This window comes from Paenibacillus sp. J31R122 (assembly GCF_056269185.1).
In genome coordinates this window covers 115,344-172,441 of sequence record NZ_JBWDNM010000007.1, presented here as the reverse complement: position 1 = coordinate 172,441, position 57,098 = coordinate 115,344, and the positions used below count along the sequence as shown (strand labels likewise).

Genomic DNA, 57,098 nt, shown 5'->3' with positions numbered 1-57,098 from the left:
TGTGAACATGCCAAGCAGCGGATTGCGATATAGAATAAACACAATGGTAAAGGCGATCATGATAGCCATACCTAGAAAAGTCATAAATTCATACATATTACTCGTAGGAATCTGGCCACTGCCTGCCCAGCGAGTGAAGAAGAAGGTTAAATGAGCGGCTAGCCCTACAGTTGAAGTAATAAATGCTATTCTACCCCAACGCTTCTCATGCATCTCCGGTTTACGATTACTCCATTTTTTTCCGGCAACCGCTATAACGTAGAACATGAATGCAAAACAATAAAGAAAAAATGCAGCTATAAACGCATCACTGCTAAAATCAACTAAACTCACGCCTTGTTCCCTCCGTTATCAAGCGACTTCGAATCTACGGAAATACCTATTTTGCTAAGTGCCCATGCGACATCAGAACGCATACCGTACCAGTTTTTGTTCGTATATGCTCCAAGCGAAAGCTCACCGTCATCGATACGCAGCCATATTCTACGATGCTGCCAATATGTTCCTAGCAGCAAACCAATCATCGAGATGGTTGCTCCAACCCATACATAAGGCAATGCCTTGTCCATTCTGACATTCAAATAGGTAGATGCTTCGGAGAAATCAACGTTTTCCATGCCATCTACTCTTATTTCGATTTTCTCAGCTATTGACCGATTGATCGTATCTTGAGAGAAATTAACTTTATCCTTCTGCATTGGGAAGTACATATACGGCTCGCCTTCAGGATCAAGTCCTGGACCTTTTATTGTGAAAATAAAAGCCGGCGCGATCGGATCACGCGATAAGGTAGTTGGTTTACCATTGTCATCAAGCGCGAACTCCATATAATTCGCATATAAATCAAGTGTATACGGACCTAGCTTATGCTGAAGCGCCGCGTTTTTCATCGGCAAGTCAAACGGTCCGTAAATCTCGCCCGTTTTTTTATCGACAAGAACGGGATGAACCGCATTCAATCTAGGTGTAACGTCAAAATCAAATTGATAAAGCTTCAGTCCTTTGTAAGTAAGCGGCTCATTGACAATGATGTTATGACGCTTAACTTCCTTAAGTACAGGCTCTTTTTGAGGATCATTGCAATCGCTCGTACATGTATAGAGCACTGCTTTAGTCTCATACATTTTGGCGCGAGCTGTTCCTTTTAGTTTCTCGGGAAGCTCTTCGTCTGTATAATACTTTACCGTAAACTTTTCATTTTTGACAAAATAATTGGTATCAGTAATTTGTACAGTATCGCCGTCAGGAATGGTTAAGTAGCTATCCATCTGCCAATCCGGAATACTGCGAGCCAATATGGCCAGTAGAAACAAGATTAGACCTATATGGTTTATATAAGGTCCCCAGCGGCTAAAGCGGTTTTTCTCAGCCAGCAGCGCGGTACCTTCTCGATGTATGCGATACCCTTTACGTTTCAATTGCGCGCCAAACTGTTCAACCCAGATATCCGCATCTCCATCGATAGTTTGTCTATACACGGTTTTCTGACGGTGTATAAATTGCAAATGCTTACGTATTTGCTGCTTGCTTAATGCACGATACAAAGGCAAAACACGATCAAGAGAACAAATAACTAACGATGTCCCGATCATAACGAGAAGCCCGATAAACCACCAAGATTCGTACGTATGCGTCAGACCAAGCAAGTAATAAATTTTTCCCGGCAAGCCGTATTGTTCCTCATAATAAATTGAGGGATCAAAGTTGTTTATAAACGTGTTTTCTTGTGGGAAAATAGTTCCCAGCATGGCTGTCAAAAAAGTGATGACGATTAAATAAATCGCAATTTTGACAGATGAGAAAAAATTCCACACACGGTCGATGATGCTCGGATTCCTTTTCTGTGAACGACGAGCTACCCCGTCATATCGCATTTCAAGAGGCTCGTCCGTCACTTCATTTTCCATGAGCGGTTTTCCGCAGCTTTCGCACAACACGGTTCCGACCGAGTTTTGATGGCCGCATTCACATTTTGTGTTTTCTAGCACTAACAATAGTAGACCTCCTACAACTGAAGCAGTCGCTCAATCCGTTCATCAATTTCAGTCTCTGTCATGCCACCTATTTTAATTTCCATAATGGTACCATCAGGCTTTATGAAGAAAGTAGTTGGGTATGATTTAAGCCCATAGCTCCGTTCAACTTTACGATTAACGTCACGCAGAATTGGATAACTTAAATCAAATCGGCGAACGAAATTGTTCACGGTCAATGTATCCTCGCTTAAATTGATCGCTAAAATAACTAAGCCTTGATCCTTCCATTTGGCATATTGAAGCTCAAATTCTGGCATTTCCTTCACACACGGCGGGCAGAAGGTACCCCAGAAATTAACAACAACAGCCTTGCCCTTATAATCAGACAGCGACTTTAAGTTTCCATCCAAATCGACAAGCTTAAAATCCGGAGGTATACCGCCTTCCTTCAAAGGACCCTCTTCGTCTGCGGAAAATAAAGTTGAGCCGATCGCATACCCACCTATAATTAGGACGGCTATAAGAATAACGATCTGAACCGTCTTACGCGATTTCCCCATAATCGAACCTATCACCAGCCTCTGTCTAATCATGACGTTTACTATCATTATAACGAAAAGTCGACGGCAATAACTGCCGCCGCCGATTACTTTTTATGAACTTTATGTGTCTTGCTGGTCGCTATTGCAAGTAATTCTTTAATTTCCTGCGGGGTAAGATGACGGTACTTTCCTCGACCTAGATTCTCAAGTCCTAACTCGCCAAAACGGATCCGTTTTAATCGAATGACTTTGTGACCGATAGCTTCAAACATACGACGAACCTGACGGTTACGGCCTTCGAAAATGGTAATCGTAATCGTTGCCTCGTTACCTTCGGTATCCACATCATGATACTCCACTGATGCGGGTGCAGTCATACCATCCTCCAGCTTAATCCCTTTTTCAAGCAATTCAAGCGCGCTGCCGTGGGGGACTCCTTTCACAGTTGCACGATAGGTTTTCGGAACATGGTGGCTAGGATGTGTTAATAAATTTGCAAACTCGCCATCATTCGTAAGAAGAAGCAGTCCTTCTGTGTCATAATCCAAACGCCCAACTGGATATACACGTTCTTTTATTCCTGGTAGAAAGTCAGAAACTACTTTACGCCCTTGCGGATCCTTGGCGCTTGTAATAACTCCCTTTGATTTATTAAGCATAAGGTAGATTTTCTTCTCGCTCCTAATCGGCTTTCCATTAACCGAAATAGTATCGACTGCCGGATCGGCTTTCACTCCAAGCTCCGTAACCTTCTCACCATTCAATTCTACCATACCTGCTAAAATCATCTCTTCACACTTGCGACGGGACGCGACACCCGCAGCTGCTAATATCTTCTGTAAACGTTCCAATTCTTTCACCTCATCCTCCATCATAACGATATGGAGAACAAAGCACAAGCTTCACTAACCGAATATGTATAAACAGATGAAAATTGCAGCCAAAAATCCAACTAAATCGGAAAATAACCCCACTTTTAACGCATACCGTGTGCGACGTATGCTAATAGCCCCAAAATAAACGGTAAGCACATACAAAGTTGTGTCAGTGCTCCCTTGTATAGTCGATGCTATTCGACCAATCATCGAATCTGGTCCGAACGTCTGTATCAAATCGGTGGTGAATGCTAAAGAGCCGGCTCCTGTTAATGGACGCAATATTCCAAGAGGGAGCACTTCACTCGGTATGCCAATCCAATCAAATAAAGGGCGTACGGCTGAAAGCATCAATTCCAATGCTCCTGATGCACGAAACATGCTGATCGCTACCATCATGCCTACTAAGTGAGGAATAATATTAATGGCAGTGCCGAAACCATCCTTAGCGCCCTCAACAAAAGTCTCATACACAGGTACTTTTCGGCGCAGGGCCGCGTATAGAGGAATAAATACGATAATAGCAGGAATCATCCACGCTGATAGTTGAGTAAAAATCTCATACAACTGACTCACCTCCACGGCCTGACAGGTGAGCGTTTATTTTTTTGGACTCTTTTTTAGGCTGAATGATTGGAGGCGGTGGTGATTTTCGTCGATACCAACGATCGGCTAAAATGGCAGCGGTTGTCGCAACAAATGTTGCCGCGAGCGTAGTCCCAACAATTTCTGCAGGATTTGCTGAGCCATAATTCATCCGAATGGCAATTAGTGTCGTTGGGATTATTGTTATGCTCGATGTATTCAAAGCAAGCAATGTACACATTGCAGGCGTCGCGGTAATGGGATCCGGATTAAGCTTCTGCAGCTCCTGCATCGCCTTTATCCCCATCGGGGTAGCTGCATTGCCCAGGCCAAATAGATTGGCGCTAAGATTGCTCATAATATAACCAATTGCAGGGTGGTTGCGCGGGACGTCCGGAAACAGCATTCTTACTATCGGCCCCAGCATCCGCGCCATTTTTTGCAGCAATCCTGCATCTTCGGCGATCCGCATAATGCCCAACCAGAAAACCATAATGCTAATTAATCCAAAGCTGACCGTGACGCCAGATTTCGCCCCTTCAAATGCGGCTTGCGTCACCGCATCCATCTTGCCCGTAATAGCAGCTACAACAAAGCTGGCAACAATAAAGAACAACCATATCCAATTAACCATCTAACCGCCTCCCCTCCGGTTTAAATCTAAACCAGCGATAATGACGCTCTCCCAAACGTTATCTCGCCGGCAAACAAATGCTCATGTCATTCAAATTTTGGGTTTATTTCGGGTCACTGTCATAGACAGGAACTGCACCAATTTTGTCGTTACCCAAATACCATTCCAGTATTCCACGCTCACCTAGAGCATAACGAGTAGTTGCCGTATCGTAAAGAACCAGCTTGGATTGTACGGAAGGCATTTCATCCTTCTCCAGAGCATACAGGAATGACTGTCCTAAAATATAAGGTGAACCTGCAACTGCCTGTCCTTTGGCGGCAATTTGCAGAAGCGGATAATGCTTAAAGCCCCAATCAAGCAGCTTGCGATGATCAGCCCAATCATCTCTGTCATTGATAGTAACGGCTGCAAGCTGTTGGCCTTCACGAGTGGCCGAGCTTACCAAACAGCGAAGTGTTTTTTTGGTATAGCCCGTTTTAACGCCATCCGCACCTTCATACATTTCGAGCATTTTATTTTTATTTTTATAGCTGTACTCCCAATTGTCATGTGGATTTGGAACTTTTTTCACTGGTGTACTAACGATTTCTGCAAAGGTTTTATTTTTTAATGCATAAGCTGTCAGCTTTGCCAGGTCGTTTGCAGAAGAATAATGACCATCCTGATCGAGTCCATGCGGATTTTTAAATTGTGTTTTCGTCAATCCAAGGAAAGCGGCTTTCTCATTCATTAAGTATACAAAGCCTTCCTCTGAGCCTCCGACATGCTCTGCAATTGCTGTTGCAGCATCATTACCTGAGCGAAGCATAAGGCCGTAGAGCATATTAGATAAGCTCATCTCTTCCCCAAGCTGAAGATAGATGGACGAGCCTTCCTTCCCTACAGCGCGCTTACTGGTCTTAACCATATCGTTAAGCTCTCCATGCTCAATGGCTACGATAGCTGTCATTATTTTAGTTAAACTGGCAATTCCCATTGAAGTATCGCCATTGCTGCTGTATAACAATCGACCTGACTCTACGTCAATTAGCGCCGTTGCTTTTGCATTTGTCTTAATCGAATCCGGAGCTGCGCTTGCTCGAGAGATTGAGCTTGTCCCAACCATCAGAGCCAACAATAATCCAAGCACAACCACCTTATTACTCTTCTTCAAAATCATATACAAACTTACTCCTCTCGCATCATTAGTTGAATCAGGCTTCTGCTCGCGTATTACAGTATATGCTTGTACATGATCGTGTAGACGAAAATCGCTTAACAAAAAAAATTAAAAACTGCCCTTACGGGCAGTTAATGTTAAAAAAGTTGTTCGTTTGTATTCACAATCCCTGTAATGACGCCCTCGGTTTGATCCGAGTAATTGGATGTACTTGAAGGCTGTTTAATTAAAGATTGTAATTTATCAAATACATAAGGTGCAGAGTCGATAACTTTCTCAATCAGATGAGTTTGATTATCGAGCGGTACGACCTTCACTCCATGAGTGCCTACAACGAGGAAAGCGATTGGTGTAATCGATACGCCCCCCCCGCTGCCTCCTCCAAACGGAAGAGAAACTGAAGCATTATGAGCATCAGTGTGCGACGAATTTTTATGCCCCGATTCGTCCATTCGAATGTCACTGCCCCCCGCAACAAACCCAAAGCCAACCTTGGAGATAGGCATTATAATGCTGCCGTCAGGCGTTTGGACAGGACTACCAACGATAGTGTCAACATCCACCATCTCTTTAATATTTTCCATTGCTGTCTGCATTAAGCCCTGAATAGGATGTTCTGCCATGCTTTGACGCCTCCTTTCGTTTTGTTCTTCCGAACTAAAAACTGAAGTCCGGCAAGGATAGCATAACCTAAGCGGATTTGAGCTATGCACGACCATTCCGTCGTAAATGCAGAATGCTGATAAATCGGAGAAACACTCATTTTCGGCTCAGTCCTAAGCTTGACCATTTGTGAAAGCAACCCGAGTATAGAGGTTTTAACCGACCATATGAAACCAGTTGTCATCGCGGTCCACATTGCATCTCCCGTACCGACTGATGTTGTCCAATTCCACTCCACAAGCCGAACCTTCTTTAAGGTTTGCTTTACCCACCCCTTTAAATGATAGGTAATTTCCATAATATGCTTCAGCTTTTCAATTCCGCTAACTACTTTATCCGTATTAACCTCTTCATTGTATTGCTTCCATGAATCAAGACCAGTGTTTGATTGCGACACTTGTTCCTTAAGCTCTAACGATTTACCTGTAAATTGGATAATGGGTATTTTAATTCGGTACTTGATCAGGCCGAATAGTGCTTTCACATTCAACTCTGCATCATCATTATTGTTCTCCGCTCTTCTAAAATGCCCGTTAATATTTACGGGCGAAGACAGGATTACAATTAAAATGAGCAAAAAAAAGAGACCGACCGCCGTTATCCAACCGTAAGGGTAACTGAGCATCATGATGCTACCTCCGTTTCCCTGTTTTGGGTTGTATATAGTATGACCCGGCGGTCAAATCTCATTCTTTTATTTCATCAATAGTCATTTGTCGACCATCGAGGCGTTCAAAGAGCAGCTGTGTCTGCTCAGCTAATGCTTCATCCACATCCACATACCCTGGCTCAGGCAGTTCACGAATAGACGGCAATCCAAAATAATCTAAAAATGATTTCGTCGTTCCATACAAAATCGGCCTACCAATCGCTTCGGCTCGACCTACTTCCTCAATCAAGTCTTTCGATACAAGCGACGCAATAGCTCTGTCACTCTTAACACCGCGTATTTCTTCGATTGCGACCCTTGTTATCGGCTGCTGATAAGCAACGATAGACAACGTTTCTAGCGCAGCTTGTGATAGCTGTGCACGTGTTGGCGTATAAGCCATTCGTTCAAAATAAGGCGCATGCTCCGGATGGGTCGTAAGTCTGTAGGAAGCTGCTACCTCCGCTATTTGAACCCCTCTACCTTCTCGTTCGAGATCACGCTGCAGGTCGTAAACCAAGTCTGAAGCAAGATCCGAATCTAGTTCTAAAATATCGGCGAGCTGTCTCTTCGTAAGTCCTTCGTCGCCTGCCATAAAAAGCAGACCCTCAATAATTGTCTTCAACTTCTGATAATCCACTTTCCGAAGATTCCCCTCTCCAATGGATGACGATATCGTCAAACAGCTGATGCTGGAAGCATCGAATATGCTTCATTTTCATCAGTTCCAGTATGGCCAAGAAGGTTACAACAACCTCATGCCTGTCCATATTTTCCCTTATAAGCTTTGAAAATCTGACAGTTTCAAATTGCTTTAGCACTTCAACAATATCTCTAATGCGATCCTTTACCGATATTTCATCGCGTTGTATGGTTGACACTACATTACGTCTGGCTGCTCTTCCAAGCGCCTTCTGAAACGCAGCTACTAAATCAGATACGTGCAGGCCTTCTACAGGATTAACTTTCTCTTCCTTCATGAAAGGACTCATATCCTCTGGCTCACGCGAAAAGACGAGGCTGCGCTCGAATTCCTTCTCACGCAACTGTTCGGCAATTTGTTTAATTTTACGATATTCCACGAGCTTCTGAATCAGCTCGTCTCGCGGATCTAACCCTTCATCCGGCCAATCCTCGTATTCCTCTTCAAATACAGGAGGCTTAGGAAGCAGCTGTTTGCTCTTAATTGCCAGCAGGGTAGCCGCCATCACTAGAAATTCGCTTGTAACTTCAAGCTCAAGCTCTTTCATCGCATGCAAATAATCCATATATTGAATCGTAATCTCACTAATAGAAACCTCATGGATGTCAATCTCGGATTTATCGATCAAATGAAGCAATAGATCAAGCGGCCCTTCAAAAGAATCCAGCTTATAAAGCACTGACACTAATGTTTCCCCCCGCCTAACCTTAGCTTAGCTGCTTAACCTTGTAATTGCTTAGTTAAATTAGCCATTTCTATTGCGCTAGTTGCTGCTTCGTAGCCTTTATTTCCAGCCTTCGTACCCGCTCGTTCAATAGCTTGCTCGATTGAATCAACTGTCAATACGCCGAAAATAGTCGGAACTCCCGTTTTCAAAGCAATTGCAGCTACACCCTTTGCAGCCTCGTTACATACAAAATCAAAATGAGGAGTAGAGCCGCGAATTACTGCGCCTAACGTAATAACTGCATCGTATTTGCCGCTTTCAGCCATCTTTTGTGCAATTAAAGGAATCTCAAATGCTCCTGGTACCCAAGCAACATCTACATCTGTATCTTGTGCTCCGTGACGTTTGAACGCATCAAGTGCTCCTCCAAGCAATTTGCTTGAGATAAACTCGTTAAATCGACCAACTACAACCCCATATTTCAAACCCTCAGAAATTAAATGTCCTTCAAAAAATTGTGCCATCGCGCGTCATCCTTCCATTAATTATATAGTATAGTCTGTATCTTCAAAGCGAAGCAAATGTCCAAGCTTGGATTTCTTGGTGCGTAAGTAATGGTTATTATCCTCATTAGCTGCCATTTGAATCGGAACACGCTCGATTACTTCTAAACCGTAACCCTCTAGTCCTTTAATCTTACGCGGATTATTCGTGAGCAAACGCATTTTGCGAACGCCTAGATCCTTTAAAATTTGAGCGCCTATACCATAATCTCGCAAATCAGCCGGAAAGCCAAGCTTTAAATTTGCATCTACTGTATCTAAGCCTTCTTCTTGAAGCACATACGCCTTAAGCTTGTTAATAAGACCTATGCCTCTTCCTTCTTGACGCATATACAGTAGAATGCCGCTTCCTGCTGCGTCTATTTGCTTCAAAGCCGCCTCAAGCTGAGGCCCGCAATCACAACGATGAGAGTGGAACACATCGCCAGTCAAGCACTCAGAGTGAACACGAACCAATACCGGTTGATTAGAATCGATGTCCCCTTTAACAAGCGCCACATGCTCCTTGTTATCAACCATGTTCGTGTATGCGATTGCCCGGAAGGTACCGAAATCAGTTGGCAGCTTAACTTCCACAGCTCGTTCAACTAACTTTTCTTTATCGTTACGATATTGAATCAATTCTTGGATCGTAATGAGCTTAAGATTATGCTTTTCTTTGAATGCGAGCAGATCAGGCAATCTGGCCATTGTTCCATCTTCTTTAATGATTTCGCATATAACTCCTGCTGGAGGCGCTCCGCACATAACGGCCAGATCTATTGCAGCTTCTGTATGTCCAGCGCGACGAAGAACTCCGCCTGACTTAGCGATTAACGGAAAAATATGCCCGGGTCTGCGGAAATCAGAGCCCTTCGTTGTTGGATTAATCAATGCCTTTACAGTTTCTGATCGTTCATGAGCGGAAATGCCAGTAGTCGTTGAAATATAGTCTACAGAAACTGTAAATGCTGTACCATGATAATCTGTATTTTGCATAACCATTGGCGGCAACTCAAGCTCTTCAGCACGCTCCTGTGTAATTGGAGCACAGACAAGTCCGCGCGCTTCCGTGATCATAAAGTTAATAACCTCCGGAGTCGCTCTATCCGCAAGCGCGATAAGGTCACCCTCGTTTTCACGATCCTCGTCATCAACGACGATAACTGGTTTCCCTAATTTAAGATCTTCAAGCGCTTCTTCTATGCGATCAAATGAGATTCTCTCTGTTTGTTCCATATGTGCTTCCTCCTTTTTGCAACCTATCCTTTTGAAAGGATTCTACCGAACCTTCAAAGGCTTCTAACCAAACCTTTAAAGGCTTCTACCAACCTTTAAAGGCTTCTACCCAAACCTTCAAAGGCTTTACGAACCCACCCAAACCCTCCCTTCCAAGGGAGGGCCCCGAGGGGCTGCTGCCCTCTGGACACCCGCAATTAGACTAACGTGTGAGTTACTGAGATGGGTGTGAGTTACTTTTCTGGTAGCTCGCTTTCGTCCCTGCGGGACACGCTTTACGTTTGGTGCGCTCGGGCTGCCTGAACACCAGTGTAACGTGCAAGTTTAAGCGATGGTTCTGAGCTACTATGGCTGGTGGCTCGCTTTCGTCCCTGCGGGACACGCTTAACGTTTGGTGCGCTTGGGCTGCCTAAACACCAGTGTAACGTGCGAGTTTCAGAGATGGTTCTGAGCTACTATGGCTGGTGGCTCGCTTTCGTCCCTACGGGACACGCTTTACGTTTGGTGCGCTCGGGCTGCCTGAACACCTGTATAACGTGCGAGTTTCAGAGATGGTTCTGAGCTACTATGGCTGGCGGCTCGCTTTCGTCCCTGCGGGACACGCTTTACTTTTGGTGCGCTTGGGCTGCCTGAACACCTGTATGACGAGTGAGTTACTGAGATGGTTCTGAGCTACTATGGTTGGCGGCTCGCTTTCGTCCCTGCGGGACACGCTTTAGGTTTGGCAGTGCTTGTCGGTGCTTTTATAAAAACCCGTTTTCCATAAGGAAGGATGTTGTCAGCTTGGATTTGGGCTGTGCTGCTTCTGGTTGTTTGTAATGAAGCAGGTGATCCACATATTTGCCGATAACGTCGGTCTCTATATTTACCGTATCACCCGCATGCTTGTGTTGTAGGGCTGTTTGGCTTAGCGTGTGCGGAATTATGGATACCGATAAGGTTTGTGAGGAAGTATCTACAACCGTAAGGCTTATGCCATCAATCGTTATGGAGCCTTTTGGAATAACGTACCTCAGTAGTTGCAGGTCATCTACTCTAACCTGAAACACTACGGCATTCGCATCTGTCTCACGGCTTGTTATTTGACCTACTCCATCGATATGGCCTTGCACGATATGTCCGCCAAACCGAGCTCCTGCTTGCATCGCTCGTTCCAAATTCACTCGTTCACCTGGACGAAGCTGATGAAGACTTGATTTGCGATACGTTTCCGGCATGACATCTGCCGCAAATGAAGAACGGTCAAATTCCGTTACGGTCAAACATACGCCGTTTACGGAAATACTATCACCAAGCATAACTCCTTCAGTTACAAGTGACGCTCCGATCTTCAGACGCATCGCTTCTCCCTGTTTTGTTATCCCCTTCATCTGGCCCACTTCTTCCACTAATCCGGTAAACATTTTATCCCTCCTTCCAAAGGTTTTGCGAATGCAAAACCAGCTTCGTAAGCATCTTCTTAGGTTTTGCGAATGCAAAACCTGCTTCGTAAGCAACTTCTTAAGTTTTGCGAAAAAAAACATTTCATAATCAATATCTTTGATTTGCTATAGCTTAACATACTGAATATGCAGCTTGTTTTCCATTACTTCTTGTAAACGGGATAACCTGATACGCAGATATCTTCGCCGGCCATTTCAACTTTCACATTTTCGAGTGAGATGGCGTCTGCCATCTTCTCTATTCCTGAGAAAGTAAAGGTTCCGGGCGCATCCTTACCGCCGATTATTTTGGCGGCGTAATAAAGAATTATTTTATCGATGAGTCCCGCTTCGAGCATCGCTCCGTTTAATTGCCCGCCGCCTTCTAGCAGTATGGAGCCGATTTCGAGATCTCCGAGTTTTTTCATCGCAGTTATCAAATTTACTTTTAAAGATGGACCGCATGTTATAACTTCGACACCCTCATTCTCCAAAGCTGTGCGTTTCGCTGCGTCTGCATGATCCGTCGTTAGAACGATCGTTCTAGCTGATCGATCCGTTACAACTCTTGCATCAAGTGGAAGTCGAAGTTCAGAATCCACAATAATTCGAACAGGGTCGATTGCTGGTACAGATGCTCTAGTATTCAATAAAGGGTCATCAGCCAGAACTGTTCCAATACCAACCATTATCGCTTCATGCTGATGGCGTAATGTATGCACCTGTTCCCGAGCTGTTGAGCCTGTTACCCAGCGGCTATCCCCTGTTCTCGTAGCTATTTTACCATCAAGTGTGCTTGCCGTTTTTAAGGTTACAAATGGAACTTTGCTCGTTATATATTTGTTGAACTTCTCGTTCATTAAACGAGATTGCTGCTCCAATATACCAACAGTTACTTCAATACCCTCTTGTTGCAATCTTGAAATCCCTTTACCTGAAACTTCGGGATTAGGATCACCGCTAGCGACAACAACTCTGGCAGCTTTTGCAGCTATAATGCGCTCGCAGCAGGGCGGCGTTTTACCGAAATGACTGCAAGGCTCCAGCGTTACATATACAGTTGCGCCTTCTGCTTCTTCTCCAGCCATTTGCAAGGCATGCACCTCAGCATGACCAGTTCCACGCTTCAGATGTGTTCCAACGCCGATAATTCGGCCATCCTTCACAACCACACAACCGACTACAGGATTAATACCAGTTTGACCTGATGCCCTTGAAGCCAAATCTAAAGCCAATTGCATGTAATATTCATCGTTTATAATGTCCATAGACAAAAAACACCCCTATCGGCATACGATCCGACAGAGGTGATGAAAGAACTACAAGAGAACAACGACAAAACCAGTCAGCACTCAATTAGAGCATAGAAAGCGCAGCAAAAAAAAAGTGCATCTCGCGAATCCATACTATAGCTGTGCTATTGGTTTGTAAAAAAACGCTACAGAAAGAAACCTAATAAGTATGTGAAATAAAACACATACAAATAAGCATGATTCCGATAGCTGTCGATGCTGCTCCTTCTCCCATCCAGACTGTACTGTCGGTCCCGGATTTACACCAGGTCCACCGTTCCAATTAACATACGCAATTTCAAAAATATCGCGAATGTCGACTAGCCCGGGTCACGGACTGACGAAAAACGCAAGGAGTTTGGGAGTCCAATCCTCCTTGCGTTTCCCGATCACCGCCGGTTAGGAATTTCACCTGACCCCGAAGGAAAGCTGCACTTACATAATTATAGTTAGTATCTTAACATTAAACCGTTTCGATTTCAACCTTTTCCATTTTGTCTCCGCCTTTTAGTGCGTCAACAAATTCCATACCTTTTGACACTTTGCCGAAAACAGTATGTCCGCCATCCAAATGCGGCTGTGGAGCATAACCGATGTAAAACTGGCTTCCGCCTGTATTACGACCAGCATGCGCCATTGCAAGTGAACCGCGCTCATGCTTATTAGGGTTGATCTCACAATTGATTTGGTAGCCAGGACCGCCTGTTCCAGTACCGTTCGGGCATCCGCCTTGAGCGACAAAGCCTGGAATAACACGGTGGAAGGATAAACCGTTGTAGAAACCATCGTTAGCAAGCTTCTCGAAGTTTGCTACAGTATTTGGCGCGTCTTGCTCGAACAAGTCGATAAGAACTTCTCCGCCATTTGCTAGTGTGATTTTTGCTTGTTTTGCCATTTCTACATCTACCTTTCTTTTATCCGAATAAGACTACGTTACCAATTTCGCCCTTATTTCGCAAGCGAAGATTTTTGAAGTCTAGCCGGAATGACGTCATTGCAAACAATATTTTCTAAAGATTCACGCTTTACGGCAAGATCAGCTTGGCCATCCTTAACAAATACGACTGCTGGACGGCGAATCCGGTTGTAGTTGCTTGCCATTGCATAATTATACGCACCTGTACAGAAAACAGCAAGTAAATCACCATTTTCAGCTTTAGGAAGCTCTAAATCCCAGATGAGCATATCTCCGCTTTCACAACATTTGCCGGCTATGGAGACCGTTTCTACCTTTGGTTCATTAGCACGATTAGCTAGTACAGCTTCATATTGTGATTGATATAGCGCTGGACGAGGGTTGTCCGTCATTCCGCCGTCAACAGCAATATATTTCCGTACGCCTGGAATATCCTTGCTAGTCCCTACTGTATACAAAGTCGTTCCCGCGTCGCCAACCATGCTCCGACCAGGCTCTACCCAAATTTCAGGAAGCGGAAACTCAGCATTAGTAAAGTTCGTAATAATAGCTCCTGTAATTGCTGCCACATATTCGCTAATTGGAAGCGGTGTGTCACCTTCCACATAACGGATACCGAAGCCGCCGCCAAGATTGATTACTTTAAAAGTCAGTCCCAGCTCATTTCGGATTGCTACTGCAAAATCCGCAACCTTGTCAACCGCCATACGGAAGCCCTCAACCTCGAAAATTTGTGAGCCTATATGCGAATGTACACCCAAAACAATGAGGTTAGGAAGCGACATTGCTTCTTGAATGGCTTGTCTTGCTGAACCATTGCCAAGATCAAAGCCAAACTTTGAATCTTGTTGGCCCGTCGAGATGTAATCATGTGTATGTGCTTCAACGCCAGGTGTTATGCGCAGCAAAATATTTACTTGCTTACCCTTCTCACCAGCTAGCGCATTCAAAATTTGAAGCTCTAAGAAGTTGTCCACTACAAAACAGCCTATGCCTGCGTCAAGCGCCATCATTATTTCCTCAGGAGTCTTGTTATTGCCATGAAAATGTATACGCTCAGCTGGGAATCCCGCTTGCATAGCTGTATAAAGCTCACCGTCAGAAACGACATCAAGTGATAGTCCTTCCTGCTCGGCAATTGCGCACATAGCCATTACGCTGAAAGCCTTGCTCGCATAGGCAACCTGAAATCTCAGGCCAGAAGCCTTAAACGCTTCAACATACTCGCTCGCGCGTTGACGTATAAGCGCTTCATCTACAATATATAGCGGCGTGCCAAATTGATTAGCCAAATCGGCTACATCGCAGCCGCCAATTTCCAAATGTCCAATCGCGTTAATCTTGCTAGTTCCATGTAAGTACATGTAATTTCCCTCAGCTTTCTTCTATCTGCATACAGATAGAACGGATAGAATTTGCATCAATAGCATCAGTATAACGCAATCTATCTATCTGAGATATGGATAAATTCACATTTCATTTGCATTTTTGTGAATTTATTCGGTGTTTGGCAGTCTATCGCTCTGCTGCGTACGCAATATATTCGGACGCTTACGATCGTAAAGCACCGGCTTGCGAAAGATGATGCTCACCAATGCATTAGCGTCAAAAGGTATGAACGGCCACATATACGGACGATTGAAAGAACGCTCTGTAACTAATAACAACAAAATAGCTGTTGTCGCGATAACAAAGCCAGGCACGCTAAACGCTGCAACCGATACGATAAGCACAAGTCTAACGATTCGATTAGCAAGCCCTAACTCATAGCTTGGAGTCGCAAACATTCCGATTGCTGCAATAGCCATGTACAATATCACCTCATTAATGAAAAGACCTGTTTTTACCGCGATATCACCAATTAATATCGCAGCAACGAGTGACATGGCCGTTGCCAGTGACGTGGGCGTATGTACAGAAGCCATACGGAGTAAATCGACACCTATTTCAGCAATTAAAAACTGAGCGACTAATGGTATTTTACCTGTTTTGGCTGGCCCCAAAAACTCAAGCGCTACTGGCTTCAGCTCGGGATGCATGACGAATAACAACCATAGCGGAAGCATAAAGAGCGAAGAAAATATGCCAATAAATCGAACCCATCGCAAATAGGTGCCGATTACAGGAGATTGACGGTATTCCTCCGCATGCTGCGTCAAATCCGCATACGTAGTTGGAAGTGTCATGACGCTCGGCGACGTGTCAACGAATACAGCTATAGATCCTTCTAATAAGTGAGCTGATACCGTATCAGGTCTCTCTGAGTAGCGTACGAGCGGAAATGGGCTCCAACCGCGTTTTACAGTAGCCTCTTCGAGCTGTTTATCCGCTAAAGGCAATCCATCTAACTTCACCATAGAGATTTTATCCTTAATGGATTTAAGCAGATGCTTATCGACTACATCATCTAAATAAGCGATACAGACATCTGTTTTCGTCCGCTCACCAACCTGTACCAGTTCATATCGCAGCTGCGGGTCGCGAATCCGTCTACGAACTAATGATATGTTGACCATCAGTGTTTCAACAAACCCATCCCTGCTGCCTCGAACGACCTTCTCTAAAGACGGCTCTTGAAGACCTCGTGTCGGAAAGTTTTTGGCGTCGATCAACAGCAAGCTTTTTTCCTTATCGATAAAAAAAGCTGTAACGCCTGCTAAAACACTAGTTAACATAGTATTCCAAACTTCGACCTTACTGACCTGTGCTGCAGGCACGTACAATTCGAGAAATGCATGGAGAGCATCACTTGATAAATCGTCTGGGTGTAGATAGGTAAGACGCTTGAGAACTTCTGTGAGCAATGCATCATTCACAAGTCCGTTCATACAGAGCATCGCCGTACGTCGTTCTCCGAATGTCATCTCCCTTACAACAACATCAAAACTCTTTTTATAACCCAACTCATTTTCCAGTCGTGTCAAAATCTCATCTAAATGCCAAGGTATCCCATCGTTCTTATCCTGATCCGAAGTGACCGAGTTTTCCTTCCCTTCTTTCACGGGCTTACGATCACTGTCAGATGTTTGAATCCTAATCTCTTCAAGAGACTCTTCCCATTGCTGCTCTTCAGGTAATTCTGAATATGGAGGTTTTATAATCCCCACCTTTTCATGCTCTTGTCCCGTCTCACGATTTCTCATTCAATTACCCGCCTTCCGCTAAGTGCTACCATTGAAATATAAGCCAATCAAATAAAGAACCTAATGTCTTACCAAGCACCATTGCCATAACAAGAGCAACCATATAGCTGGATAAATTCATTCTTTTCGCCAAAATTGGCAGCACGTTCATGACTTCCGTTAATGCAGCTGCCAGCATGCCGACAAACATTCCATCAAGTAAACCAGCCCCCATCAAGAAAACGCCGGAAGACAATGGCAATTTCCAATCCATAAAATCGGCAAGTGTCCAATACATTGATCCGCATATTACAGCAGTCTCGAACCATACCGACATCCGATATGCATCTGCTAGCTGTGCCAGGCGCGGAATAAGATCTAGAATGATAAGCAAAGCGACTAGACCGCTGCCAACAGCCAGTCCTCCAGCCAGTCCCAACATTGCAATGAATAAATTCGCTATGCCATTAATCATGACCGTTACCTCTGGTTTGGTCGTAATCTGCTTTTTTACGCATTTCATCAGCGATAACATAAGCATTGACATTTTCTTGATACATATATAGCTCGACCTCTAGTGGATTCGGCTCCTCGTTGAACCGTTTGCGGAATAAATGGTTAAAGAACAAGACCATCCCCAATCCGATCCCAAGTGAATACGGAATTTGGAACCACAGAGGATGATCGGTTCGCTTGCCTGTAATGAGCTCGACAATACGAATATGAACTTCCTTCATGCTGACGTCCGTATGAAAGTTCATGATAGCGAGCCCCGCTCCAAAAAACAGCAGTAGCCACGATAGGATTAGTAGCGGCAGACGCGGCTTCACTGGCTTCTCGGCTATCATGACCAGAACCTGAGGATCTCCATAAGCTTCCACCGTCAAGCTAGGCTCAAGCTCGCGAATTGCCTTGACGATCTGCAACAAATCAATAACAACTCGATTGCCATCCGCTTTTTTATGCTCGTATAGAATCAGCCCTTTCAAGCGTCTCTCAAGAGAATCATTTGCTGCAAGTAAACGTGAAGCTTGTCCTAATGTGACTTGATGTTGCGGTTTGATGTAAATTCTTTTTTTGAGACGCAGATAGAGGACTGTAAGCTTTGTAGATGCTTCCATCTGTCATCATCCCTTCTGCTGATCATTAGTGTTTGTTTTCCTTTTTAGTATGAGATAAGGACGATACGGATACTCATTCCCAAATAGGTAATAAACGGCAAGTGTAAACGGCTGTCGCCGTCCTTGGCGGCAAAGCTCGTTTCGCGGTGAATTATAAGCCTAATTTAATTGTGAAACTTATAAAGTCTTATAATTAAAAAGATCAAATCGCCCTATAAGGCGATTTGATCTTTTATGGATTGCAATATTTTTTTCTCCAGCCGCGATACTTGCACCTGCGAGATGCCAAGCCTGCTCGCTACTTCAGATTGCGTTTTGTCCCGGTAATAACGTAAGTATACAATGAGACGCTCACGTTCACTGAGTCCTTCAATCGCTTCAACCAGCGCAAGCTTATCGAACCAGCGATCTTGCGATTCATCAGCGATTTGATCCATTAGCGTTATCGGATCGCCGTCATTTTCGAATACCGTTTCATGAATAGACGTAGGAGGCTTGTTTGCCTCTTGGGCAAAAACGACGTCCTCGGGCGTAATACCAAGCCCTTCGGCAACTTCGCTAATGGTAGGCAAACGTCCTAATGTTTTCGAGAGCTCATCCTTCATTTTACGAACCTTATTGGCCGTTTCCTTAAGTGATCTGCTTACCTTGAGCGTTCCGTCATCACGAAGAAACCGTTGAATTTCCCCGATGATCATTGGCACCGCATAGGTCGAAAACTTTACATCATAGGACAAATCAAACTTGTCTACCGATTTGAGCAAACCTATACAGCCTATTTGAAACAAATCTTCGGGCTCGTAGCCACGATTGATGAATCGCTGTACGACTGACCAAACAAGACGTATATTACAATGAACGAGCGTGTCTCTTGCAAGTGTATCACCGGATTGGCTTAATGCTATCAGCCGTTTTACTTCCGCATCATCTAAGTATGGCTGGGCCGTTTGCTTCATATCGACTTTCATGAGGTTCAACCCCTATGCCCTAGTTGTAGAGCGCTTTTTTCGATTCGATACGTTTCATCATCACTATACGGGTTCCACCGTCCAGCTGACTTGAAACCTCGAAGCGGTCCATAAAGTTTTCCATAATCGTAAATCCCATACCAGACCGCTCAAGCTCTGGCTTAGATGTATAAAGCGGCTGACGCGCCAGCTCCAAGTCCTCGATGCCACGTCCATTGTCCGATATAACGATAGAAACAGACTCTCCTTCAATCTTCGCTTCAATTGTGACCTGCTTTGAAGCATCATTCTCGTAGCCATGAATGATTGCATTCGTAACAGCTTCAGATATCACCGTCTTTAAATCGTTAAGCTCATCCAAGGTCGGATCAAGCTGGGACACAAATGCAGCGACCGCTATACGAGCGAAAGCTTCATTCTCAGAGCGGGCACTAAAGGAAAGCGTCATTTCATTCGATCCGTTCATGACACCACCTCCAAACTGGAAATTGCGCTGCGTTCATTTTCGTGGATTGTCAATATTTTGAATAAACCCGACAACTCCAACAGGCGATGTACGCTTGGATTCACATCACAAACGACCATTTTTCCGCCTTTACTCTTCACTTGCTTGTACCGGCCTAGAATAACGCCTAGACCAGAGCTATCCATGAATTGCAATTCCTTAAGGCTAAGAATGACGTGGTCGCTGCTACCTCGAAGAATAGCATCCTCCATCTTAAAGCGAACAACATCTGCGGTATGATGATCTAGCTCCCCTCTAAGGCGCACGATCAGCACATTGCGGTAATGCTCCAATTCTGCTTGCAGACTCATTAAGCTGTTCATCTCCTCCACTGATTCAGCTGTATACACTTGCCGAGTTAGAATTAGCTATTCTATATTACGCTTACCGTTTCCTGCCCGACGACAAAACTAGAAGCAGAGCGCTAACAACTGACAAAATGCGAGTACACCTCAACCGAGGATCTCTCAAATAATGAGTTAAGTAAACAAGCCGGAAAATGAACGTTTGAGCATTTTCCACCAGCCAGCTCTATCAACGGAGATCGGAGCGTCAACAGCAAATTCCTTAAGCACTTGATCGCCTTGATAAACGACTAGCTTTCCAATAGACTGTCCAATCTGAACCGGTGCCTTAATAGGACCGTTTATTTTCAGTTCATACCGAATATCTTTGGTTTGACTTCCTTTTTTCAGTAGAACGCTATATGGATGCTTCGCAACAAGCGGCAGATTTGGAGTTGTTCCTTTCTCTATCGTTACCGTCCCCATCGAATCACCCTCTTTGATGATGGAGTGATTCATATATTGAGCAAACGTATAATCGAACATTTGTGATACTTCCGCATTTCTAGTCTTTGTATTCGGTTCCCCCATTACTACAGCAATAACTCGCATATTATCACGCTTTGCTGTTGCCGATAAGCAGTACTTTGCCTCGGTGGTGAATCCCGTCTTCAATCCGTCAGCACCGCTATAGAAACGCACGAGCTTATTCGTATTTACTAGCCAAAAAGGCTTCTCCGACGTTTTGCGTAAATAATCCTGATATAGACCAGTGTATTTTGTCACTTCAGAATGTTTAAGAAGCTCCTTCGACATGATGGCAATATCATGCGCGGATGAAAAATGACCAGCTACAGGCAAACCGTTCGGATTCATAAATTGTGTATCGTTCATACCTAATTGCTTTGCTCTCTCATTCATCTTGGAGACGAATTGCTGCTCTGTCCCGGCTAGCTTTTCCGCCATTGCAACAGAAGCGTCATTTCCAGATGCAAGCGCGATGCCTTTGAGCATCTCCTCAACTGACATTTCTTCGCCAGCCTCTAAAAAGATTTGTGAACCGCCCATAGAAGCCGCGTATTCACTCGTTCGAACTTTATCATTCAATTTTATTTGACCGTCATCAAGTGCCTCCATAATAAGCAGCATCGTCATAACTTTTGTTATGCTGGCTGGCGGCAATTGGTCGTGACTATTTTTCTCAAAAATGACTGTTCCACTATCCGCATCCATCAGAATAGCCGAACGCGCTGAAGGAGCAAGGCTCAGTGATGAAGGCTGCCCGTTCGGAGCGGACGCAGGCTCTTTGGCGAAAATAACCGAAGGCAACGCAAGAGCAAACGCGATAATGAGTAAAAACAGCTTGAAAGAACGATTTTTCAACAGATATTCACTCCTCAATTTTTTTGATAGCTGGCATAAGCTGATGCTTAAGTTTTAGATGGCACGGTATGGTTATATATTCCTTTCCATTGTTGACGGATATAATGAAATTTATTCCATTAAGAACGGATCGAACCTATAACATTAATAACTGCCTATACAAAAAAACCGTTCCGATAATCAGAACGGTTCAAACTGAATAATTTATTTGACTCAGATAAGTCGCTTTATTCCTTCAGCCAGCGTATCGCCTTCACGCACGGAATCGCCAACTTTTTTGCGAAGTGTTATGCCTATAGCATAATCTATCACCGCATCCTTCCTCACTCTTCCCGCTCCAATAGCTAGAGCCGCTCCGTTCAGCAATTGATCTTTCAGCAGCGCTCTCGCTGCATCGTACGAATCGGTCCTACCACCCAGAACAACCATATTAGCACCCAAAAGCGGCTGTCTCCCGCGGTGTCATTCCGCGAAAAAAAACAGCCATCGCCCATGCCGACAGCTGGTAATCTGGAATATCGCCACGACAATAACCATCAACTAAAAAAGTCAGCTCCGAAGCGGTCAGCTCACCGCCATCTCTCTTCTTCTGAATAAGATCCACCGACCGTATGACTTCCTCCTCATTCGCTGTGCAGTTAATTGGCACGCGACAGCGCTTTTCGCTCCACCTGCACTTTAATGATGATTTCATCAAGCGTTTCACTAATGATCAGCACATCTCGATGCAGCAGATTTTGCTTCAAATGAGCCGTTTCGACCATTTTGGTACGTAACTGCTCCATCTGTAACAGTAATTGCTTGTCCATTTTTTCGTCCACTCCATTATTCATTAATCATGGACATTATACGACGAATTAATAAAAAAACACTGTCAGAATGAGTCGATCCAATTGTTACAATTGTGTTACAAAAAACATTACATGGCTGCAATTAATCCGTTCACAAGTCCCAAAAATTGGGACTTGACTCGTTCCGTCGTTTCCATGACTTCCGCGTGAGAGAGCGGTTGATCCAATATTCCCGCCGCCATATTACTAATACAGGAAATTCCGATCACTTCTAAGCCGGAATGTCGAGCAGCAATTACTTCAGCAACAGTCGACATTCCGACAGCATCTGCTCCGAGAATTCGCAACATTCGAATTTCTGCTGGCGTTTCATAAGTCGGCCCTAGCAGTCCCGCATAAACCCCTTCACGTAAAGTAAACCCTTGACTTTCTGCAACTTCGAGCGCTAACGCTCGAAGACGCTTGCTATACGCCTCGGACATATCAGGGAAACGTACACCAAGCTCATCATCATTCGGCCCAATAAGCGGGTTTTTGCCAGTCATATTAATATGATCAGAAATAAGCATCAAATTACCCGAGTCAAAATCGGTATTAATACCGCCTGCCGCATTTGTAACGAGTAATATTTTAACACCCAACGCCTTCATCACCCGAACAGGGAATGCCGTCAATTCAGGGCCGTAACCTTCATACATATGAAAGCGGCCGCGCATCAGCACAACTGACTTGCCAGATAGTGTCCCAATCAGCAGCTCGCCAGCATGTCCTTCAACCGTCGATACCGGAAAATAGGGGATATCACTATATGGAATTGTCACTGTATTTTCCAGATAGTCACCCAGTACCCCTAATCCAGAACCCATTATTAACCCTATCTCAGGGTTTTGAGTCGTCTGCTTCCTTACAAATTGTGTAGCCTCTTTAATATGCGCTGCCGTTAATCCATTCATGGTTATTCCTCCGATGATGTTATATTTCATTTGATACAATCATATAGAAACTAGTGCGATTATGCGCGAGGATGCGCATTAGTATAAGCATCCTTCATCCGGGTTTTAGAAATCTGCGTATACTTAAGTGTTGTCGAGATATCCGCATGTCCAAGCAGCTCTTGAACAGAACGGATATCCGCGCCATTTTCGAGCAAATGTGCCGCAACGGAATGCCTTAGCATATGTGGCGTAATATCCTCTTGAATACCCGCTTCCTTCGCGTACTTCTTAATCGTCTTCCAAAAGCCTTGTCTGGTCATTCGCGTACCTAAATGATTAAGAAACAGCGCGGAATCTGGATCTCTTTGTGTCAACAGCTCATCTCTTCCTGCATCCATATAGTTGGTTAAAGCCTCTGCAGCCAGACGGCCGAATGGAACAATTCGTTCTTTCAGTCCCGCTCCTATACATTGAATATAGTTCAATTTCATATTAATATGCTCTGTATCCAGTGAAACTAGTTCCGTTACACGTATTCCGGTAGCATAAATCAGCTCCAGCATCGCTTTATCTCGTTTACCCGAAGCACTTGTACTGCTTGGCGCTTCAAGCAGTGAGCTTGTTACGGCCTCACTTAATATGCAAGGCAGCTTTTTTTCCTGTTTTGGAGCTTCCATATAGACAGACGGGTTATGAATAATGACGTCCTCGATAATTAAATAGTGAAAAAAAGCACGTATCGAAACGATATGCCTGGATACGGTAGCAGATTTTCTTCCCTGTTCTTTTAAGTAGTGAAGATACCTGGAAATATGATGTCTTTGAACAGCTTCGAGCTGCGACAGCTCCAGCTCCTCTAAAAATGAAATAAACAGAACCAAATCTCGTTCGTACGAAGCGAGCGTATTAGAGGACAATCTGCGTTCCACTCGTAAATAGTGAAGATATCGATTCAAATGAGCTTTCATTGGACTTCCTTTCAGTTCGGTTCATGTCTAACAAGTCTATTCTACAAAAATATTCAACATTCGACTTGCTAAATCCTGCTTTCCAATGAATCTCTGTACCCTTTAACAAATATCCTTTACTCTCCATACCAATAAAACCACCGCAGCCGGTCAGCCGCATTTCCCCCGTCAGGTGAATCAGGATCATGAACAAATACTTTTAACGACTTACCGCGGGGCTCTTGATAGGGGTGTACAGGAGAAATGACATCCACAAGAAAACGGTACCCTCCAGTAACTACGAAGAGCAATATCGTAAATACTATAAAAAAAATAAGCCGGCTCGTCCATCTTCGGATTGAGAAAACCAATCGCATCAACCTCCTTTTTTCTAGTGACGATTCTGATGTCCATCAGTACCACCATATGAGCAGGTCGATGCGATTATGTCTTTGCGATTTCGAGTGCGAGTGCGAGTGATCTTACGGAATGTTATTCATACATTTTTCAAGTGAAGTATATGGCAATCCCGTTGCAACAGCAACCGGCTCATAAGTCACATGTCCGGCAAATGTGTTGACCCCTTTTTGTAAAGGAACACTTTTTCGTATAGCCTCGAGTCCGTGACTAGCCAATTCTAATGCATAGGAGATGGTCACGTTTGTTAATGCAAAAGTTGATGTTCGCGGCACTGCGCCTGGAATGTTCGCCACAGCATAATGGATGACGCCATGCTTAACATAAATAGGATCTTTATGAGTTGTTGGTCGATCTACCGTTGCAATTGATCCTCCTTGGTCTACCGCCACATCAACGATTACAGACCCCTTCTTCATTCGCTGCACCATTTGCTCCGTAACCAAATGAGGAGCGCGAGCACCTGGTATTAATACGGCACCTATAAGTAAATCTGCTTTACTTACAGCTTCAGCAATTTGATATGGACTCGACATAAGCGTATGGATTCGCCCGCCAAAAATGTCATCCAAATATCGCATCCGATCCACGCTGCGCTCCAAAATAACAACATTAGCTCCCATGCCAAGCGCAATTTTTGCTGCGTTCGTTCCGACGATCCCCCCGCCTATAATGACAACTTCAGCTGATGAGACACCCGGCACCCCACCAAGAAGCACCCCGCTCCCACCGTTAAAGGCTTCTAAAAATTGCGCACCCACTTGCACTGCCATTCGTCCAGCAACCTCGCTCATTGGAGTTAAGAGCGGCAAGCTGTTGTTTGCAAGCTGAATCGTTTCATAAGCGATAGCTGTTACCCCTTTATCTACAAGCGCCTTAGTCAATTCCGGCGCCGCTGCCAAGTGTAAATAAGTGAATAACAACAGACCCTCTCGAAAATAAGCAAATTCCTCGTTTAGCGGCTCTTTTACTTTCATAATCATATCCGCCTGCTTCCAAACCTCTGCAGCTGTCTTTACAATGCTCGCGCCTTCTCGTTCATAGTCTTGATCCTCAAAGCCGCTGCCTTTGCCCGCTTCTGTTTCAATAATTACGGTATGACCTGCCGCTGTAAGCATAATGACACCTGCTGGTGTCAAGGCGACGCGATATTCACTTGATTTAATTTCTTTAGGAATTCCAACAATCATAGTTCTGCTCCTCCTTCTTCTACCTCATCGATACGTTTTCCAGCAAAGTCAAAAATTATGTGCGATGTCGGCTGCAACCCATACGATTAGACAGTCCCTCCCATACACTGATATAACTTTCAACTAGATCAGAGGAGGTTCAAATACCATTGTCAGAACTGAAAACCTTACTCCAAATATGCGCCTTATGTAAACCTTCTCGTTATAGCATACGCAAACTAATTACACTCCGTTCGAAAAAGAGCTATATGCTTTGCTTGAAATTGTTACAATCATCCGATATAAAGCCTTTCAAAACAGTACCCAGCAGCCGTATCATTGGATGTCATTTCAACAACCATTCAGCTTGGAGAGCATTAAGCCAGCATCCTGATGTCAAATTTGTAGAAAGGGACATCAGGATTCGTGCCCATGACTTCAAAAAAAAGGTAATACAACGCCATAGACGCTCCGTACCCTTACTTAAACCAGCAGCGTCACTTGCTAAAGTTACTTGGAATATTCGCCAGATCAAAGCTCCTGAAGCATGGTCAACGACTCGAGGTGGCTCAATTAAGGTAGCAATAATCGACACCGGAATAGCCGATCATCCAGATTTACGAATAGCCGGTGGCATAAACACAATTAATGGAGGTTCTTATAAAGATGATAATGGTCACGGTACACATGTAGCGGGTATCGTAGCAGCCGTTGGCCGCCCTGGAAAAATAGCAGGAACAGCACCTGACGTCAAATTGTATGCGGTTAAAGCTCTTAATCAGAATGGAGAAGGATTTGTTTCGGATATTATCGAAGGAATTGACTGGTGTATTCAAAACCGGATGCAAGTTATCAATATGAGCTTGGGCATCATCGGCTTGGAGCGCAGCAACACGCTGCACGATGCCATACGACGAGCTACGAAGAAAGGAATAGTAATCGTTGCCTCTGCTGGCAATTCAGGCAGTCTGTATAATCAACTAGATGAACCTGCCTCCTTTAAAGAGACGATAGCTGTAGCCGCTTCAACACATTCCAAATTGATTGCTGACTTCAGCAGCAGGGGAGCAGGTATCGACATTACAGCACCTGGCCAAAAAATAATATCTACCTCGTATAAAAAATCTTATATCGTACAATCCGGCACCAGCATGGCATCCCCGCACGTTGCAGGAGGCGCCGCTCTTCTTCTCGCGGCTCAGCCTAACTTAACCCCATCTAAAGTGAAAAAAAGACTTCGCGAGCGAGCTCAAAAGCTTAAGGGCTTTAGCGCTTTAGCGCAAGGGGCAGGCTTACTGCAGCTAGATCGGATTATTAATAAATGAAAGCAAAAATGGCTTTGCCGTCCAGATACTCTGGGCAGTGAAGCCATTTACGATTGTTTTGTGTTATCGTTTTTTTCCCTGCAGCGATGACATACGCCTTGAAAATCAAGCCGGTGATCGATTACAAAAAAATTATATTCCCGCTCTAGCCGTTCTTCTAATGGCAGCAGCCAGTCTTCTTTGATTTCATCCATTGATCCGCATTGCACACAAATTAAATGATGATGATGATGCTTATTGCTATCCGTACGAAGATCATATCTCGCCACTCCGTCACCGAAATTCAGCTTTTCTACTACATGCATTTCACTAAGTAATTCCAAAGTCCGATAAACCGTTGCAAGTCCAATTTCCGGCGCTTTATCCTTCACGAGCATAAATACATCTTCCGCGCTTAAATGATCATCTTCATTTTCAAGTAATACACGAAGCGTTGCTTCACGCTGCGGGGTTAGTTTGTAGCCCTGCGACTGCAACTGTTGTTTGATCTTCTCAATCCGGGCTTCCATGATTTCCCCCCTACCACATCTCTGCGCCTATTTCAGGAAACGTATCCTTTCATTATAGGGGCTAGCCTGTCATAAAGTCAAACTTTTCGGTGTCAAATTGTGGCGGTAACTGCCGTTAGCAGTGGTGAAACCCATCCGATCAGAGCAGGAGAAACAAACGCTTCAAATAGCGACGCTCCAGCGAACATGATCAACATCAGCATTGCAGTGGACGTGTATGATCCTAGCTGCGGCGCTAGCTCCCCCTTCTGCTGCATAAGTCTATTTTTGACGACAAATAGTGAGAAAGAGATCGCGGCCACGCTCGTAATAACCATAGCCGGAACGACAATAATATTTTGAGGAGCGACTGAAACGAGTGAGAAGAGCGCGCCCTTCCAAGCATATTGGTTGATGAGTGTGCCGATGGAAAAGCCGACTAACGCCCCCTTTAAGAAGTTAAGCGCAAGCACCGCCGGTATCCCGACAACCGTAATTCCAAGCAGCCAAATTAACAGCAACCATCTCGAATGAAATATAAGCCTATCCCAAAACGACTCTGCTTCTCCGTTGATGATCCCCTCGTTCATGAGCTTCACATATTGGTCAATATCCTGCGCCAGCTCCTGCTGCTGCTCTAGCGTCAGCGCGTTGACCATTAGGGCTCCGAATATGGCGCCAACTACGAACAATACCGATACGAATACATATAAAGACAGTTGATTTTTGAACATAGGAGCCCCTCCAATTTACAACTCAACTCTTACTTCGGCATTCTCTCTCATCTTAGGTATTGTGATAGAAATAAATACTCCGATGACTGAGAGAGGTTGTCTTATGTATTGTATGAGGGAGTAAGTGGTGGTATGACGAGTCAACTATAGCCGACCCGTTAAGTTATAAATTTTCCAAGCGTAAATGGCTAGAATGGTTTTGGCGTCGCTGATCCGCCCCTCTTGAATATATGCTTCCGCTTGTTCGAGAGTAATAGATTCGACATTCAAATCTTCGTCTTCGTCGGGATTTTGCACCCCTTGCTCTATTTGATCGGTGAAATAAATATACAACTTCTCATCAGCAAAGCCTGGTGAAGTATAAAATGAGCTCAATAGCTTGAGGTCTTTGGCACGATAGCCGGTCTCCTCTTCCAGCTCCCTTGCTGCCGCGGTAAGCGGGTCCTCACCTGGATCTAGCTTGCCAGCAGGAATTTCGATTTGAAACTTCTCTAGTGGCTTGCGAAATTGCTCAACGACCAGCAGCTTCCCGTCAAGAAGCGCCATAACAGCAGCCGCACCTGGATGCTTCACAATTTCCCTGGTCGCCGTTCTGCCATCAGCTAGAGCTACTGTATCCACTTGCAACGAAATGACTTTACCAGTGAATATTGGCTCTGATTTGATCGTTTGCTCACGCCATAACTCATTTGATTGTTGTTCTTTCACCTATTATCGACTCCTCATATTATGTTTGTCTGCTCATGCATAACTTGTCCCAACTGTTCATAACTATCAATATATCAAATGGACAGGGGTGCGATTTTGATGAAACAATATGTAGCTGCAAATCAATTGAGATTAGTAGGCAAGGGATGGGAAATTCGTCATCAGCTTCGTAAGCTGTCAGCGGCATCCGCTTCAAAAACCCTCATGACTGAATATACGAATGTTATCACTGGTCGACGTAGTTCTGCTGACAAATCCACTTCATAGCTCTATTCCTATAAACAGAAGCCCTTCCTTCCTCATTCAGCTTTAGCTGAGCTTGTGGAGAGAAGGGCCTATGGCATGCTGATGTACTAAACCCTTATTCCCTCAAAGCTGCAGCTTGCTTTATAATTTCTACAACAAGCTCAGTCGTCTTGACTAAGTCCTCTACTTTGATTTGTTCCTTTGTCGTGTGGATATGCTCATAGCCAACTGCCAAATTAACAGTTGGAACTCCCAAGCCGTTGAAAATATTGGCATCACTGCCGCCGCCCGAATGGAAGGTCCGGGGGGTGAGTCCAATGGCAGTAATCGCTTTTTTGGCTAGCTGAACGACCGATGCCTCGTCATCATATTGATAAGCAGGATAAATGATTTGGCTTTCCAACTCGCCACGGCCACCATATTCCTCCGCAGCGCTTTCTACTGCCTTCCGCATCGCTTCAATTTGACTATCCAGCTTATGCTGTACAATGCTGCGTGCTTCCGCATCCAGCTTTACATAGTCACACACAATGTTTGTGGCTCCACCGCCCTCAAACCTGCCGATATTAGCTGTCGTCTCATTATCAATACGTCCAAGCGGCATTCTTGCTATCGCCTTCGCCGCAACCTGAATCGCGCTTATGCCATCCTCCGGATTAACACCGGCATGCGCTGAGCGGCCGTACATTTTGATCGTTACCTTTGCCTGTGTCGGTGCAGCAACCGCAATGTCACCAACTGAACCGTTTGAGTCAAGGGCGTAGCCAAACTGTGCTTCAAGCTTAGAAGCATCCAGATTCCTCGCTCCAAGCAACCCCGACTCCTCGCCTACCGTTATTACAATCTGTATGCGACCATGCGGAATCGACTGCTCCTTCACCACACGAATTGCTTCAAATATTGCCGAAATGCCTGCTTTGTCATCCGCACCGAGAATAGTCGTACCATCGCTGCGTATGTAACCATCATCATCTAGCTGAGGTTTAATACCCACACCAGGTGTAACAGTGTCCATGTGGCAAGTAAAGAAGATAGTCGGCCCCGTTTGATCGGTACCGCTGGCTTCTAAAATAGCGAATAAGTTACCCGCACCGTGACCTGTTTTGGCAGCCGCATCATCTTCACTGATGGATAGACCAAGCGCTTCAAACTTCTGTTTGAGCACACGGCTTATTTCCTGTTCATGCTTAGTCTCGCTGTCTACCTGTACCAATTCCATAAATTCGTTCACTAATCGATCTTTTGCAACCATTAAAGTTTCCTCCGTCCATTACTTTCGTATACAATAGTATAAGAGACAAGCCAATCCTCATTTTAAGTTTTCAAACACGAAAGGAGTTTTCAATATGCGTAGACAACAAATGATTCGTATTGTAGCTATTCTACTCGTATCCGCGCTTCTGTTATCCACCTTGGTAGCTGGAATTGGATCGTTAATGCTTAATTAGACAATGGAACAATTAAACTCTTTCACAAAATGAGGGAGCAATTGCGCGGCAGCTTCCTCAACCGATAGCTCAAGTCCGGTCAAATCACAAAATGAAGTAACACCGTACTGTGAAATACCGCAAGGCACGATACCGGTGAAGCCATCATCCGCGATGCCTGACTTTATATTTAATGCAAATCCATGACTCGTAATAAAGCCCCGCCGCTGGCGGGCTTTATTAAATTTCACCCCAATGGCGGCGATTTTTTCTTCGCCCACCCATACTCCTGTATATTTTGGCTTTCTGCCTGCTTCTATACCATACTCGCTAAGCCAATTAATAATGACCTGCTCCAAGCTCCGCAAATAAGCATGCAAATCTAAACCAACAGAATCCAAATAAAGCAACGGATAGCCTACGAGCTGTCCAGGTCCATGGTACGTAATATCACCGCCGCGATCAATCTCGAAGACGGTGATTCCGCGCTCCTTAAGCTCAGCCTCACCGAGCAGCAAATGTTCAGGATGACGGTCGGAGCCTATCGTATAAGTAGGTGGATGCTGAAGAAGGAGCAGCGTCTGCTGACGCTCCTCCCGGTCGATTTGTTTGATATATGCTTTTTGCAGCTCCCACGCCTCAGCGTAATCGAGCATACCAATATAGTGGGCATCCAACCGTCTCAAGCTATTTCCATTCTGCGCTTCAGCCATGTTGGTATTCTCCATTTCTAATACAATTTGCTTTCCATATTGAAGCTCTCTAAATTGTCCTTCACCCGCTGCAAGAAGCGACCGCAAATAACACCATCCAAAATCCGATGATCTAGCGATAAGCAGAGGTTTGCCATTGAACGAACAGCAATCATATCATTAATAACGACAGGACGTTTCACGATTGATTCGAAGGTTACTATTGCTGCCTGTGGGTAGTTTATTATTGGATATGACAAAATAGAGCCAAACGAGCCGGTATTATTAACAGTGAACGTACCGCCCTGCATGTCGGACAGCGTAAGCTTTCCTTCACGCGTTTTCCGTGCAAGCTCCTCAATTTCTTTAGCCAGTCCGGCTACATTTTTCATGTCGGCATTTTTGATTACTGGTGTTAGAACGGAATCCTCCGTACCAACAGCAAGCGCGATATTGATATCACGTTTTACAATAATTTTATCTACCGCCCACATGGAATTCATGATCGGAACATCTTTAATCGCATTGACTACTGCCTTTAATAAAAAGGCTAAATAGGTCAAATTAATACCTTCCCGTTTCATAAATTCATCCTTCAGCTTATTACGCAGTAAGACGAGATTCGTGACATCAACCTCTATCATGGTCCATGCATGAGGAATTTCAGTAACACTTTGCTTCATATTGCGCGCGATCGTATTTCGAATTGACGTTACGTCGATATAATTATCGCCGCGTCCTGGATTCGAAGAGGGCTCTACCTCAATTTTCGGCAAACGAGGTGTTTCAGTCAAATGAAGCCCTGAGGAACGTACCTGGGCTTTCGGATCGGCCGCGTGTGCTGCTTGTGCTGCATTAGCGTTAATATGGTTGCCTAATTGACTTGCTCCTGATTGAACATAAGCAAGCACGTCCTTACGGGTAATCCGTCCACCAAGACCAGTACCCGGTACATCTGTCAACCGAATAGAGTGTTCAGCAGCTAACTGCTGCACAGCTGGCGAGAATCGATTGCGCATAGGCGCTTCCACAGTTGCAGACTGAAGCGCAGCAACATCTGGCGATGCGGATACCGAACCTGTATAGTCCGGCGCTGGCGCTGATTCTCCTGCAGCGGCTTCGGTTTCAATCAGACAAATTACTGTTCCGACCGGTACAGTTTCTCCTTTGCCTACTACTATTTCCACTAGTGTGCCCGCTACTGTCGAAGGCAGCTCCGCGTTCACTTTATCCGTCAAAATTTCACAGATCGGCTCATAAATATCGATCCAATCACCAGGCTGCTTCAGCCATTTGTCAATGGTGGCCGACACGAGTGATTCCGCAAGCTGCGGTACTACGATTTCCGTTATTGATTTCATGAATTCCATCCCCCAACTGACTGAGGCGTAAACGGCTATCGCCATCCTCTGGGTGGCGCAGCATTCGTTTCGCGTTGAAGGTATAAGCTCATGTATGCTCGAGGCTTATACCTTCTTCTATTTTAATAAAGCGCTAAGTTTCGCATTGCTTCTTTCACTTTTTCTTTATTCAACATAAAAAACTTCTCGCCAGGCGGATTGATCGGCATAGCCGGAACATCTGGTCCGCATAAACGCATAATGGGCGCATCCAGCTCGTACAAAAGCTCTTCTGCGATTATAGCAGACACTTCCGCGCCTACACCACCCGTTTTATTATCCTCATGAATGATAAGTACTTTGCCAGTCTTACGAACTGCTTCAAGAATAGCCTCTTTATCAAGCGGTTGAAGCGTTCGTAAATCGAGTATGTGGGCGCTAATGCCATCAGCGGCGAGCTCATCTGCTGCTTGCTCCACAAAGTATAGAGGCAAGCTGTAGCCGATTACGGTTATATCATCGCCCTCGCGAAGCACATTCGCTTTGCCGATTGGAATGATATAATCCGTCTCTGGCACATCACCGTTTACGAGCTTATAGCATCTTTTATTCTCAAAAAATAAAACTGGATCCGGATCACGAACAGCTGCTTTCAACAAGCCCTTCGCATCATATGCGGTATAAGGTGCTACAATTTTCAAGCCGGGTGTTCCAAAGAAAACAGACTCTGGACATTGTGAATGATACAAGCCTCCGAAAACACCGCCGCCAATTGGAGCTCTAACAACGATTGGACATGTCCAATCATTATTGGAACGGTATCGGATCTTCGCCGCTTCACTAATAATTTGATTGGTTGCCGGGAACATAAAATCTGAATATTGCATTTCCGCGATTGGCTTCATACCATACATAGCGGCTCCAATAGCAACACCTGCTATTGCTGATTCTGCCAGCGGTGTATCCATCACTCGTTCCTCGCCGAACTGCTCCAATAGACCCTTCGTTGTCGTGAACACGCCGCCCTTAAGTCCAACATCCTCGCCAAGCACGAATACGTCCTCATCACGTTCCATCTCTTCCTTCATGGCTAACCGTATAGCATCGATATAGTCCATAATCGCCATCTATTTACGACCTCCTTGCTCAGCATCATCAGCGTAGACATGGAGCAGTGTAGATTCAGGTGTTGGGAATGGCGCTTTATCGCCATATTCAGTTGCTTCATCAAGCAGCTTGCGAATCGTCACTTGAAGCTCAGCTTCTAGCTCTTCTGACCAAATACCGCTATCAATCAAATATTGCTTGAATTTTGGAATACCGTCTTTATCACGATTCAGATCAACCTCTTCCTTCGAACGATATGCAAGATCGTTATCGGACGTTGAGTGCGGTGAAATTCGGTACATCAACGCTTCAATAAGAGTCGGTCCTTCCCCTGCAATTGCGCGCTCGCGAGCTTCCTTAACTACTCGGAATACTTCCAATGCATCGTTGCCATCAACTTGGAGACCCGTGAAGCCATAACCGAGTGCGCGATCAGACACCTTTCCGGCAAGCTGCTTATGCAGCGGTACCGAAATCGCATACTGATTATTTTCACACATGAAAATAACAGGAAGCTTATGTACGCCCGCAAAGTTACAGCCTTCATGGAAATCTCCTTGATTGCTGGAACCTTCACCAAACGTAACAAAGCTGACGAGTGATTTTTTTTTCATTTTGGCAGCGAGAGCAATACCCACCGCATGCGGAACTTGTGTTGTAACCGGGCTTGAGCCCGTCACAATACGAAGCTTCTTCGATCCAAAATGGCCAGGCATTTGCCGCCCACCGCTATTTGGATCTTCCGCTTTCGCGAATACCGACAGCAGTAAATCCCGAAGCGTCATGCCAACAGAAAGTACTAATCCATAATCCCGATAATAAGGCAGAAAATAATCGTTCTCACGATCCAGCGCAAAGGCAGCTGCTACCTGCGCCACCTCTTGACCGACGCCGGATACATGAAAGTTAATTTTCCCTGCACGCTGAAGCAACAGCATCCGCTCATCAAACTTGCGTGCCGTAACCATTGTTGTATACATATCAATTGCTTGCTCATTAGTAAGGCCTAAATCCAAATGACGAACATTGTGCCCAGTAGAAGCGAATTGGGTCATGAAGATGTTCCTCCTTTTATACCAGCTATTATAACCTGGTCCTAATACTTGATCATATATATTATAAACCCATTTGCCGTAAAAAGAAAATGGTCTTCTTTAGAACGCTATAGCTCGTCCTTCAACCGCAAGCATAGCTTCACCTAGCGCCTCAGCAAGCGTCGGATGCGGATGAATCATTTGGCCGACCTCCCAAGGTGTTGCGTTTAGCAGACCAGCGAGCGTCGCCTCTGAAATAAGGTCAGTCGCATGAGGACCGATCATATGAACGCCTACGATGTCATTCGTCTTACGATCGGCAATAACTTTCACAAAGCCATCGGTTTCACCAAGGACAAGCGCTTTGCCGATTGCCTGAAACGGAATTTTACCAGTCTTAATATCATGCCCCTTCGCGCGCGCGCCATCTTCGGTCAGACCGTAAGAAGCAATTTCAGGCCTGGAATAAATGCAGCGCGGTATCAAATGATGCTGGAGTGCTTCAGGCTTTTGGCCGCTTATATGCTCTGCCGCTATTAAACCCTCATGTGCAGCGGCATGCGCAAGCTGAACACCGCCTATCACATCGCCGATCGCATAAATATGAGGCTCGCTTGTTTGACCAAAGTCATTAACCTCAATCATACCATTCGTTGTGCGAATATCTGTATTCTCAAGTCCGATGCCTTCAATATTTGCTTGTCTGCCAACCGAAATAAGCATCTTTTCTGATGTTAATAATACATCGCCGTCCGTTGTCGTAGCTGTAATCGAAACTTCACCGTTTTCTCCTTTATACTGCTCCGTCTGAAGCTTTACACCTGTTAGCACTCGCACGCCGCGTCGCGTCAGCAATCTGGTCATCTCTGAAGAAACTTCCGTGTCCTCACCTGGCAGCAAACGTGAACCAGCTTCCACAAGCGTAACATGTACGCCAAAATCCTGTAAAAGAGAAGCCCACTCAACACCGATTACTCCTCCGCCTACTATCAGCATAGATGCTGGCAGCTTCTCCATTACTAACGCTTCATCACTTGTCAAAATATATTCACCATCAGGTACCAAGCCTGGCAATAAACGTGGTCTGGAGCCTGTTGCAATAATTAGGTTCGTTGATACAACTGATTCCATCTCACCGTCAGACAGCTCAACAGCAAGTGATCCACTTCTCGGTGAGAAGATTGAAGGGCCGACGACTCTGCCCTTGCCGTTAATAATTTGAATGCCGTTCTTTTTCATTAATCCTTTCAGCCCGCGATGCAGCTGCTCCACCGTTTGCTCCTTGCGAAGCTGAACCTTATCGTAGTCAAGGGAAATAGCACTCTTGTCTACTTGAATACCGTATGTATGAGCATCTAGAAGTGTTGCGTACACTTCAGCGCTTCGCAGCAGCGATTTGCTAGGTATGCATCCTTTATGCAGGCAGGTTCCGCCCAGCTTGTCCATTTCAACAATCGCCACCGACTTCCCCAGCTGTGCCGCCCGAATCGCCGCGGTATAACCGCCCGGTCCGCCTCCTAATATTGCTACGTCTACTTGTATCGCCATCGAATCATTCCCTCCATATTGCGTTCCATATATGTTTGTATGCCGATTTCATTCATACTTTTAGCCCATCCGCATTGTACCATGAGTTTCATTCCTATTGTACCTGTTTTTTCGCGATATTTACATCGTCCAAGTACGAAATAGACACTACAAACGTAAAAGGGTATGATAGATGTAACTGTATTTAACCTACAAGGAGAATCTGCGTTTATGAAATTAGTTACCGCCCGTTTCATAGCTATTTTATTGCTAGTCATTCCTGGTATTCTGGCTTGCGTCGGCTTCCTCAAGATGAAAGATTCCGTTTTCCTATATTTTTCTGAATTCGGTAATGATTCAATAACACCTAACTTTCAATGGCTGCCTTTCTTGCTGGGATTTGTTATGTTCGCCGCTGGTGTTGCCTTTATCGGGGGCTGGACTTTTTTCCGGGACCGCAAACGGAATTATGTTGCCCCACGATTCAAAAAGAAAAGACCGCGCCCTCCAAAACCGCAAAGCTAATAAAAACATCAAAAAATCAATCAAGGGGTTGTCCCACAAGTAGATCAAGCTACTTATTGGACAACCCCTTTTGCACGAATGTAAATGGGAACTTATATATGATATCCGAGCTTATATTTTACATTCCCTTGACGAAATTATATATTGCTTACATTTCTCTTAATCTTATTTTATCATGCCGTAATACACATGCAATAGAATTGAGTTATCAAAGAGAAATGAGGCGATAAAATGCAAATCGTATTTGATGTATCGGTGGACGGTAAAGTAAAAGAGACACTTCACCCTAAAAATCAACGCTTGAAGGATATACAAGCCTTCATCCAAGCAGAATCATCCGAATTAATTAAGAAATATGGTAACCAAGTTTATTTAAACAGAAGAGTCGTATACAACTAAGGCAATCACGCGTATTCTCGTGATAGCCTTTTTTTCTATTCTTTATCGATAGGCTTGTGGATACCATCCTCATAAAAGTCAAATACCAGCTGCTGCTGTGTTCCTTTTACAGCATAAAACACATCAGATATCCGTTTCCCCTTGCGCCTAAGCTCCAATTCCAACCACTCTTTGGTTAATCCGTTTTTCTCCAAATCATGTTCCATTAGAACCCCGTCCATAATGAGCTCGAGAGGAAAGACTTGCGGCTTTGGAGGAAGCTTCAAATCCTTTTTGGTTACGAATTGGTACTCGGGTTTCTTCAACACAGACACCATACCATTATCCTCAAGAACGGCATAATCCACTTCCTCAAGGTTAAATATATCTTTGCCCCGCAATACTTGATCCAAAGAATCCAGCGTATATCTTACCTTCCTCATATTATCTTCAAGAATTTTACCATTCTCAATAAGTACAGTCGGAGAACCCGAAATCCAGTCCCGCATTTTATGATTTTTCATAGCAATGAAAGATAAGATAAAAGACGTGATAGTAAATACAATTAATGACAAAACTAAATATGACCATTTTAATTTTTCATTAAACGCCAAGTTAGCTGCAATAGCCCCCATTGTAATACCCGTTACAAAATCATGGAACGTCATATTAGAAAGAGTCTGTTTACCTAATATTTTTGCAATTAGCAACAGAAGCAAAATAGCGGCAATGCTTCGAATAAGAACTTCCAGATAAGCGTGCATATTTTAACCCCTCCTCCCCTCCTATTATTACCAAAGGAAAGAGAAACAAACCTTTATATTATCCCACTCATATTCTCATTAATTAGCTGAGTTGGCATAACGTTCAACATCAAACGGTTCATTTGTATACGTCAGTCCTATCTGAGCAATAACTTGAATTTGCTTCGCCCACTCCAACCACTTTACGTCCACTATTTAATTCCGACTCTAGATCAGTTAAATAAATTTAGTTGTTACTTTAAAGATTCTGTTAGGACTCGCATCAAAAAAAGGTTGCCTAAGTCGGCATGAATTGTACCACTTTGGCAACCTCTTCTATTCAAATTATTGATTTAGACTTTCTACTTATTTACCTCATTTTAATCATACTTTTTATATTTCAGTTCTTCTAACCTTACATTATGAAAAAGAAAAATACCGCTGCAAGTACAAAGCGATATATCGCAAACCATTCCAATCTAAGACGTTTTATCAGATTAAGGAACGTCACTACCGCGATCATTCCCACGATAAAAGCAGCAATGAAACCGATCAGGAAAAGAACCAGCGCATCAGATGTCAAATGCTCTCTGCTATCATACATGTCCAGTACTGTAGCACCCATCATAACCGGAACAGAGATAATAAACGTAAAATCCGCTGCTGCTTTCTGGCTAGTTCCAAGTAGTAATCCGCCGGATATCGTAGCTCCTGATCGCGAGAATCCGGGCCATAGTGCTAAACATTGGAATAAGCCAATGCCGAGCGCTTGTTTATATGTAATGTCGTCAGTGTTCTCTGCGGTTACCTTACGTTTAACCTGTGCCGCAATAATCATCAAAATACCGCCAACAATCAAACTGATTAAGACGGGGGCAGGTCCAAACAAATTGGTTTTGATAAAGTCCTTAAAAATCAAATAAGCGATCAAGGCTGGGATCATGGCAATGATCAAATGAATCGCATTCAATTTATTTTTCGCTGAGAAATTGAAGGTTAGAAGATCCTTTAAAATTGCCATATATCTTTTCCAATAGAGCACAAATACTGCCATTACGGCTCCCAGTTGAATAACAATTTTAAATGTAGTTGCCGTATCTCCTTCGAAGCCAAGTAGATCACCAACCAAGATCAAATGACCCGTAGACGAGACAGGCAAAAATTCCGTCAAGCCTTCAACAATTCCTAAAATAATTGCACTAAAGATATCATACATTAAACAAAATCCACCTTCTTTCTTAGAATTATTACGAACGACAGATCTGAGCTATTAGCCAAAACTAATGGTTGATTTCCCTTATAATAGTTTAGCTTGAAACAGACTCCAAATCTATCGATTTATATTACATTTTATTGTATAAACCTTACAATGTTGTAACTTATACTTCAATAATCTAGCTTGTTCAGCGGTTGCAGAGGTTTAGAATCTACACTAACAATCTATTCTGTAAGATCCCCTCTTTGTATAGTACAATCAGTAAAAAAAGGGTAAATGTCTATCCTTACTTTCCTACAAATAAAAACCCAATAAACCAAAAGGGTTTATCGGGTGGGGTCGAGATAAAAATATAGATTTCACAGCAAGTTTAATGGTTATTATATAATGGCATGGCTGCAACCAATTCTCATAGCCAAAAAACTTTGTTCTACACTACAAATCCCCCTCTTAGCTCACCTTATGCTCAATCCGCAGCTTATCAGCCACCATCGCAATAAACTCGCTATTTGTAGGCTTAGACTTGCTGATATTGATTGTATATCCGAACAGGTGGCTAATGCTGTCGATGTTGCCTCGCGTCCAAGCGACTTCAATCGCGTGGCGGATAGCACGTTCGACGCGGGAAGGTGTAGTTTTGAATTTTTCGGCGATTGCTGGATAAAGTGTCTTCGTAATAGCACCAAGAATTTCGATGTTATTGTACACCATCGTTATTGCTTCACGTAAATATTGATATCCTTTAATATGAGCAGGCACTCCAATTTCGTGAATGATGCTCGTAATATTCGCGTCTAAGTTTTTCACTTTAGGGATAGGCACGACATTGGATTTGATCGTCGACGAACTTGATGAGAAGCTTGCCGTTGAAGAGTAAGTAGGATTCCCAACAAGCTGACGAATTCGATTTGCCAGAATATCCATGTCAAATGGTTTTAGAATATAGTAAGACGCACCAAGCTGTACCGCTTTTTGCGTAATATTCTCTTGGCCAAATGCTGTTAACATAATAATTTTAGGCATAGGTGAAATATTCATTTCCTTTAACCGTTCAAGAACGCCCAATCCATCCAAATGAGGCATAATAATATCAAGTATAAGTACATCCGGAATTTTTCTCGATTCCTCCAAATGTCTTAATACCTCTTCACCGTTATACGCGACTCCGCTTACACTCATATCACTTTGTTCGGATATGTATTCCGATAATAAGTTAGTAAATTCTCTGTTGTCATCTGCTAACAATACTTCAATCTTGTGCAAGGTATGTCCTCCTCTATTGATATTCATGAATACGTTCACTCGTTGTCTGCTTAAAGTTTTCGACACAGGCAGGTGATTTCCTTCTGTCGAAAATTATTTTTCTTTATTTTTTTTATCGTTTTCGTTATAATTAAAAATTTATTACACGTACCGCTACTATTCGTTCTTCTTCGACAAAATTCACTTAGATATTAAAGCTACGCGCGTTTCTTATACATCATACATTAAAAGCGAAAAAACGTTCGCTACGGCGATCTAAAGCCTCAGCAAACGTTTCTCGCTTTTTTGACTATGCTGCTTTTTCTTCTATGCTCGTATTCGCTGCTTTCAATAAAATACCTGCATCCTGCAGCATCCATTCTATGAAGCAACCATAGCCTGATGCAGGATCATTCACGAATACATGTGTAACTGCACCAACTAATTTACCGTTCTGCATAATCGGGCTTCCAGACATGCCTTGTACGATACCGCCTGTTTTGCTTAGCAAACGTTTGTCTGTAACTTTTATTACCATGCCTTTGGTGGCCGGACCTGATTGCTTAGAAACATGTACGATTTCAATATCGAATCGTTCTACTTTCTGAGCTTCAATCACGGTCAATATTTGTGCTGGTCCTTCTTTGACATCCTCGGCAAAGGATACGGGAACTGAATTATCATTATAGCTATGGGTTGGTGCCTCGTTCATTTTGCCAAAAATGCCAAATGGCGTGTTTCGTTCAACACTTCCTAAAATTTTGCCTTCTTTCACAAAATGTGCTCGTTTTTCTCCTGGCTCACCATTTTGGCTTTTGTTAATTGAGGTTACACTTGATTGTAATATTTGACCCTCACCAACTTCAATTGGTGTTTGTGTATCCATATCGGTTATAACGTGTCCTAGTGCCCCGTACACCCCTTGATCAGGAGCGTAGAAGGTTAGAGTGCCAACACCAGCTGCTGAGTCTCGGATGTACAAACCAAGTCTCCAGGCTTTATCCTCTGCATCAAACATCGGAGTCAACTTTGTTTCTCCAAGTTGTCCGTCTCGTTTATAAGTAATATTTAACGGTTGCTTGTCGTTCCCGGCCTTTTCACTAAGCTCGGCGACTTTCTGTACTTGATTAATAGAAATTCCATTAACTTTAACAATTAGATCGCCAAGCTTTAAACCAGCCGCTTCTCCAGGTGATTGCTTCATCCCATTCTTTCCTGATACCTGATGATGGCCTACGATTAAAATTCCTGCTGACTTCACTTTTACGCCAATGGTTTGACCACCTGGTATTACACGTAAATCAGGAACAACATTCACTTTTACAGTTTTAATTGGAATTTTCCCAAATAATTTGAGCTTCATCTGGGTCTCACCGCTGCGACTCGGTTGCAGTGATAATGGTTCGTTTAAATTGACAGACAACGAATTACTGCTTGATCCGTTAATTTGAAGCACATGTGGGTCTACCGTTACTTCAGCATGAACGGGCACTCCATATTGTAATCGTTTCAGTTGCCCGGAGAATAAACGTAGTTCATTCGGGAATGCGGCAAAATGTTGAAACGGGGTGGAGCTCCCGATCATGCAAACGAAGAAAACGAGAACAAGACCAAACCATCGCTTCCGTTGACTGGAGTTCAATGATTTCACGCTCCCTATAATTCCATCGCATGACGCAGAAGACTTTGTCGCCATAAGCGTACCTTTAAGTTACCCCGCCCCGAACGTTTTATGTCCACAAAATCATTCCCTAACTGTATACGATTACGCCCCCTTCTGGCGATGAGCCAAATCAAGCATTTCTTGTGCATGATGCCTTGTTTTTTCCGTAACTTCCACACCGCCTAACATACGCGCTAGTTCTTCTATACGTATCGTTCCGATTAATTCCGCAACAGAAGTTGAAGTGCGTGAACCAATGACCTGCTTGCGGATTTCATAATGATGGTCTGCCATACAAGCAACCTGCGGCAAATGAGTTATTGAGAACACTTGACACTTCAAAGACAGCTGAGACATCTTCTCCGCTATTGCCTGTGCCGCGCGTCCACTTACACCTGTATCCACTTCATCGAATATAAGTACTGGCACTTGATCAATTTCTGCAAATATACTCTTCAGTGCTAGCATTATTCGTGACATCTCGCCGCCTGAAGCAATTTTATTCAACGGCTTTAATGGTTCACCAGGATTAGTGGAAAGCATAAATACAGCTTCATCCATTCCGTTCTGGTGGAGTCGGATTTGCTTTTCTTCTCCTGCATTCGAAGCACTTGTAGCTAACTGCACACTAAACTTAGTTGAAGGCATTTGCAGTTGTCCAAGTTCTTTCTCAATCGCCTCTGCAAGACGTTTAGCCGCATGCTCGCGAAGATGTGATAATTCCTTCGCCAGAGCAAATGCTTGATTATACAACTTCTCTTCTTGCTCACGAAGGTTGTCCAATAGTTGATCACGATTTTCAATTTTATCGCGATCTGATGTGGTTTTTGCCAAATAAGATAAAATATCAGGTATCGTTTCCCCGTATTTTCTCTTTAAACCATTAATTAAATCAAGTCTATCTTCAACCTGAGCAAGCTGGTCTGGATCCGAGTCAATTCCGTCACGATAATCGCGTAATTGAAAGGCCGCATCCTCTGCTTGATAAAAAGCAGATTGCAGCTGTTCAAGCAAAGGGCTGAGCTTGGCCGTATCATAGGTTTGAATGTCGATAAGCTTAGCAACTGCTTTGCTGACCGCGTCTAGTCCTTTACCACCATACAGCAAGGCATAAGCTTCAGAAACAGCATCCAATCTTTTACCTGCATACATTAGCTTGCGCTTCTGTTCCGTTAGTAATTCGTCTTCAAGCGGCTTTAGTTGTGCATTTGTAATTTCTTCAATTTGAAATCGATATAAATCAAGCATCTGGACATTATGTCTTGCTGAATTTTCTAATTCTCGCAACGATGCTCTTGCTTGCTGCAATTGATTAAACACTACTCGATAATTCTGTTTGCGCTCAATGAGCAAGTCTCCTGCAAACATGTCAAGCCATTCCAAATGTTGTTCTGTACGCAATAAGGATTGATGCTCGTGCTGACCATGAATATTAACCAAATATTCGCCGACCTCACGAAGCATTGTCATCGTTACGAGCTGTCCGTTTACTCGGCTGCTGCTTTTGCCATGAGAAGATAACTCTCTTCTAATAACGAGCATCTCTTCTGACGAAGCTTGTACACCTAATTTATTTAGCACATTCCAAACAGGATGACTAGCAGGAAGATCAAACATCGCTTCCATCTCTGCCTTGTCGCAACCGTACCGTACCATGTCTGCGGAGCCACGTCCGCCAACAACCAAACTAAGTGCATCAATTAATATTGATTTACCCGCCCCCGTTTCTCCTGTTAACACATGAAATCCATGATGAAAAGTAACGTTCACTTCTTCAATTACCGCTAAATTCCTTATAGATAACTCACGCAGCATGGCTTAGCATCCTCCTTAGTTCAGTAGCTCAAGAATACGCTCGACAACTTCTCCGCTTTGCGTCTTCGTCCGGCATATAATTAAAATCGTGTCATCCCCACAAATTGTACCCATAATTTCCTGCCATTCCATATTATCGAGCAAAGCACCAAATGCGTTTGCGGTACCAGGCAAGCACTTCATTACTACCAGATTTTCCGTAAAATCAATATGCACGAAGTTGTCATGCAACGCCCGTTTCAGCTTGTGAATTGGATTTTGTCGCTGATGTTCCTGTGGCATAGAATAAATATATCTGCCTTCTGATACAGGAACTTTAATAAGCATCAATTCCTTCATATCACGTGAAACCGTTGCTTGTGTTACTTGCATGCCCGATTGGCGAAGTGCTTCAACAAGCTCTTCCTGTGTTTCAATTGAATTATTCGTAATGATTTCTTTAATCTTGAACTGGCGAATCCCTTTCATATATACCCTCCATGACATGTCAATCCGCAATATGAAATGTAATTTTACGTATCACTCTTTCCTTGGCATCAACGAACAATACCCCCGCGCATTCCGGCAAAAGCAAGGAATATACTAGCAATCGATCACGAACTCCACTTGCCGTCCAATCCATTGGCATTCGATCACGCGCTGTCTTTACGATATACATATTGTTATCTAATTCAGCAATATAATCAATGTATAGCCGACTTCCCTTTCCAAGCGGTGTACCATCCAGCTCGATCGGGATCGGTATTAAATGCTTTCCTGAGCTGACTTCATAACCAGCTTGCTCTAGCAGCAAAATATTTGGATCGTTATCTTTAAGTTCTCCGCCCTTACCAAGCTTAAGACGATTCATGCTTGCAGGCTCATGCAGCCAACGATAAAAAGCTTTATAAATCCAAAATATAAGTAAACAGCTTGCAATTAGCATAATAAACCAATCGCCATACTCTCCCATAAGCCGCCCCCATTTGCAAATGGATTGTTCTTCTTTATCGTTCGATATGATGGGGGCATTTTCCTTTTTCGCATTAAGCGAACGTTTGTTTGGTTAACTACAGTTTATCAAATTTAATAGGTCTCTGTAAAGAAAAAAGATGCCCTGCAGTTAAAAACCGCTTGGCACCCTTCTTGGAAGCTAATGATTACTTTACCGTTGTGAATGTTTGACTTGCCTGTTTTACCAACTGCTCGAGCGCCGTGTCATCAGGTACGCCAACTTTTGTCTCAGCCGACCATACCCAATAAGCTAGAAACTCTATATTTCCTTCTCCGCCGGTAATAGGAGAGAAGGTTAAATTTTGCAATGAATAGCCTAGCTCCGAAGCGGCAGTAAGTACGTTATGCAGCACTTCCTTGTGTACAGCGGAATCACGAACAACGCCTGATTTCCCAACCTTTTCACGACCTGCCTCAAATTGAGGCTTAATTAGCGCTACAATACCTGAACCTGGAGCAAGCAATGTCGATAATGTAGGCAAAATCAGTCGTAACGAAATGAATGAAACATCGATCGAAGCAAACGTTGGCGAAGGGCCAGCTAAATCCGACGGCTGCATATACCGGAAATTCGTTCGTTCCATCACGTTAACACGTTCATCTTGTCTTAAAGACCAATCAAGTTGGTTGTAGCCCACATCTATTGCATATACATAAGACGCGCCATTCTGCAGTGCACAATCGGTAAAACCGCCTGTTGACGCTCCAATATCAAGCATTACACGATCATTCAAATCAATCTCGAAATTACGAATAGCCTTCTCAAGCTTCAAACCGCCACGACTAACATAAGGGTGTAAAGAGCCTTTAACTTTAATATCCGCACTTCGCGGCACTTTCATCCCGCTCTTGTCAACGGGCTCGTTATTAACTAGCACTAGCCCAGCCATCAACGCAGCTTTTGCCTTGACTCTGCTATCATAAAAACCAAGCTCGACCAGCAGCACGTCTATACGTTCTTTAGTAGTTGTTGTCATCTTTCTCCTTCAGACCCTTACTTCTGTCCTGTTGCACGCGTCACAAGGCGCGGGAGCAATGCTTTCATCTCTGTTGCTACTCGATCTGCTGTTAATCCAATTTCTTGCCTTTGCTCTTTTATTGAACCATGCTCTACAAATAAGTCTGGAACGCCAATGACGCGAATAGAAAGCCCATAAATTCCTTTTAACGAATAAAATTCAAGAATGGAGCTGCCTAATCCGCCTAATTCCGAGCCTTCCTCTAATACAATCATATGCTTACCCTCTGAGGCAAGCATCAACAGCATTTGCTCATCTAAAGGTTTAATAAATCGAGCATTTACGATTCGAACATTCAAGCCATCACGCTTTAAATATTCAGCGGCTTCCTCAGCAACTTGAAGCATCGGACCAATTGCTAAAATAACAGCAGAGTCGCCTTCACGAACCGTTTCCCATTTACCAATAGCTAGCGGCTCTGGATTCGGATCTAATTCAACACCTACACCGTTTATTCGCGGATAACGAACCGCGATTGGCCCATCATTATAATCCACGGCTGTCTTGAGCATACGACGCAGCTCATTCTCATTCTTAGGCATCATAATAACCAAGTTCGGTATATGTCGCATGAAAGCAATATCATACACACCGTGATGTGTCTCTCCGTCAGGTCCAACAAACCCGGCACGATCTATAGCGAAAATGACATTTAAGTTTTGCCGACATATATCATGCACGACTTGATCGTAAGCCCTTTGTAAGAAGGTAGAATATACAGCGAATACTGGCTTTAAACCTTCTAATGCAAGCGCCGCTGACATCGTAGCCGCATGCTGCTCGGCAATACCAACATCAATCATTCTATCAGGATATTTTGCGGCAAATTTAAGCAAGCCTGAGCCGCCTGGCATAGCTGGTGTAACGGCTACAATTCGTTTGTCCTGATCGGCTAACTGAATCAGCATTTCGCTGAACACGTCCGTATACATAGGAGGACCTACTGATTTTGCCACTTGACCTGATTCAATTTTGTATGGCGAAATACCATGCCATTTGAATGAATCAGCTTCTGCGGGTGAATAACCTTTACCTTTGACTGTAACAACATGAACAAGGACAGGTCCTGGCATAGAATCAGCTTGACGCAAAATATCAAGTAATTGCTCTAAATCATGACCGTCAACTGGACCCAAATACGTCAGTCCAAATTGTTCGAACAAAATGCCACTCACGAGTAAATATTTCAAGCTGTCTTTAAAACGCTCCGCCGTTTTGGCAAGCTTCCCGCCAATAGCAGGTATTTTATTCAACAGCTGCTGCAATTCGTCTTTTGCTTTCTGGTAATGACGATCTGTTCGAATTTTACCCAAGTATTGATGCAGTGCGCCTACGTTAGGTGCAATCGACATTTCATTATCATTAAGGATAACAATCATATCCTTCTGTTCATGACCGATATGATTCAATGCTTCTAAAGCCATGCCTCCAGTGAGAGCACCATCACCTATAACAGCTACAACCCGGTTGCTTTCCCCTTTTAAATCACGCGCAAGCGCCATTCCCATTGCAGCAGATAGCGAAGTACTGCTATGGCCGGCCTCCCAGACATCGTGCTCGCTCTCGGAGCGTTTCACGAATCCGCATAACCCTTTATATTCACGCAAAGTGTCAAATCGGTCTTTACGACCAGTTAAAATTTTATGAACATATGATTGATGACCGACGTCAAAAACAAATTTATCATCGGGACTATTAAATAAATAATGCATGGCTAGGGTCAATTCAACGACTCCCAAATTGGAAGCGAGATGACCACCCGTAACGGAAAGCTTTTCAATAAGAAACTGACGTATATCAACTGCCAGCTGCTCCAACTGAGCGGTTGTCAAAGCTTTCAAATCTTGAGGTCCGTTTATCTGGTTAAGCAGCACGTTACTTTCCTCACTTTCGCGGACAGCCTCTTGCAGCTGTCTCATGAACATTTACATTTTTCCTAGTATAGCATACCGAAATATATTTCCCAACTAATTTGATAACGGTTTGTTCGATCAATGATCACGTTTTACTAAATAATCTGCAATTTCCAATAGTCGTTCCGGCGCTTGAAAATCCGCTTCCAATATAGCTGATTTGGCTTCCTGTGTTAGCAGTTCAACTTGAGTTCTGCTTTGCTCCAGTCCAATAAGATAAGGATAAGTTACCTTATTCTGCGCGACATCGCTATTTGTTTTCTTACCTAGCTTCTTCTCGTCACCAATCAAATCCAAGATATCATCCTGAATTTGAAAAGCAAGTCCGATATTACGACCATAACGTGCTAGCAGCTCAAGCTGCTTGGAGCTTGCCCCACCAATACGCCCGCCAGCTGTCACTGAAAATACGACTAAATCGCTTGTTTTATGCAAATGAATATATTCCAATTCTTCAACAGACGTAATTCCTTGCTCTCCTAACATGTCAGCGACTTGTCCACCTACCATGCCAGGTGCTCCGGCTAACCTTGCCAAATCTTCCACGATGGCTAAAGCAATTTCAGCGCTTACGCCCGATAAGCGCGACACTTGAGGTATCAAGTGAAAAGCATGCGTCAGCAGTGCATCCCCGGCTAATATAGCCATCGCTTCGCCAAACACCTTGTGATTTGTTGGCTTGCCTCTACGGAAATCATCATTATCCATTGCCGGCAAATCATCATGAATGAGGGAATAAGTGTGAATGTACTCTACAGCGCAAGCAATCGGTATAGCCGCATTCAGAGCATCAGCATTTCCTGCGACTGCTTCTGCCGCTGTAAGGACAAAAGCCGGTCGTAGTCTTTTGCCGCCTGCCTCGAGCGAGTAGTTCATTGCTTCTCTAAGTGTTACTGGAATATCCCATTTCTCTGAAAGGGATTGTTTAAGTGAAGCTTCCGTCAATTTCACACATTGATTTAAATACGCATCTATTGCCAACCTGTCGTTCAAGCTTATTCCCCTTTATCATCGTTTGCAGGTGCAAACGGTTTTTTCTGAAAGCCCTGTTCCGATTCGATGAGCAATTCAATTTTGCGCTCCACCTGCTCGAGCTTACCGCCGCATAGCTGAGAAAGCTTCATGCCTTCTTGAAATAATTCGATTGCTGTCTCTAAAGGCACATCACCATTTTCAAGCTTAGCTACAATTAAATCTAATCGCTCCATCGCTTGCTCAAAACTTAGCTCGCTATTATTTATCGCTTCCATCGATTGGCTCTCCTCTCAATGACCGAACTTGACAATCTATTTGACCGTCTGACATTTTCACTTGAATAATATCGCCCTGTTGAACATCAGATACCGATTTTATTAAACGTTTCTCGTTGGCGTCATATACTAAGCTGTACCCTCTAGACATGACCTTAAGTGGACTCAATGCATCAAGCTGCCCTATAGCTCCATATAGCTTAAGCTTACGCTCTTTCATGATCGAAACCATCACTTGTTCGAGTTGACGAGATGTAGATTGCCAACGCCTTGCCGCGAATGCTGCACGCTCACCTGGGTGATGTCCTGCAAGCACCCTTTGCATACGAGACAATCTCGATTGGCGCCCCTCAGTAATCCGTTGAGTACGCTGCACGAGCTGTTCTTGAAGACGATCAAGCCGCTGCGCTTGCTCAAGCAAATATTTACGAGGATACATAAAGAAAGGCGAGCGTCTAATGCGCTGCAGTTGTTCTTTCTCCTCCCTCACTCGGAAACGGATAGCTTGTACAAGTCTTTGTTTCTGACGAGTGAGCTGCTGCTGAAGTTCTACAATATTAGGAACAGCCAGCTCAGCCGCAGCCGTTGGGGTGGCTGCTCTAAGGTCAGCTACGAAATCAGCCACTGTAAAATCCGTCTCATGACCTACCGCACTAATGATTGGTATTTCAGACGCTGCGATACTTCGAGCTACCGCTTCCTCATTAAAGGCCCAAAGCTCTTCAAGTGAACCGCCGCCGCGACCAACTATTAATACGTCTGCTTCGCCAAAACGATTCATTGCTTCTATTGCTTTAACAATAGCTGGTGCTGCTTGCGCCCCTTGAACAAGTACAGGATACACATACACAGGCATAGACGGATAGCGTCGTTGTATCGTAATAATTATGTCGCGAACCGCGGCCCCCGTAGCAGACGTAATGACACCAATAGCACGTGGAAATCGTGGAATAGAGCGTTTACGTGATTCGGCGAACAGCCCCTCAGCCTCTAGCTTGCTTTTTAACTGCTCAAAAGCGAGGTACAAGCTGCCTAGTCCATCTGGTTGCATAGCGGTAGCGTAGAATTGATAATTACCATCGCGCTCGTAGACCGAAATATTGCCTCTAGCAATAACTTTCGTACCCTCTTTTGGCATAAAGGGTAGACGCTGATTATGAGAAGCGAACATAATACATTTCAAGCGGCTATCGCTATCCTTTAACGTGAAATACATATGACCGCTCGAATGATGTGTGAAATTCGAGATTTCCCCGCGAAGCCACACATCACTAAGCAATGAATCCGACTCGAATTTCATTCGGATGTAACGGTTAAGTTCTTTTATAGAAAAAACGCGAGGTTGTCCTGCCATTCAAACGTCACTCCTAGATTCCGTTTGCCCGCTTTGCTGCTGTTATTGTGTTTTTCATCAGCATTGTAATCGTCATTGGTCCAACTCCGCCTGGAACTGGCGTAATAAAGCCCGCCGTATCTAAGCAGTCATTAAAATCAACATCACCAGCCAATTTTCCGTCAGCTAGACGATTAATGCCTACATCAATTACTATAGCTCCTGGCTTAATAAATCTTTTGTCGATTGCGTTTGCTTTGCCGATTGCTACGACTAGAATATCAGCTTGTTTTGCAATCTCCTCCATATTAGCAGTACGCGAATGACAAATCGTAACTGTTGCATTTTCACGAAGAAGAAGCATGGCTACAGGCTTGCCTACTATGTTGCTTCTACCTATGATGACTGCGTGCTTTCCTGCAATATCAACACCGCTGCGCTTAATAAGCTCGATTACGCCCGCAGGCGTGCAAGGAAGCAGGCTATCATCACCGATGACTAAGTTTCCAACACTTTCAGGATGGAAGCCGTCTACATCTTTGGCCACGTCAATTGCATCAATGACAGATTTCTCATTAATATGCTTTGGTAAAGGCAATTGAACAAGAATTCCGTTAATTGACACCTGGTTGTTCAGACGATTAATAACGGATAACAATTCCTCTTCACTTGTATTTGCAGCTAAACGGTGGACTTCTGAATAAAATCCTAATTGCTGACATGCTTTTTCCTTAGAGCCTACATATACCTTCGAAGCAGGGTCTTCGCCTACTAACACTACAGCTAATCCAGGTACTACGCCTTTTTCTTTTAGGGCTGCAGTTTCTGTAATCATTTCCTCACGTATAAGGTCAGATATTTTTTTACCTTCAATGATTTGCGCGCTCATAGCTCCAGTCTCCTTTTGCATCTATTCGATGCTTTTTCTATGATTTCAGCTCGTCTACTTCGAGAAGCAATTTCCCGAGCACACCGTTTACAAATTTACCTGATTCTTCTGTACCGAAATGTTTGGCAAGCTCTATGGCTTCATTAATTGTCGCTTTCGGCGGTACGTCATCACGGAAAACCATCTCATAACATGCAAGCCTAAGAACTTGACGATCCACACGCGATAAACGATCAACCTGCCAGCCTGTCAAAAATTGCTGAAGCATTCCGTCAATGGCTTGTCTGTGCTCCATTACACCATAAACAAGTTCGCGAGCAAACTCATCTGTGCTTCCAATTTCTGAAGGATCAGCACCTATTTCATTATCTTGACGCAGCTCTTCCATAAGCATATCGACTGCTTCAGCTGCCGAGACTTCATTCATTTCCATTTGATACAAACTTGATACTGCTATTTCTCGTGCTAATCTTCGTTTCATGTGACCTCCGCGGCAGATTTAATGCCATTTAAATTAATTTTTACCATACGGTAACAGCTTTCCTTCTCCAGTTGGAGGAAGACGTTTCAAAAAAACCTATGATCTCCTCCCTGCCCCGAATAAGCGGCTATCCGGATTCCGGAGTACGGAGGAGACCACAGGTTCATTTAAACGGTCGAAACCTTTCGAGCAGCGAATACCATATCCGTTGTATTGGCAAAATGGGTTCGTTACCTAATTCCTTCTGCTTGCCGACCCAATAACCGACAGATACAAGCAACGCGATAAAGACCATGTCCCAAAACCCGACAAATAAATAAATAAGCCCGAAAAACAACCCCGTCGCAGCACCTGCTGCGCGTTTCCCATAGGATGTCCAAAATTCCCTCCACATCAGCAAACTCACCTCTATTCCACGCGACTCTTAAACGTGCCAGTTTGAATGATGTTAGCGATGAATACAGCAACATTCATAACAGGTATCCCTGTAATTTCCTCAACATGTTCTTTGACAGAACGTTGAACCTCTTCCGTTAGCACAGGAATGGAGCTCTCGCCATCCACTACAGCACGCAGCACGATATCTAGACCTGCATCGGTTGCACGAATGCGCGCGCGCAAATCTTTAACACCACGTTGACGAGTTGCTGCTTTAAGCGCTAAGTTCTCGATTGTTTCCATCGATATACGAATATCGCCAAAGTCTGTTCTCTGGTCAATTGATGGCGCAGAAGCTGAGCCGCGTTGAAGAGAAACGATAAAAAATCGCAAGCTTAATAAAAAAAGAATAACACTTACTCCAGCTATCGTATATTGCAAGGAATCGAGACGATATAAATCACCTATAAGATCTGACATAAGATCTTTTGAAATTCCACCAAATCCTAAAATAATGAGGAAAATAGATACGCATCCGATTACGATGCTATATAGAAACAAAAGCAGCTTGTCTACGACTTTAATCAACGTAGTGCCTCCTCCTGTCAAGCCGAATGAAAACCCCCTAGCGCCGAGCGGCATGCCCAATCACGAGGGGGTTGTACGGAATTCAATTAATGATTGATTCTTTATTTAACTCGGTATTGCTGGTCATCTTCTTCCGGCTTTTCTGCCGTCTTGAAATGTACATCGTGAATATGTACGTTCACTTCCACGACATGCAGTCCTGTCATCATCTCGATCGAACGTTTCACATTACGTTGAATTTCCGAAGCAATCTCCGGAATACGATTTCCATATTCAACTATAATGGATACATCAACCGCGGCTTCACGCTGACCAACCTCAACCTTGACACCTTTGGATAAATTTTTGCGACCAAGAAGCTCTGCGATTCCGCCTGCAAATCCGCCGCTCATTCCAGCAACGCCATCCACTTCAACCGTAGCTAACCCAGCGATTACTTCGATGACTTCGGGTGCAATTTGAATTGTACCCATGTCCGTTTTCTCATATTCCGCAGCGATTATACTCATGATGGTTGTACACCTCCCTAAAGTTGCGCGTACCCAGCATCTTGGCCGAGCATAGACCGCATCTTGTTAATATACTATAACATTCGTCAAGAATTATGACAAACAATACTAGTTGATCACAGTATTGTCATTTTCTTATTCAGGAGTATTGATATCATAATCCTCTAGGAACTTGATATCAAAATTTCCATCGATAAATTTAGAGTGATTCAGAAGCTTTAAGTGGAAAGGAATTGTCGTACGAATGCCTTCAATCGCAAACTCTGACAATGCTCTCTTCATCCTTGCTATCGCTTCCTCACGAGTTGCGCCCCATACGATCAGCTTAGCGATCATAGAGTCGTAATGCGGCGAAATCGTATACCCAGGATAGACTGCGCTATCAACCCGCACTCCTGCTCCGCCCGGAGGCAAGTAAAATGGAATATTTCCCGGCGATGGCATAAAGTTGCGTTCGGAATCTTCCGCGTTAATGCGACATTCAATCGACCAGCCGTTAATTTTCAGATCACTTTGCGTGAATGACAATGGGTTGCCTTCTGCAACTGAAATCATTTCTTTAATTAAATCCACATTCGTGATCATCTCTGTTACGGGATGCTCAACCTGAATACGTGTATTCATTTCCATGAAATAAAATTTGCCGTCCGGCCCCAGTAAAAACTCGAGCGTACCTGCCCCCGAATAGTTAACGGCAAGAGCAGCTCGTACTGCCGCTTGCCCCATACTTTCACGCAGTTCCGGCGATAACACAGAACATGGCGCTTCCTCTAGAAGCTTCTGACGTCTGCGCTGCACCGAGCAGTCGCGTTCGAACAGATGAACAGCGTTGCCATGCTTATCGGCCATTATTTGAATTTCAACATGCTTCATACCTGTCAAATATTTCTCTAAATAAACGCCTGCATTACCGAAAGCTTTCTGAGCTTCCTGCTGAGCAGTCGTAATTTGTTGTACGAGTGTCGCTTCATCTTCGGCGATACGTATGCCTTTGCCCCCGCCGCCTGCTGTCGCTTTGATTATGACTGGATATCCGATATCACGAGCTACGCGAATCGCTTCATCCATATTCTCAACCAAACCGTCAGAGCCAGGTATGATAGGAACATTAGCTGTTTTCATCGTGAGTTTAGCTACGGCCTTGTCTCCCATTTTGCTAATCGCTTCTGGAGACGGTCCGATAAAGGTAATGTTGCATGACTCGCATATTTCAGCAAAGTCAGCGTTTTCAGCAAGGAAACCATATCCCGGATGAATCGCATCACATTCTGTTATCGTTGCTACACTCATAATATTTGTTAAATTTAAATAGCTATCCTTAGATGCGGTCGGTCCGATACAATAAGCTTCATCGGATAACCGAACATGGAGAGAGTCGCGATCCGCTTCGGAATAAACAGCAACTGTGCTAATACCAAGCTCACGACAAGCCCTTATTATTCTTACCGCAATTTCGCCGCGATTTGCAATTAATACTTTGTGAAATTTCACGTAGGAACCCCTTTCAGACAACTATATCCCTGTTCGGACGTTAACTCACTAAACTACTCTGTTTTTACAAGAAATAACGGTTGACCATACTCTACAAGCTGACCATTCGTCACTAAAACTTCTACAATTTCACCGCGAACCTCTGCTTCGAGCTCATTCATCAGCTTCATTGCTTCCAAAATACATACGACACTTTTCTCGTTAACACGGTCTCCCGCTTTAACAAACTCAGCTGCATCCGGAGTCGGTGAGCTATAGAATGTGCCTACCATCGGCGATACGATTTGATGCAATTGGTCTGTCGATGGACGAACCGGCGCAGTTTCTTGAATTGCTGGCTGCTGCACAGCTGCTTGTACAGCAGGCTGTTGCGGTACGTTAGATAAAGGGGCCTGCGAATATGTATGCGTCATTGGAGCTGCTTGCACATTCACCACTTCTGTTTTGCCAGGCTTGCGGATGAGCAGGCGCGTCCCTTCGTTTTCGATTTCCAGCTCATGAACGGAAGTTTGATCAACCAACTTGATCAACTCTTTGATCTCGCTCAACTTGAACATGAATATTTTCACTCCTTAAATTTGCGATAGCAAAAATAGCTTCAAAAGCAAAGTACAGTATTCTGTCTCAATGCCATTCTATCCAATTCTTCCACATAACGTTTAGTATTATATCATAAACATGCCTGAACACGAATCATTTTTTGCATAATTATGAATAAGACTCAAAAAAAAGTCTCGATAGACTCCAGCAGAAGCGCTGGTGACTACCGGGACTTTTTGGAACTGCGCTGGCAAGACCGTTTGTCAATTACTGAACGAATTGAACAAACACTTGCTCTGCGCCTACTTCAAAGGTATCCATTACTTTAGCAATAATCTCTGCCGCTTGTTTCTTTTCAAACGTTTCACTTTGCACGACAACCTTGTACCGATCGCTTTCCTCAGCAACTACTGCGATTTCATATTTTTTCATCAACTCTGATTCCAAATTCATAATTTTGGAATTTTTATCTTCAATCATATCCATCTCAGCCATTGCCGCTGCAGCTTCCTCTGGCTTCGATTGCGTTTCAGATACGACTGCCATTAGTCTGTTATCCACTTCAATATTTTTCATTTCACGTTTTGCTAGAAGTTCACTGAACAACCCGCCAGCCGCTAGTCCTTGATCGTCTATTTGATTGAGCACATCTTTGTCAGCATCGCTTATAACAGCCTTATCGCCGCTCGGAAGCTCAGCTCCTTCTACGACAAGCCCCTCCTTATTAGTCGCTGCTTCTGTAGCATTCTGACCAACCTGCTCTACTTGCGATCCGTCAGTCAAAACATCAGGCGTATCCGTGTCTTGTGTAAATAAATAATACGCTGATAGCACCACCATTAAGCTAAGCATGGATACGAGCCAAACCGTTTGTCTTTTCGTGTTCATAAGAACAGCCTCCCTAATTCCTCAAATTAGTTTATTGCTTGCTTGGCAAAACAGAGATACGATTAACCGGCACATTAACGCCCTTCTCGACCGCTTGGATGATCAGACGTCTAACTGTCGCATTCTCCGCGCCTTTGGCGACTATGAGTACACCGCGAACACGCGGGTTAATCGTTTTAGTAATAATAGGCTTCTGGTCCCCTGACACTTCGTACATGACAACCTGCCCATCCTTCGTTGCCGTCTTTATTTGTCGGCGCCCTCCATTACGGTCGGTTTCGTCCGTATCAGATTGCGATTCCTGTGTATCTCTTACTACTTCTATTATTTCCGTGGAGTCAATCGTGACAAGTACATCCACTGTGCCAACTCCCACGATTTTCTCCAAAATTTCTTTCAATCGTGATTCCAAAGGCTTCTCGACTGATTCGAATGGAGAGCCGGATGAGCCGGATGAATTGCTCCAAGCCGCTTGGTCCTTCGGTAACGGAACAGGATCCTGCACTGAACGATCGACATCCTTGAATGTCAGAAAAGAATTCAAAATCATTAGCGCTGCTCCAATCAAGCCGATGATAAGCAGCATTCTCAGCGTCCGTACTCTCTTCGGCCCGCCGGGGCCACCGCCAACAGCTGATTCTATGCCTTCCAGCCATTTGGCCACCGCGCTGTACCCCCTCTCTCCAAACTATCAATTATCGAGTCGCTGTTTTTTGCGATGGCTGACGCACATAAATTTTGTCCACATCGACACCCCAGCCTTGTACGATTAAACGATTGATTGCGGCAGCCGTCTCAGGGTCCGCTTGCGTCCAGCGCTCTTCACCAGCCTGTTGTTTGTTTGTTGCTGCTTCTTCTCCCGGATTTGGCACCAACTGCTCGGAAGACGGCTGTTGTTTCATGCTATCTTCCTCAAGCTCGAGTTCCAGATCAATATCAATAGCAACCGGTATAACCTCTTTCATTGCTTGGCCGTTGGAAGTCAAATCTGATTTAGAATCGCTTTTGTTTTGCCTATCAACAGACTCTAAAGTAACGATTACTTGACTAATGTATGGAGTTTTCTTGCCTGACTGGACGATCCAGTTAAGCTGTGCGTCCACTGATT

Annotated in this window: 67 protein-coding genes, 1 pseudogene and 1 riboswitch (2 of these 69 cut by a window edge); of the genes and pseudogenes, 5 read left to right on the top strand and 63 right to left on the bottom strand. The window is 44.1% G+C overall.

Translation table 11 applies throughout. The features are described from left to right. The 31 genes and pseudogenes from ccsA to ald form a co-directional block, all read right to left on the bottom strand. On the bottom strand, nt 1-333 hold the 5' end (the start) of the coding sequence (gene ccsA / locus AC0YN7_RS13660) for a cytochrome c biogenesis protein CcsA (protein WP_475810557.1). 927 nt of this gene lie to the left of the window's left edge; the window shows 333 of its 1,260 coding nt (coding positions 1-333); the start codon lies at nt 331-333; the stop codon falls past the left edge of the window. Next, nucleotides 330-1,988 carry a cytochrome c biogenesis protein ResB gene (gene resB, locus AC0YN7_RS13655; RefSeq protein ID WP_475810709.1) on the bottom strand — a complete coding sequence of 553 codons (1,659 nt, stop codon included), beginning with the start codon at nt 1,986-1,988 and terminating at the stop codon, nt 330-332. Before resB ends, ccsA begins: the two co-directional genes overlap by 4 nt. Nucleotides 1,989-2,005: 17 nt before the next feature. Next, on the bottom strand, nt 2,006-2,536 hold the full coding sequence (locus AC0YN7_RS13650) for a redoxin domain-containing protein (RefSeq protein ID WP_475810556.1): 531 nt from the start codon (nt 2,534-2,536) through the stop codon (nt 2,006-2,008). An 86-nt stretch (nt 2,537-2,622) separates the two neighbouring features. Further along, nucleotides 2,623-3,369 carry a pseudouridine synthase gene (locus AC0YN7_RS13645; RefSeq protein ID WP_475810708.1) on the bottom strand — a complete coding sequence of 249 codons (747 nt, stop codon included), beginning with the start codon at nt 3,367-3,369 and terminating at the stop codon, nt 2,623-2,625. Between the two features lie 54 nt (nt 3,370-3,423). Beyond that, nucleotides 3,424-3,927, bottom strand: coding sequence for a spore maturation protein (locus tag AC0YN7_RS13640; protein ID WP_475810707.1), 504 nt, complete (start codon nt 3,925-3,927; stop codon nt 3,424-3,426). A 25-nt stretch (nt 3,928-3,952) separates the two neighbouring features. Continuing rightward, nucleotides 3,953-4,612: a nucleoside recognition domain-containing protein gene (locus tag AC0YN7_RS13635; protein ID WP_475810555.1), complete on the bottom strand. Its 660-nt coding sequence runs from the start codon at nt 4,610-4,612 to the stop codon at nt 3,953-3,955. A 103-nt stretch (nt 4,613-4,715) separates the two neighbouring features. Beyond that, a complete protein-coding gene (locus AC0YN7_RS13630; RefSeq protein ID WP_475810554.1) occupies nt 4,716-5,774 on the bottom strand; it encodes a D-alanyl-D-alanine carboxypeptidase family protein in 1,059 nt (352 codons plus the stop codon). 137 nt (nt 5,775-5,911) lie between these two features. Then, nucleotides 5,912-6,397, bottom strand: coding sequence for a GerW family sporulation protein (ytfJ, locus tag AC0YN7_RS13625; protein WP_475810553.1), 486 nt, complete (start codon nt 6,395-6,397; stop codon nt 5,912-5,914). Next, a complete protein-coding gene (locus tag AC0YN7_RS13620) occupies nt 6,370-7,065 on the bottom strand; it encodes a DUF2953 domain-containing protein (RefSeq protein ID WP_475810552.1) in 696 nt (231 codons plus the stop codon). Before AC0YN7_RS13620 ends, ytfJ begins: the two co-directional genes overlap by 28 nt. A 58-nt stretch (nt 7,066-7,123) precedes the next feature. Beyond that, the gene (gene scpB / locus AC0YN7_RS13615; protein ID WP_475810551.1) at nt 7,124-7,726 is read right to left on the bottom strand and encodes an SMC-Scp complex subunit ScpB; all 603 of its coding nucleotides are present in this window, start codon (nt 7,724-7,726) and stop codon (nt 7,124-7,126) included. After that, entirely contained in the window at nt 7,695-8,474 is a 780-nt protein-coding gene (locus AC0YN7_RS13610; RefSeq protein WP_475810550.1) for a segregation and condensation protein A, read from the bottom strand. Before AC0YN7_RS13610 ends, scpB begins: the two co-directional genes overlap by 32 nt. Before the next feature lie 35 nt (nt 8,475-8,509). Then, on the bottom strand, nt 8,510-8,980 hold the full coding sequence (gene ribH, locus AC0YN7_RS13605; RefSeq protein WP_475810549.1) for a 6,7-dimethyl-8-ribityllumazine synthase: 471 nt from the start codon (nt 8,978-8,980) through the stop codon (nt 8,510-8,512). 21 nt (nt 8,981-9,001) lie between these two features. Further along, entirely contained in the window at nt 9,002-10,237 is a 1,236-nt protein-coding gene (locus tag AC0YN7_RS13600) for a bifunctional 3,4-dihydroxy-2-butanone-4-phosphate synthase/GTP cyclohydrolase II (RefSeq protein ID WP_475810548.1), read from the bottom strand. A gap of 743 nt (nt 10,238-10,980) precedes the next feature. Next, nucleotides 10,981-11,640 carry a riboflavin synthase gene (gene ribE / locus AC0YN7_RS13595; protein WP_475810547.1) on the bottom strand — a complete coding sequence of 220 codons (660 nt, stop codon included), beginning with the start codon at nt 11,638-11,640 and terminating at the stop codon, nt 10,981-10,983. A gap of 182 nt (nt 11,641-11,822) precedes the next feature. After that, nucleotides 11,823-12,926 carry a bifunctional diaminohydroxyphosphoribosylaminopyrimidine deaminase/5-amino-6-(5-phosphoribosylamino)uracil reductase RibD gene (gene ribD, locus AC0YN7_RS13590; RefSeq protein ID WP_475810546.1) on the bottom strand — a complete coding sequence of 368 codons (1,104 nt, stop codon included), beginning with the start codon at nt 12,924-12,926 and terminating at the stop codon, nt 11,823-11,825. A 243-nt stretch (nt 12,927-13,169) separates the two neighbouring features. Further along, nucleotides 13,170-13,380: riboswitch (FMN riboswitch) on the bottom strand. A 33-nt stretch (nt 13,381-13,413) separates the two neighbouring features. Beyond that, a complete protein-coding gene (locus tag AC0YN7_RS13585) occupies nt 13,414-13,845 on the bottom strand; it encodes a peptidylprolyl isomerase (protein ID WP_475810545.1) in 432 nt (143 codons plus the stop codon). A 53-nt stretch (nt 13,846-13,898) separates the two neighbouring features. Beyond that, nucleotides 13,899-15,230, bottom strand: coding sequence for a diaminopimelate decarboxylase (lysA, locus tag AC0YN7_RS13580; RefSeq protein ID WP_475810544.1), 1,332 nt, complete (start codon nt 15,228-15,230; stop codon nt 13,899-13,901). 132 nt (nt 15,231-15,362) lie between these two features. Next, nucleotides 15,363-17,009, bottom strand: a complete 1,647-nt coding sequence (locus AC0YN7_RS13575) for a spore germination protein (protein WP_475810543.1) — start codon at nt 17,007-17,009, stop codon at nt 15,363-15,365. 25 nt (nt 17,010-17,034) lie between these two features. Next, nucleotides 17,035-17,463 carry a stage V sporulation protein AB gene (locus tag AC0YN7_RS13570; protein ID WP_475810542.1) on the bottom strand — a complete coding sequence of 143 codons (429 nt, stop codon included), beginning with the start codon at nt 17,461-17,463 and terminating at the stop codon, nt 17,035-17,037. Then, entirely contained in the window at nt 17,456-18,109 is a 654-nt protein-coding gene (locus AC0YN7_RS13565) for a stage V sporulation protein AA (protein WP_475810541.1), read from the bottom strand. Before AC0YN7_RS13565 ends, AC0YN7_RS13570 begins: the two co-directional genes overlap by 8 nt. 212 nt (nt 18,110-18,321) lie before the next feature. Then, on the bottom strand, nt 18,322-19,077 hold the full coding sequence (sigF, locus tag AC0YN7_RS13560; RefSeq protein ID WP_475810540.1) for an RNA polymerase sporulation sigma factor SigF: 756 nt from the start codon (nt 19,075-19,077) through the stop codon (nt 18,322-18,324). Nucleotides 19,078-19,096: 19 nt separating this feature from the next. Beyond that, nucleotides 19,097-19,543 carry an anti-sigma F factor gene (spoIIAB, locus tag AC0YN7_RS13555; protein WP_475810539.1) on the bottom strand — a complete coding sequence of 149 codons (447 nt, stop codon included), beginning with the start codon at nt 19,541-19,543 and terminating at the stop codon, nt 19,097-19,099. Then, nucleotides 19,540-19,893 (bottom strand): anti-sigma F factor antagonist, encoded by a 354-nt coding sequence (spoIIAA, locus tag AC0YN7_RS13550; RefSeq protein ID WP_475810538.1) that lies wholly within the window; start codon nt 19,891-19,893, stop codon nt 19,540-19,542. The genes spoIIAB and spoIIAA overlap by 4 nt, the downstream gene beginning before the upstream one ends. Before the next feature lie 168 nt (nt 19,894-20,061). Then, on the bottom strand, nt 20,062-21,249 hold the full coding sequence (locus tag AC0YN7_RS13545; protein ID WP_475810537.1) for a D-alanyl-D-alanine carboxypeptidase family protein: 1,188 nt from the start codon (nt 21,247-21,249) through the stop codon (nt 20,062-20,064). Nucleotides 21,250-21,462: 213 nt separating this feature from the next. Next, complete coding sequence (locus AC0YN7_RS13540) at nt 21,463-21,690, bottom strand: hypothetical protein (protein ID WP_475810536.1); 228 nt, start codon at nt 21,688-21,690, stop codon at nt 21,463-21,465. Nucleotides 21,691-21,697: 7 nt separating this feature from the next. Further along, a pseudogene (gene deoA, locus AC0YN7_RS13535) lies at nt 21,698-21,862 on the bottom strand (pyrimidine-nucleoside phosphorylase); the annotation flags it as partial. Between the two features lie 25 nt (nt 21,863-21,887). Continuing rightward, entirely contained in the window at nt 21,888-22,058 is a 171-nt protein-coding gene (locus tag AC0YN7_RS13530; RefSeq protein WP_475810535.1) for a Spo0E family sporulation regulatory protein-aspartic acid phosphatase, read from the bottom strand. Between the two features lie 110 nt (nt 22,059-22,168). Continuing rightward, the gene (locus tag AC0YN7_RS13525; RefSeq protein WP_475810534.1) at nt 22,169-22,993 is read right to left on the bottom strand and encodes a purine-nucleoside phosphorylase; all 825 of its coding nucleotides are present in this window, start codon (nt 22,991-22,993) and stop codon (nt 22,169-22,171) included. A gap of 59 nt (nt 22,994-23,052) precedes the next feature. Further along, a complete protein-coding gene (gene xerD / locus AC0YN7_RS13520; protein ID WP_475810533.1) occupies nt 23,053-23,943 on the bottom strand; it encodes a site-specific tyrosine recombinase XerD in 891 nt (296 codons plus the stop codon). Nucleotides 23,944-24,059: 116 nt separating this feature from the next. Next, nucleotides 24,060-24,299 (bottom strand): DUF4227 family protein, encoded by a 240-nt coding sequence (locus AC0YN7_RS13515; RefSeq protein ID WP_475810532.1) that lies wholly within the window; start codon nt 24,297-24,299, stop codon nt 24,060-24,062. A gap of 105 nt (nt 24,300-24,404) precedes the next feature. Further along, nucleotides 24,405-25,529: an alanine dehydrogenase gene (gene ald, locus AC0YN7_RS13510; RefSeq protein ID WP_475810531.1), complete on the bottom strand. Its 1,125-nt coding sequence runs from the start codon at nt 25,527-25,529 to the stop codon at nt 24,405-24,407. 257 nt (nt 25,530-25,786) lie between these two features. Here ald and AC0YN7_RS13505 point away from each other — a divergent pair, with 257 nt between their 5' ends. After that, nucleotides 25,787-26,833, top strand: coding sequence for a S8 family peptidase (locus tag AC0YN7_RS13505; RefSeq protein ID WP_475810530.1), 1,047 nt, complete (start codon nt 25,787-25,789; stop codon nt 26,831-26,833). A 47-nt stretch (nt 26,834-26,880) separates the two neighbouring features. Here AC0YN7_RS13505 and fur read toward each other — a convergent pair whose 3' ends face one another. From fur to AC0YN7_RS13490, 3 genes are all read right to left on the bottom strand, one after another. After that, complete coding sequence (fur, locus tag AC0YN7_RS13500) at nt 26,881-27,342, bottom strand: ferric iron uptake transcriptional regulator (RefSeq protein WP_475810529.1); 462 nt, start codon at nt 27,340-27,342, stop codon at nt 26,881-26,883. Nucleotides 27,343-27,434: 92 nt separating this feature from the next. After that, complete coding sequence (gene spoIIM, locus AC0YN7_RS13495; RefSeq protein WP_475810528.1) at nt 27,435-28,055, bottom strand: stage II sporulation protein M; 621 nt, start codon at nt 28,053-28,055, stop codon at nt 27,435-27,437. A gap of 144 nt (nt 28,056-28,199) precedes the next feature. Continuing rightward, entirely contained in the window at nt 28,200-28,763 is a 564-nt protein-coding gene (locus tag AC0YN7_RS13490) for an NUDIX hydrolase (RefSeq protein ID WP_475810527.1), read from the bottom strand. Between the two features lie 99 nt (nt 28,764-28,862). Here AC0YN7_RS13490 and mciZ point away from each other — a divergent pair, with 99 nt between their 5' ends. Further along, complete coding sequence (mciZ, locus tag AC0YN7_RS13485; RefSeq protein ID WP_475810526.1) at nt 28,863-29,030, top strand: Z-ring formation inhibitor MciZ; 168 nt, start codon at nt 28,863-28,865, stop codon at nt 29,028-29,030. 94 nt (nt 29,031-29,124) lie between these two features. Here mciZ and AC0YN7_RS13480 read toward each other — a convergent pair whose 3' ends face one another. After that, entirely contained in the window at nt 29,125-30,261 is a 1,137-nt protein-coding gene (locus AC0YN7_RS13480; protein ID WP_475810525.1) for a M20/M25/M40 family metallo-hydrolase, read from the bottom strand. Between the two features lie 94 nt (nt 30,262-30,355). Between AC0YN7_RS13480 and prli42 the strand changes: the two genes are divergently transcribed. After that, nucleotides 30,356-30,457 (top strand): stressosome-associated protein Prli42, encoded by a 102-nt coding sequence (gene prli42 / locus AC0YN7_RS13475; protein ID WP_475810524.1) that lies wholly within the window; start codon nt 30,356-30,358, stop codon nt 30,455-30,457. Here prli42 and lipB read toward each other — a convergent pair. The 5 genes from lipB to lpdA form a co-directional block, all read right to left on the bottom strand. After that, entirely contained in the window at nt 30,454-31,149 is a 696-nt protein-coding gene (gene lipB, locus AC0YN7_RS13470) for a lipoyl(octanoyl) transferase LipB (protein ID WP_475810523.1), read from the bottom strand. The two genes, prli42 and lipB, sit on opposite strands and share 4 nt — an antisense overlap. 17 nt (nt 31,150-31,166) lie before the next feature. Next, nucleotides 31,167-32,498, bottom strand: a complete 1,332-nt coding sequence (locus tag AC0YN7_RS13465; protein WP_475810522.1) for a dihydrolipoamide acetyltransferase family protein — start codon at nt 32,496-32,498, stop codon at nt 31,167-31,169. A 113-nt stretch (nt 32,499-32,611) separates the two neighbouring features. Next, nucleotides 32,612-33,595: an alpha-ketoacid dehydrogenase subunit beta gene (locus AC0YN7_RS13460; protein WP_475810521.1), complete on the bottom strand. Its 984-nt coding sequence runs from the start codon at nt 33,593-33,595 to the stop codon at nt 32,612-32,614. Continuing rightward, the gene (locus AC0YN7_RS13455) at nt 33,596-34,630 is read right to left on the bottom strand and encodes a thiamine pyrophosphate-dependent dehydrogenase E1 component subunit alpha (protein ID WP_475810520.1); all 1,035 of its coding nucleotides are present in this window, start codon (nt 34,628-34,630) and stop codon (nt 33,596-33,598) included. It lies immediately after the preceding gene. A gap of 99 nt (nt 34,631-34,729) precedes the next feature. Then, nucleotides 34,730-36,157: a dihydrolipoyl dehydrogenase gene (lpdA, locus tag AC0YN7_RS13450; protein WP_475810519.1), complete on the bottom strand. Its 1,428-nt coding sequence runs from the start codon at nt 36,155-36,157 to the stop codon at nt 34,730-34,732. A 210-nt stretch (nt 36,158-36,367) separates the two neighbouring features. Here lpdA and AC0YN7_RS13445 point away from each other — a divergent pair, with 210 nt between their 5' ends. Both AC0YN7_RS13445 and AC0YN7_RS13440 read left to right on the top strand, forming a co-directional pair. Then, nucleotides 36,368-36,661, top strand: a complete 294-nt coding sequence (locus AC0YN7_RS13445) for a DUF2627 domain-containing protein (protein WP_475810518.1) — start codon at nt 36,368-36,370, stop codon at nt 36,659-36,661. A 231-nt stretch (nt 36,662-36,892) separates the two neighbouring features. Further along, nucleotides 36,893-37,060 carry a hypothetical protein gene (locus tag AC0YN7_RS13440; RefSeq protein ID WP_475810517.1) on the top strand — a complete coding sequence of 56 codons (168 nt, stop codon included), beginning with the start codon at nt 36,893-36,895 and terminating at the stop codon, nt 37,058-37,060. 35 nt (nt 37,061-37,095) lie between these two features. Here the strand turns inward: AC0YN7_RS13440 and AC0YN7_RS13435 are convergent, their stop codons facing one another. The 23 genes from AC0YN7_RS13435 to spoIIIAF all read right to left on the bottom strand — a co-directional run. Next, the gene (locus AC0YN7_RS13435; protein ID WP_475810516.1) at nt 37,096-37,803 is read right to left on the bottom strand and encodes a DUF421 domain-containing protein; all 708 of its coding nucleotides are present in this window, start codon (nt 37,801-37,803) and stop codon (nt 37,096-37,098) included. A gap of 78 nt (nt 37,804-37,881) precedes the next feature. After that, complete coding sequence (locus AC0YN7_RS13430) at nt 37,882-37,995, bottom strand: NUDIX hydrolase N-terminal domain-containing protein (protein ID WP_475810515.1); 114 nt, start codon at nt 37,993-37,995, stop codon at nt 37,882-37,884. 202 nt (nt 37,996-38,197) lie between these two features. Continuing rightward, nucleotides 38,198-38,998: an undecaprenyl-diphosphate phosphatase gene (locus tag AC0YN7_RS13425; RefSeq protein ID WP_475810514.1), complete on the bottom strand. Its 801-nt coding sequence runs from the start codon at nt 38,996-38,998 to the stop codon at nt 38,198-38,200. A 450-nt stretch (nt 38,999-39,448) separates the two neighbouring features. Further along, nucleotides 39,449-40,261 carry a sporulation transcription factor Spo0A gene (gene spo0A / locus AC0YN7_RS13420; protein WP_475810513.1) on the bottom strand — a complete coding sequence of 271 codons (813 nt, stop codon included), beginning with the start codon at nt 40,259-40,261 and terminating at the stop codon, nt 39,449-39,451. 289 nt (nt 40,262-40,550) lie between these two features. Then, nucleotides 40,551-41,882, bottom strand: a complete 1,332-nt coding sequence (gene spoIVB, locus AC0YN7_RS13415) for a SpoIVB peptidase (RefSeq protein ID WP_475810512.1) — start codon at nt 41,880-41,882, stop codon at nt 40,551-40,553. A 123-nt stretch (nt 41,883-42,005) separates the two neighbouring features. Then, nucleotides 42,006-43,718 (bottom strand): DNA repair protein RecN, encoded by a 1,713-nt coding sequence (gene recN, locus AC0YN7_RS13410; RefSeq protein WP_475810511.1) that lies wholly within the window; start codon nt 43,716-43,718, stop codon nt 42,006-42,008. A 15-nt stretch (nt 43,719-43,733) separates the two neighbouring features. Then, on the bottom strand, nt 43,734-44,186 hold the full coding sequence (gene ahrC, locus AC0YN7_RS13405; RefSeq protein WP_475810510.1) for a transcriptional regulator AhrC/ArgR: 453 nt from the start codon (nt 44,184-44,186) through the stop codon (nt 43,734-43,736). 19 nt (nt 44,187-44,205) lie between these two features. After that, entirely contained in the window at nt 44,206-44,670 is a 465-nt protein-coding gene (locus AC0YN7_RS13400) for a hypothetical protein (protein ID WP_475810509.1), read from the bottom strand. A 187-nt stretch (nt 44,671-44,857) separates the two neighbouring features. Then, nucleotides 44,858-45,688 carry a TlyA family RNA methyltransferase gene (locus AC0YN7_RS13395; protein ID WP_475810508.1) on the bottom strand — a complete coding sequence of 277 codons (831 nt, stop codon included), beginning with the start codon at nt 45,686-45,688 and terminating at the stop codon, nt 44,858-44,860. Nucleotides 45,689-45,705: 17 nt separating this feature from the next. Beyond that, nucleotides 45,706-47,655 (bottom strand): 1-deoxy-D-xylulose-5-phosphate synthase, encoded by a 1,950-nt coding sequence (dxs, locus tag AC0YN7_RS13390; protein ID WP_475810507.1) that lies wholly within the window; start codon nt 47,653-47,655, stop codon nt 45,706-45,708. A 66-nt stretch (nt 47,656-47,721) separates the two neighbouring features. Further along, complete coding sequence (locus AC0YN7_RS13385; RefSeq protein WP_475810506.1) at nt 47,722-48,636, bottom strand: polyprenyl synthetase family protein; 915 nt, start codon at nt 48,634-48,636, stop codon at nt 47,722-47,724. 2 nt (nt 48,637-48,638) lie between these two features. Further along, entirely contained in the window at nt 48,639-48,893 is a 255-nt protein-coding gene (xseB, locus tag AC0YN7_RS13380; RefSeq protein ID WP_475810505.1) for an exodeoxyribonuclease VII small subunit, read from the bottom strand. Continuing rightward, complete coding sequence (gene xseA, locus AC0YN7_RS13375; protein WP_475810504.1) at nt 48,877-50,247, bottom strand: exodeoxyribonuclease VII large subunit; 1,371 nt, start codon at nt 50,245-50,247, stop codon at nt 48,877-48,879. Before xseA ends, xseB begins: the two co-directional genes overlap by 17 nt. 13 nt (nt 50,248-50,260) lie before the next feature. After that, entirely contained in the window at nt 50,261-51,115 is an 855-nt protein-coding gene (gene folD / locus AC0YN7_RS13370; protein ID WP_475810503.1) for a bifunctional methylenetetrahydrofolate dehydrogenase/methenyltetrahydrofolate cyclohydrolase FolD, read from the bottom strand. Between the two features lie 37 nt (nt 51,116-51,152). Next, complete coding sequence (nusB, locus tag AC0YN7_RS13365; RefSeq protein WP_475810502.1) at nt 51,153-51,596, bottom strand: transcription antitermination factor NusB; 444 nt, start codon at nt 51,594-51,596, stop codon at nt 51,153-51,155. 163 nt (nt 51,597-51,759) lie between these two features. Next, on the bottom strand, nt 51,760-51,990 hold the full coding sequence (locus tag AC0YN7_RS13360; RefSeq protein WP_475810501.1) for a DUF2273 domain-containing protein: 231 nt from the start codon (nt 51,988-51,990) through the stop codon (nt 51,760-51,762). 14 nt (nt 51,991-52,004) lie between these two features. Next, on the bottom strand, nt 52,005-52,562 hold the full coding sequence (gene amaP, locus AC0YN7_RS13355; RefSeq protein ID WP_475810500.1) for an alkaline shock response membrane anchor protein AmaP: 558 nt from the start codon (nt 52,560-52,562) through the stop codon (nt 52,005-52,007). A 101-nt stretch (nt 52,563-52,663) separates the two neighbouring features. After that, on the bottom strand, nt 52,664-53,071 hold the full coding sequence (locus tag AC0YN7_RS13350) for an Asp23/Gls24 family envelope stress response protein (protein WP_475810499.1): 408 nt from the start codon (nt 53,069-53,071) through the stop codon (nt 52,664-52,666). A gap of 135 nt (nt 53,072-53,206) precedes the next feature. After that, the gene (accC, locus tag AC0YN7_RS13345; RefSeq protein WP_475810498.1) at nt 53,207-54,562 is read right to left on the bottom strand and encodes an acetyl-CoA carboxylase biotin carboxylase subunit; all 1,356 of its coding nucleotides are present in this window, start codon (nt 54,560-54,562) and stop codon (nt 53,207-53,209) included. A gap of 53 nt (nt 54,563-54,615) precedes the next feature. Next, nucleotides 54,616-55,119, bottom strand: coding sequence for an acetyl-CoA carboxylase biotin carboxyl carrier protein (accB, locus tag AC0YN7_RS13340; RefSeq protein WP_475810497.1), 504 nt, complete (start codon nt 55,117-55,119; stop codon nt 54,616-54,618). A gap of 250 nt (nt 55,120-55,369) precedes the next feature. Continuing rightward, entirely contained in the window at nt 55,370-55,990 is a 621-nt protein-coding gene (locus AC0YN7_RS13335) for a SpoIIIAH-like family protein (RefSeq protein ID WP_475810496.1), read from the bottom strand. Between the two features lie 31 nt (nt 55,991-56,021). Then, on the bottom strand, nt 56,022-56,654 hold the full coding sequence (gene spoIIIAG, locus AC0YN7_RS13330; protein ID WP_475810495.1) for a stage III sporulation protein AG: 633 nt from the start codon (nt 56,652-56,654) through the stop codon (nt 56,022-56,024). Between the two features lie 31 nt (nt 56,655-56,685). Next, a protein-coding gene (spoIIIAF, locus tag AC0YN7_RS13325; protein WP_475810494.1) for a stage III sporulation protein AF crosses the window boundary here: on the bottom strand, nt 56,686-57,098 show its 3' portion. It continues 379 nt past the right edge of the window; 413 of the gene's 792 nt are visible here — the last part of the coding sequence; its start codon lies beyond the right edge, outside the window — the gene reads right to left on this strand; its stop codon occupies nt 56,686-56,688.

Excerpts from the sequence above, each read along its gene's own strand:
- AC0YN7_RS13650 (WP_475810556.1), bottom strand. The coding sequence starts at position 2,536 with ATGGGGAAATCGCGTAAGACGGTTCAGATCGTTATTCTTATAGCCGTC.
- AC0YN7_RS13640 (WP_475810707.1), bottom strand. The coding sequence starts at position 3,927 with ATGATTCCTGCTATTATCGTATTTATTCCTCTATACGCGGCCCTGCGC.
- AC0YN7_RS13635 (WP_475810555.1), bottom strand. The coding sequence starts at position 4,612 with ATGGTTAATTGGATATGGTTGTTCTTTATTGTTGCCAGCTTTGTTGTA.
- AC0YN7_RS13630 (WP_475810554.1), bottom strand. The coding sequence starts at position 5,774 with ATGATTTTGAAGAAGAGTAATAAGGTGGTTGTGCTTGGATTATTGTTG.
- ytfJ (WP_475810553.1), bottom strand. The coding sequence starts at position 6,397 with ATGGCAGAACATCCTATTCAGGGCTTAATGCAGACAGCAATGGAAAAT.
- AC0YN7_RS13620 (WP_475810552.1), bottom strand. The coding sequence starts at position 7,065 with ATGATGCTCAGTTACCCTTACGGTTGGATAACGGCGGTCGGTCTCTTT.
- ribH (WP_475810549.1), bottom strand. The coding sequence starts at position 8,980 with ATGGCACAATTTTTTGAAGGACATTTAATTTCTGAGGGTTTGAAATAT.
- AC0YN7_RS13600 (WP_475810548.1), bottom strand. The coding sequence starts at position 10,237 with ATGGAACAAACAGAGAGAATCTCATTTGATCGCATAGAAGAAGCGCTT.
- ribE (WP_475810547.1), bottom strand. The coding sequence starts at position 11,640 with ATGTTTACCGGATTAGTGGAAGAAGTGGGCCAGATGAAGGGGATAACA.
- ribD (WP_475810546.1), bottom strand. The coding sequence starts at position 12,926 with ATGGACATTATAAACGATGAATATTACATGCAATTGGCTTTAGATTTG.
- AC0YN7_RS13585 (WP_475810545.1), bottom strand. The coding sequence starts at position 13,845 with ATGGCAAAACAAGCAAAAATCACACTAGCAAATGGCGGAGAAGTTCTT.
- lysA (WP_475810544.1), bottom strand. The coding sequence starts at position 15,230 with ATGTACTTACATGGAACTAGCAAGATTAACGCGATTGGACATTTGGAA.
- AC0YN7_RS13575 (WP_475810543.1), bottom strand. The coding sequence starts at position 17,009 with ATGAGAAATCGTGAGACGGGACAAGAGCATGAAAAGGTGGGGATTATA.
- AC0YN7_RS13570 (WP_475810542.1), bottom strand. The coding sequence starts at position 17,463 with ATGATTAATGGCATAGCGAATTTATTCATTGCAATGTTGGGACTGGCT.
- AC0YN7_RS13565 (WP_475810541.1), bottom strand. The coding sequence starts at position 18,109 with ATGGAAGCATCTACAAAGCTTACAGTCCTCTATCTGCGTCTCAAAAAA.
- sigF (WP_475810540.1), bottom strand. The coding sequence starts at position 19,077 with ATGAAAGTCGATATGAAGCAAACGGCCCAGCCATACTTAGATGATGCG.
- spoIIAB (WP_475810539.1), bottom strand. The coding sequence starts at position 19,543 with ATGAACGGATCGAATGAAATGACGCTTTCCTTTAGTGCCCGCTCTGAG.
- spoIIAA (WP_475810538.1), bottom strand. The coding sequence starts at position 19,893 with ATGAGTCTGCAAGCAGAATTGGAGCATTACCGCAATGTGCTGATCGTG.
- AC0YN7_RS13530 (WP_475810535.1), bottom strand. The coding sequence starts at position 22,058 with ATGGACAAGCAATTACTGTTACAGATGGAGCAGTTACGTACCAAAATG.
- AC0YN7_RS13525 (WP_475810534.1), bottom strand. The coding sequence starts at position 22,993 with ATGAATGGATTAACGGCAGCGCATATTAAAGAGGCTACACAATTTGTA.
- xerD (WP_475810533.1), bottom strand. The coding sequence starts at position 23,943 with ATGAAAGCTCATTTGAATCGATATCTTCACTATTTACGAGTGGAACGC.
- AC0YN7_RS13515 (WP_475810532.1), bottom strand. The coding sequence starts at position 24,299 with ATGCGATTGGTTTTCTCAATCCGAAGATGGACGAGCCGGCTTATTTTT.
- ald (WP_475810531.1), bottom strand. The coding sequence starts at position 25,529 with ATGATTGTTGGAATTCCTAAAGAAATTAAATCAAGTGAATATCGCGTC.
- fur (WP_475810529.1), bottom strand. The coding sequence starts at position 27,342 with ATGGAAGCCCGGATTGAGAAGATCAAACAACAGTTGCAGTCGCAGGGC.
- spoIIM (WP_475810528.1), bottom strand. The coding sequence starts at position 28,055 with ATGTTCAAAAATCAACTGTCTTTATATGTATTCGTATCGGTATTGTTC.
- mciZ (WP_475810526.1), top strand. The coding sequence starts at position 28,863 with ATGAAACAATATGTAGCTGCAAATCAATTGAGATTAGTAGGCAAGGGA.
- AC0YN7_RS13480 (WP_475810525.1), bottom strand. The coding sequence starts at position 30,261 with ATGGTTGCAAAAGATCGATTAGTGAACGAATTTATGGAATTGGTACAG.
- prli42 (WP_475810524.1), top strand. The coding sequence starts at position 30,356 with ATGCGTAGACAACAAATGATTCGTATTGTAGCTATTCTACTCGTATCC.
- lipB (WP_475810523.1), bottom strand. The coding sequence starts at position 31,149 with ATGGCTGAAGCGCAGAATGGAAATAGCTTGAGACGGTTGGATGCCCAC.
- AC0YN7_RS13465 (WP_475810522.1), bottom strand. The coding sequence starts at position 32,498 with ATGGAATTCATGAAATCAATAACGGAAATCGTAGTACCGCAGCTTGCG.
- AC0YN7_RS13460 (WP_475810521.1), bottom strand. The coding sequence starts at position 33,595 with ATGGCGATTATGGACTATATCGATGCTATACGGTTAGCCATGAAGGAA.
- AC0YN7_RS13455 (WP_475810520.1), bottom strand. The coding sequence starts at position 34,630 with ATGACCCAATTCGCTTCTACTGGGCACAATGTTCGTCATTTGGATTTA.
- lpdA (WP_475810519.1), bottom strand. The coding sequence starts at position 36,157 with ATGGCGATACAAGTAGACGTAGCAATATTAGGAGGCGGACCGGGCGGT.
- AC0YN7_RS13445 (WP_475810518.1), top strand. The coding sequence starts at position 36,368 with ATGAAATTAGTTACCGCCCGTTTCATAGCTATTTTATTGCTAGTCATT.
- AC0YN7_RS13440 (WP_475810517.1), top strand. The coding sequence starts at position 36,893 with ATGCAAATCGTATTTGATGTATCGGTGGACGGTAAAGTAAAAGAGACA.
- AC0YN7_RS13435 (WP_475810516.1), bottom strand. The coding sequence starts at position 37,803 with ATGCACGCTTATCTGGAAGTTCTTATTCGAAGCATTGCCGCTATTTTG.
- AC0YN7_RS13425 (WP_475810514.1), bottom strand. The coding sequence starts at position 38,998 with ATGTATGATATCTTTAGTGCAATTATTTTAGGAATTGTTGAAGGCTTG.
- recN (WP_475810511.1), bottom strand. The coding sequence starts at position 43,718 with ATGCTGCGTGAGTTATCTATAAGGAATTTAGCGGTAATTGAAGAAGTG.
- ahrC (WP_475810510.1), bottom strand. The coding sequence starts at position 44,186 with ATGAAAGGGATTCGCCAGTTCAAGATTAAAGAAATCATTACGAATAAT.
- AC0YN7_RS13400 (WP_475810509.1), bottom strand. The coding sequence starts at position 44,670 with ATGGGAGAGTATGGCGATTGGTTTATTATGCTAATTGCAAGCTGTTTA.
- AC0YN7_RS13395 (WP_475810508.1), bottom strand. The coding sequence starts at position 45,688 with ATGACAACAACTACTAAAGAACGTATAGACGTGCTGCTGGTCGAGCTT.
- dxs (WP_475810507.1), bottom strand. The coding sequence starts at position 47,655 with ATGTTCATGAGACAGCTGCAAGAGGCTGTCCGCGAAAGTGAGGAAAGT.
- xseB (WP_475810505.1), bottom strand. The coding sequence starts at position 48,893 with ATGGAAGCGATAAATAATAGCGAGCTAAGTTTTGAGCAAGCGATGGAG.
- xseA (WP_475810504.1), bottom strand. The coding sequence starts at position 50,247 with ATGGCAGGACAACCTCGCGTTTTTTCTATAAAAGAACTTAACCGTTAC.
- folD (WP_475810503.1), bottom strand. The coding sequence starts at position 51,115 with ATGAGCGCGCAAATCATTGAAGGTAAAAAAATATCTGACCTTATACGT.
- nusB (WP_475810502.1), bottom strand. The coding sequence starts at position 51,596 with ATGAAACGAAGATTAGCACGAGAAATAGCAGTATCAAGTTTGTATCAA.
- AC0YN7_RS13360 (WP_475810501.1), bottom strand. The coding sequence starts at position 51,990 with ATGTGGAGGGAATTTTGGACATCCTATGGGAAACGCGCAGCAGGTGCT.
- AC0YN7_RS13350 (WP_475810499.1), bottom strand. The coding sequence starts at position 53,071 with ATGAGTATAATCGCTGCGGAATATGAGAAAACGGACATGGGTACAATT.
- accB (WP_475810497.1), bottom strand. The coding sequence starts at position 55,119 with ATGTTCAAGTTGAGCGAGATCAAAGAGTTGATCAAGTTGGTTGATCAA.
- AC0YN7_RS13335 (WP_475810496.1), bottom strand. The coding sequence starts at position 55,990 with ATGAACACGAAAAGACAAACGGTTTGGCTCGTATCCATGCTTAGCTTA.